Source organism: Streptomyces sp. NPDC056231, assembly GCF_048270745.1.
GTDB lineage: Bacteria > Actinomycetota > Actinomycetes > Streptomycetales > Streptomycetaceae > Streptomyces.
Map to the genome: position 1 here is coordinate 1 of NZ_JBLVKW010000030.1, position 56,232 is coordinate 56,232.

Annotated in this window: 57 protein-coding genes, 1 tRNA gene and 1 pseudogene; 44 read left to right on the forward strand and 15 right to left on the reverse strand. The window is 69.1% G+C overall.

Features of this window, described 5'->3' with window-relative positions:
* Window positions 1-158: 158 nt before the first annotated feature.
* A complete protein-coding gene (locus ACNPQM_RS22570) occupies window positions 159-572 on the reverse strand; it encodes a PIN domain-containing protein (protein WP_358857394.1) in 414 nt (137 codons plus the stop codon).
* Window positions 569-832, reverse strand: a complete 264-nt coding sequence (locus ACNPQM_RS22575; RefSeq protein WP_351788286.1) for a CopG family transcriptional regulator — start codon at window positions 830-832, stop codon at window positions 569-571. The genes ACNPQM_RS22570 and ACNPQM_RS22575 overlap by 4 nt, the downstream gene beginning before the upstream one ends.
* Window positions 833-1,025: 193 nt before the next feature.
* Between ACNPQM_RS22575 and ACNPQM_RS22580 the strand changes: the two genes are divergently transcribed.
* Both ACNPQM_RS22580 and ACNPQM_RS22585 read left to right on the forward strand, forming a co-directional pair.
* Entirely contained in the window at window positions 1,026-2,366 is a 1,341-nt protein-coding gene (locus tag ACNPQM_RS22580; RefSeq protein ID WP_418085495.1) for a DUF2254 domain-containing protein, read from the forward strand.
* Between the two features lie 42 nt (window positions 2,367-2,408).
* Window positions 2,409-3,101, forward strand: a complete 693-nt coding sequence (locus tag ACNPQM_RS22585; protein ID WP_418085496.1) for a hypothetical protein — start codon at window positions 2,409-2,411, stop codon at window positions 3,099-3,101.
* A 324-nt stretch (window positions 3,102-3,425) separates the two neighbouring features.
* Here the strand turns inward: ACNPQM_RS22585 and ACNPQM_RS22590 are convergent, their stop codons facing one another.
* Window positions 3,426-4,721, reverse strand: a complete 1,296-nt coding sequence (locus tag ACNPQM_RS22590; RefSeq protein ID WP_418085497.1) for a hypothetical protein — start codon at window positions 4,719-4,721, stop codon at window positions 3,426-3,428.
* A gap of 1,057 nt (window positions 4,722-5,778) precedes the next feature.
* Here ACNPQM_RS22590 and ACNPQM_RS22595 point away from each other — a divergent pair.
* Together ACNPQM_RS22595 and ACNPQM_RS22600 are read left to right on the forward strand one after the other, a co-directional pair.
* Window positions 5,779-6,132, forward strand: coding sequence for a hypothetical protein (locus ACNPQM_RS22595; RefSeq protein WP_418085498.1), 354 nt, complete (start codon window positions 5,779-5,781; stop codon window positions 6,130-6,132).
* Window positions 6,133-6,563: 431 nt separating this feature from the next.
* Complete coding sequence (locus ACNPQM_RS22600; RefSeq protein ID WP_418085499.1) at window positions 6,564-7,997, forward strand: ATP-binding protein; 1,434 nt, start codon at window positions 6,564-6,566, stop codon at window positions 7,995-7,997.
* 31 nt (window positions 7,998-8,028) lie between these two features.
* Here ACNPQM_RS22600 and ACNPQM_RS22605 read toward each other — a convergent pair whose 3' ends face one another.
* Window positions 8,029-8,373, reverse strand: a complete 345-nt coding sequence (locus ACNPQM_RS22605; protein WP_418085539.1) for a hypothetical protein — start codon at window positions 8,371-8,373, stop codon at window positions 8,029-8,031.
* On the opposite strand from ACNPQM_RS22605, the pseudogene ACNPQM_RS22610 reads away from it, so the two are divergent.
* From ACNPQM_RS22610 to ACNPQM_RS22620, 3 genes and pseudogenes are all read left to right on the forward strand, one after another.
* Window positions 8,266-8,625: pseudogene (locus ACNPQM_RS22610) on the forward strand (transposase); the annotation flags it as partial. The gene ACNPQM_RS22605 and the pseudogene ACNPQM_RS22610 sit on opposite strands and share 108 nt — an antisense overlap.
* 16 nt (window positions 8,626-8,641) lie before the next feature.
* Window positions 8,642-9,253: a hypothetical protein gene (locus ACNPQM_RS22615; protein WP_418085500.1), complete on the forward strand. Its 612-nt coding sequence runs from the start codon at window positions 8,642-8,644 to the stop codon at window positions 9,251-9,253.
* A 1-nt stretch (window position 9,254) separates the two neighbouring features.
* A complete protein-coding gene (locus ACNPQM_RS22620; protein WP_418085501.1) occupies window positions 9,255-9,605 on the forward strand; it encodes a hypothetical protein in 351 nt (116 codons plus the stop codon).
* Between the two features lie 91 nt (window positions 9,606-9,696).
* Here the strand turns inward: ACNPQM_RS22620 and ACNPQM_RS22625 are convergent, their stop codons facing one another.
* On the reverse strand, window positions 9,697-9,999 hold the full coding sequence (locus ACNPQM_RS22625) for a hypothetical protein (protein WP_418085502.1): 303 nt from the start codon (window positions 9,997-9,999) through the stop codon (window positions 9,697-9,699).
* A gap of 106 nt (window positions 10,000-10,105) precedes the next feature.
* Here ACNPQM_RS22625 and ACNPQM_RS22630 point away from each other — a divergent pair, with 106 nt between their 5' ends.
* From ACNPQM_RS22630 to ACNPQM_RS22650, 5 genes are read left to right on the forward strand one after another with little or no spacing between them, the layout of a single operon-like run.
* Window positions 10,106-11,044, forward strand: coding sequence for a bifunctional DNA primase/polymerase (locus ACNPQM_RS22630; RefSeq protein WP_418085503.1), 939 nt, complete (start codon window positions 10,106-10,108; stop codon window positions 11,042-11,044).
* Window positions 11,041-11,901, forward strand: coding sequence for an AAA family ATPase (locus ACNPQM_RS22635; RefSeq protein WP_418085504.1), 861 nt, complete (start codon window positions 11,041-11,043; stop codon window positions 11,899-11,901). Before ACNPQM_RS22630 ends, ACNPQM_RS22635 begins: the two co-directional genes overlap by 4 nt.
* Entirely contained in the window at window positions 11,898-12,197 is a 300-nt protein-coding gene (locus ACNPQM_RS22640; protein ID WP_418085505.1) for a hypothetical protein, read from the forward strand. Before ACNPQM_RS22635 ends, ACNPQM_RS22640 begins: the two co-directional genes overlap by 4 nt.
* Window positions 12,194-12,385, forward strand: coding sequence for a helix-turn-helix transcriptional regulator (locus tag ACNPQM_RS22645; RefSeq protein ID WP_267007958.1), 192 nt, complete (start codon window positions 12,194-12,196; stop codon window positions 12,383-12,385). Before ACNPQM_RS22640 ends, ACNPQM_RS22645 begins: the two co-directional genes overlap by 4 nt.
* Entirely contained in the window at window positions 12,382-13,851 is a 1,470-nt protein-coding gene (locus tag ACNPQM_RS22650; protein ID WP_418085506.1) for a tyrosine-type recombinase/integrase, read from the forward strand. The genes ACNPQM_RS22645 and ACNPQM_RS22650 overlap by 4 nt, the downstream gene beginning before the upstream one ends.
* 149 nt (window positions 13,852-14,000) lie before the next feature.
* On the opposite strand, the gene ACNPQM_RS22655 is transcribed toward ACNPQM_RS22650, so the two are convergent.
* A tRNA-Arg gene (locus ACNPQM_RS22655) sits at window positions 14,001-14,072 on the reverse strand.
* 207 nt (window positions 14,073-14,279) lie between these two features.
* Here ACNPQM_RS22655 and ACNPQM_RS22660 point away from each other — a divergent pair.
* The 25 genes from ACNPQM_RS22660 (at window position 14,280) to ACNPQM_RS22780 (ending at window position 40,145) form a co-directional block, all read left to right on the forward strand.
* Window positions 14,280-14,762: a response regulator gene (locus ACNPQM_RS22660; protein ID WP_418085507.1), complete on the forward strand. Its 483-nt coding sequence runs from the start codon at window positions 14,280-14,282 to the stop codon at window positions 14,760-14,762.
* Window positions 14,763-14,817: 55 nt separating this feature from the next.
* The gene (gene nrtL, locus ACNPQM_RS22665) at window positions 14,818-15,882 is read left to right on the forward strand and encodes an ArgS-related anticodon-binding protein NrtL (protein WP_418085508.1); all 1,065 of its coding nucleotides are present in this window, start codon (window positions 14,818-14,820) and stop codon (window positions 15,880-15,882) included.
* A gap of 26 nt (window positions 15,883-15,908) precedes the next feature.
* Entirely contained in the window at window positions 15,909-17,300 is a 1,392-nt protein-coding gene (gene lysA / locus ACNPQM_RS22670; protein WP_418085509.1) for a diaminopimelate decarboxylase, read from the forward strand.
* 96 nt (window positions 17,301-17,396) lie between these two features.
* Window positions 17,397-18,722: a homoserine dehydrogenase gene (locus tag ACNPQM_RS22675; protein ID WP_418085510.1), complete on the forward strand. Its 1,326-nt coding sequence runs from the start codon at window positions 17,397-17,399 to the stop codon at window positions 18,720-18,722.
* A 6-nt stretch (window positions 18,723-18,728) separates the two neighbouring features.
* Window positions 18,729-19,799, forward strand: coding sequence for a threonine synthase (thrC, locus tag ACNPQM_RS22680; RefSeq protein WP_358857402.1), 1,071 nt, complete (start codon window positions 18,729-18,731; stop codon window positions 19,797-19,799).
* Between the two features lie 259 nt (window positions 19,800-20,058).
* A complete protein-coding gene (gene thrB, locus ACNPQM_RS22685) occupies window positions 20,059-20,976 on the forward strand; it encodes a homoserine kinase (RefSeq protein WP_406515178.1) in 918 nt (305 codons plus the stop codon).
* 384 nt (window positions 20,977-21,360) lie between these two features.
* Window positions 21,361-23,358: a transcription termination factor Rho gene (gene rho / locus ACNPQM_RS22690; protein WP_418085511.1), complete on the forward strand. Its 1,998-nt coding sequence runs from the start codon at window positions 21,361-21,363 to the stop codon at window positions 23,356-23,358.
* Between the two features lie 371 nt (window positions 23,359-23,729).
* A complete protein-coding gene (locus tag ACNPQM_RS22695) occupies window positions 23,730-24,833 on the forward strand; it encodes an LCP family protein (protein ID WP_418085512.1) in 1,104 nt (367 codons plus the stop codon).
* Between the two features lie 182 nt (window positions 24,834-25,015).
* Window positions 25,016-25,240 carry a 50S ribosomal protein L31 gene (rpmE, locus tag ACNPQM_RS22700; RefSeq protein WP_019764351.1) on the forward strand — a complete coding sequence of 75 codons (225 nt, stop codon included), beginning with the start codon at window positions 25,016-25,018 and terminating at the stop codon, window positions 25,238-25,240.
* A gap of 187 nt (window positions 25,241-25,427) precedes the next feature.
* The gene (gene prfA, locus ACNPQM_RS22705; protein WP_358857406.1) at window positions 25,428-26,504 is read left to right on the forward strand and encodes a peptide chain release factor 1; all 1,077 of its coding nucleotides are present in this window, start codon (window positions 25,428-25,430) and stop codon (window positions 26,502-26,504) included.
* 40 nt (window positions 26,505-26,544) lie between these two features.
* Window positions 26,545-27,390 carry a peptide chain release factor N(5)-glutamine methyltransferase gene (gene prmC / locus ACNPQM_RS22710; protein WP_358857407.1) on the forward strand — a complete coding sequence of 282 codons (846 nt, stop codon included), beginning with the start codon at window positions 26,545-26,547 and terminating at the stop codon, window positions 27,388-27,390.
* A 64-nt stretch (window positions 27,391-27,454) separates the two neighbouring features.
* Complete coding sequence (locus tag ACNPQM_RS22715; RefSeq protein WP_327244332.1) at window positions 27,455-28,102, forward strand: L-threonylcarbamoyladenylate synthase; 648 nt, start codon at window positions 27,455-27,457, stop codon at window positions 28,100-28,102.
* On the forward strand, window positions 28,099-28,740 hold the full coding sequence (locus ACNPQM_RS22720; RefSeq protein ID WP_358857408.1) for a protein-tyrosine-phosphatase: 642 nt from the start codon (window positions 28,099-28,101) through the stop codon (window positions 28,738-28,740). Before ACNPQM_RS22715 ends, ACNPQM_RS22720 begins: the two co-directional genes overlap by 4 nt.
* 89 nt (window positions 28,741-28,829) lie before the next feature.
* On the forward strand, window positions 28,830-30,095 hold the full coding sequence (glyA, locus tag ACNPQM_RS22725) for a serine hydroxymethyltransferase (RefSeq protein ID WP_418085513.1): 1,266 nt from the start codon (window positions 28,830-28,832) through the stop codon (window positions 30,093-30,095).
* A 92-nt stretch (window positions 30,096-30,187) separates the two neighbouring features.
* On the forward strand, window positions 30,188-31,564 hold the full coding sequence (locus tag ACNPQM_RS22730; RefSeq protein ID WP_358857410.1) for an MraY family glycosyltransferase: 1,377 nt from the start codon (window positions 30,188-30,190) through the stop codon (window positions 31,562-31,564).
* Window positions 31,565-31,823: 259 nt separating this feature from the next.
* Entirely contained in the window at window positions 31,824-32,261 is a 438-nt protein-coding gene (locus tag ACNPQM_RS22735) for a hypothetical protein (protein WP_418085514.1), read from the forward strand.
* A gap of 210 nt (window positions 32,262-32,471) precedes the next feature.
* Window positions 32,472-33,308 carry a F0F1 ATP synthase subunit A gene (gene atpB / locus ACNPQM_RS22740; protein WP_358857515.1) on the forward strand — a complete coding sequence of 279 codons (837 nt, stop codon included), beginning with the start codon at window positions 32,472-32,474 and terminating at the stop codon, window positions 33,306-33,308.
* A gap of 72 nt (window positions 33,309-33,380) precedes the next feature.
* Complete coding sequence (gene atpE / locus ACNPQM_RS22745) at window positions 33,381-33,608, forward strand: ATP synthase F0 subunit C (protein ID WP_030386954.1); 228 nt, start codon at window positions 33,381-33,383, stop codon at window positions 33,606-33,608.
* A gap of 38 nt (window positions 33,609-33,646) precedes the next feature.
* Window positions 33,647-34,192, forward strand: coding sequence for a F0F1 ATP synthase subunit B (locus tag ACNPQM_RS22750; protein WP_358857412.1), 546 nt, complete (start codon window positions 33,647-33,649; stop codon window positions 34,190-34,192).
* Entirely contained in the window at window positions 34,189-35,004 is an 816-nt protein-coding gene (locus ACNPQM_RS22755) for a F0F1 ATP synthase subunit delta (RefSeq protein WP_418085515.1), read from the forward strand. Before ACNPQM_RS22750 ends, ACNPQM_RS22755 begins: the two co-directional genes overlap by 4 nt.
* Window positions 35,005-35,137: 133 nt before the next feature.
* A complete protein-coding gene (atpA, locus tag ACNPQM_RS22760) occupies window positions 35,138-36,709 on the forward strand; it encodes a F0F1 ATP synthase subunit alpha (protein ID WP_358857414.1) in 1,572 nt (523 codons plus the stop codon).
* A gap of 3 nt (window positions 36,710-36,712) precedes the next feature.
* The gene (locus tag ACNPQM_RS22765; RefSeq protein WP_358857415.1) at window positions 36,713-37,627 is read left to right on the forward strand and encodes a F0F1 ATP synthase subunit gamma; all 915 of its coding nucleotides are present in this window, start codon (window positions 36,713-36,715) and stop codon (window positions 37,625-37,627) included.
* A complete protein-coding gene (gene atpD / locus ACNPQM_RS22770) occupies window positions 37,627-39,069 on the forward strand; it encodes a F0F1 ATP synthase subunit beta (RefSeq protein WP_358857416.1) in 1,443 nt (480 codons plus the stop codon). The genes ACNPQM_RS22765 and atpD overlap by 1 nt, the downstream gene beginning before the upstream one ends.
* Window positions 39,070-39,180: 111 nt before the next feature.
* A complete protein-coding gene (locus tag ACNPQM_RS22775) occupies window positions 39,181-39,555 on the forward strand; it encodes a F0F1 ATP synthase subunit epsilon (protein ID WP_358857417.1) in 375 nt (124 codons plus the stop codon).
* A gap of 143 nt (window positions 39,556-39,698) precedes the next feature.
* Window positions 39,699-40,145, forward strand: coding sequence for a DUF2550 domain-containing protein (locus ACNPQM_RS22780; protein ID WP_418085516.1), 447 nt, complete (start codon window positions 39,699-39,701; stop codon window positions 40,143-40,145).
* A gap of 187 nt (window positions 40,146-40,332) precedes the next feature.
* Here the strand turns inward: ACNPQM_RS22780 and ACNPQM_RS22785 are convergent, their stop codons facing one another.
* The 3 genes from ACNPQM_RS22785 to ACNPQM_RS22795 all read right to left on the reverse strand — a co-directional run bounded on the left by ACNPQM_RS22785 (window position 40,333) and on the right by ACNPQM_RS22795 (window position 44,223).
* A complete protein-coding gene (locus tag ACNPQM_RS22785; protein WP_418085517.1) occupies window positions 40,333-42,210 on the reverse strand; it encodes a glycosyl hydrolase family 18 protein in 1,878 nt (625 codons plus the stop codon).
* Window positions 42,211-42,379: 169 nt separating this feature from the next.
* The gene (locus tag ACNPQM_RS22790; protein WP_358857420.1) at window positions 42,380-43,030 is read right to left on the reverse strand and encodes a response regulator transcription factor; all 651 of its coding nucleotides are present in this window, start codon (window positions 43,028-43,030) and stop codon (window positions 42,380-42,382) included.
* Window positions 43,027-44,223, reverse strand: coding sequence for a sensor histidine kinase (locus ACNPQM_RS22795; protein ID WP_418085518.1), 1,197 nt, complete (start codon window positions 44,221-44,223; stop codon window positions 43,027-43,029). The genes ACNPQM_RS22790 and ACNPQM_RS22795 overlap by 4 nt, the downstream gene beginning before the upstream one ends.
* A gap of 151 nt (window positions 44,224-44,374) precedes the next feature.
* Here ACNPQM_RS22795 and ACNPQM_RS22800 point away from each other — a divergent pair, with 151 nt between their 5' ends.
* Window positions 44,375-44,917, forward strand: coding sequence for a hypothetical protein (locus tag ACNPQM_RS22800; RefSeq protein ID WP_418085519.1), 543 nt, complete (start codon window positions 44,375-44,377; stop codon window positions 44,915-44,917).
* Between the two features lie 61 nt (window positions 44,918-44,978).
* Here the strand turns inward: ACNPQM_RS22800 and ACNPQM_RS22805 are convergent, their stop codons facing one another.
* Window positions 44,979-45,551: a cob(I)yrinic acid a,c-diamide adenosyltransferase gene (locus tag ACNPQM_RS22805; protein WP_418085520.1), complete on the reverse strand. Its 573-nt coding sequence runs from the start codon at window positions 45,549-45,551 to the stop codon at window positions 44,979-44,981.
* Between the two features lie 121 nt (window positions 45,552-45,672).
* On the opposite strand from ACNPQM_RS22805, the gene ACNPQM_RS22810 reads away from it, so the two are divergent.
* The 4 genes from ACNPQM_RS22810 to ACNPQM_RS22825 all read left to right on the forward strand — a co-directional run bounded on the left by ACNPQM_RS22810 (window position 45,673) and on the right by ACNPQM_RS22825 (window position 50,117).
* Entirely contained in the window at window positions 45,673-45,846 is a 174-nt protein-coding gene (locus ACNPQM_RS22810; protein WP_418085521.1) for a hypothetical protein, read from the forward strand.
* 173 nt (window positions 45,847-46,019) lie between these two features.
* Window positions 46,020-46,868, forward strand: coding sequence for a 3-hydroxyacyl-CoA dehydrogenase family protein (locus ACNPQM_RS22815; RefSeq protein ID WP_358857425.1), 849 nt, complete (start codon window positions 46,020-46,022; stop codon window positions 46,866-46,868).
* Window positions 46,869-47,103: 235 nt separating this feature from the next.
* A complete protein-coding gene (locus ACNPQM_RS22820) occupies window positions 47,104-47,427 on the forward strand; it encodes an STAS domain-containing protein (protein ID WP_327244317.1) in 324 nt (107 codons plus the stop codon).
* Window positions 47,428-47,639: 212 nt separating this feature from the next.
* Window positions 47,640-50,117, forward strand: a complete 2,478-nt coding sequence (locus tag ACNPQM_RS22825; RefSeq protein ID WP_418085522.1) for an ATP-binding protein — start codon at window positions 47,640-47,642, stop codon at window positions 50,115-50,117.
* 77 nt (window positions 50,118-50,194) lie between these two features.
* On the opposite strand, the gene nucS is transcribed toward ACNPQM_RS22825, so the two are convergent.
* Window positions 50,195-50,866 carry an endonuclease NucS gene (gene nucS / locus ACNPQM_RS22830; protein ID WP_030971518.1) on the reverse strand — a complete coding sequence of 224 codons (672 nt, stop codon included), beginning with the start codon at window positions 50,864-50,866 and terminating at the stop codon, window positions 50,195-50,197.
* Window positions 50,867-51,137: 271 nt separating this feature from the next.
* On the opposite strand from nucS, the gene ACNPQM_RS22835 reads away from it, so the two are divergent.
* Window positions 51,138-51,530, forward strand: a complete 393-nt coding sequence (locus ACNPQM_RS22835; RefSeq protein ID WP_358857428.1) for an SCO5389 family protein — start codon at window positions 51,138-51,140, stop codon at window positions 51,528-51,530.
* Window positions 51,531-51,607: 77 nt separating this feature from the next.
* Here the strand turns inward: ACNPQM_RS22835 and ACNPQM_RS22840 are convergent, their stop codons facing one another.
* Window positions 51,608-52,660, reverse strand: coding sequence for an LLM class flavin-dependent oxidoreductase (locus ACNPQM_RS22840; protein ID WP_358857429.1), 1,053 nt, complete (start codon window positions 52,658-52,660; stop codon window positions 51,608-51,610).
* Between the two features lie 198 nt (window positions 52,661-52,858).
* On the opposite strand from ACNPQM_RS22840, the gene ACNPQM_RS22845 reads away from it, so the two are divergent.
* On the forward strand, window positions 52,859-53,188 hold the full coding sequence (locus ACNPQM_RS22845; protein WP_358857430.1) for an ATP/GTP-binding protein: 330 nt from the start codon (window positions 52,859-52,861) through the stop codon (window positions 53,186-53,188).
* Window positions 53,189-53,204: 16 nt separating this feature from the next.
* On the opposite strand, the gene ACNPQM_RS22850 is transcribed toward ACNPQM_RS22845, so the two are convergent.
* The 3 genes from ACNPQM_RS22850 to ACNPQM_RS22860 all read right to left on the reverse strand — a co-directional run bounded on the left by ACNPQM_RS22850 (window position 53,205) and on the right by ACNPQM_RS22860 (window position 56,199).
* The gene (locus ACNPQM_RS22850; RefSeq protein WP_358857431.1) at window positions 53,205-54,080 is read right to left on the reverse strand and encodes an ABC transporter permease subunit; all 876 of its coding nucleotides are present in this window, start codon (window positions 54,078-54,080) and stop codon (window positions 53,205-53,207) included.
* Entirely contained in the window at window positions 54,077-55,225 is a 1,149-nt protein-coding gene (locus ACNPQM_RS22855; RefSeq protein ID WP_418085523.1) for an ABC transporter ATP-binding protein, read from the reverse strand. The genes ACNPQM_RS22850 and ACNPQM_RS22855 overlap by 4 nt, the downstream gene beginning before the upstream one ends.
* Window positions 55,226-55,335: 110 nt before the next feature.
* A complete protein-coding gene (locus tag ACNPQM_RS22860; RefSeq protein ID WP_358857433.1) occupies window positions 55,336-56,199 on the reverse strand; it encodes a hypothetical protein in 864 nt (287 codons plus the stop codon).
* Window positions 56,200-56,232: the final 33 nt, after the last annotated feature.

Here is a 56,232-nt window from a genome sequence, read left to right on the forward strand (position 1 = left end):
GCCCTCCTGGCCACCTGGACCGGCGCCTGCTCGATATGCGGCCAATCCGCACCGACACCAGAACCACACCACAGGACCTAACAAAGCCCTACTAGTGTCCTGAAGTTCCTTGATCCCTCGGCAGGGCTGAAGGGGGCCCTCGCCGACGAGGGCCTGGGTCAGATCTTGATCACGGTGGCCTGGCCGCCGCACAGGGCGGTCAGGTCTTCGGGGTCCGAGGTGAGGATCGTGACGGGGCCGGGGGCGGCGAGGGCGGTGGCGCTGAGCATGGCGTCGATGGCGTACTTGTGGCCGTGCAGGCCGGTGCCGGCAAGGAGGGCGGCGGCGTGCCGGGCGATCGGCTCGGTGACCGGCTCCACGATGAGGCGGGAGAGGGTCCACTCCAGGGCGGGGCGGTTGATCCGGGGATGCACCACCTCGACCAGGGTGGCCGCAGACGTGATCACCCTCAGGTCGTCGGCGCGGGCCAGGGCGAACCAGCCGGTGACCGTGCGGTCGCGCAGCACGGCCTTGGACAGCCCCTCGCTGTCGAGGACCAAGGTTCCGCCGGGTACGGCGGGAGAGCGGGTCACGCCGCGTCCGCCCTGCCGCGGGTCTGCTCGAGGCGGGCCTGGTGGAGCTGGTCGCGCAGCGCCTGGATCTCCTCGTCGGTGACGGGGCCGTGCTCGGCCTCGGCGACCTGGATGAGTTCGTTGAGGTTGTCGCGTTCGATCTGCCGGGCGACGGCGGCGGCCACGTAGGCGGACAGGCCGGAGGGGCCGCTGCGGGCCTTGGCGGCCTCCGCGATGTCGCGCGGCATGGTGATCGAGTACTTGCCGGTAGGCTCGCTCATACCCTTTATCCTACCGCCAGTCATCCTTGATGGGCGTCCATTCATCTGCTCGCTATGGGGCGACCCCGTTGAGCAGGATTGACCGAGGACGCGGACTGCCGGAACGCCGTGGTCTCAGTGATCACTTGGACAGTCGACGCGCACGTCGGATACTGGCCATACCCGGCCAAGCATCGAGGTGCGGGGGTTGCTCGTGATCCGACGTGATGCGCTGGCGGAGTACGTCCGCGGGTCGCTGTGGGTGCTTCCCACCCTGTCCGTGGTGGCCGCACTGGTCACCGGGTCGCTGCTGTCCCTTGTCAAGACCGGCTCGGGCTCGCCGCTGGCGTTTCAGGGGACCGCCGACGATGCCCGGACGCTGCTGATCGGGATCACCGGGACGATGGTGACGGTCATCGCCGTGCTGCTGGGCCTGGCCGTGGTCGCGCTGCAACTGTCGTCCACCCAGTTCTCGCCGCGGCTGCTGCGCAACTTTCTCCGCGACCGGCCCAATCAGATCGTCCTCAGCGTCTTCGTGGCCACCTTCGCCTACAGCGCGGCCGGTCTCTACACGGTCGGCGTTTCGAGAGGGGGCCGCTCCGAGAACTTTCCCCGGTTTGCGGTGAGCGGCGCGCTCGTCCTGCTGTTCGTCAGCCTCGGCCTGCTGGTGTTCTTCGCCGACCATCTGGTGCACTCCATCCAGGTCGACGCGATCATGAGCGTGGTGGAGCGCAACACCGTCCGAGTGATCCGCGATGGGGTGTTCGCGGGTGGCGAGGATGTCGTCGACGTGCCGGAGTGGGCCGTGGCCATTGCCTCCCACCGCTCCGGGTACGTCCAGGTGGTGCGCCCGCACCTGCTGCTGCGGACCGCGGCCGAGCGCGGTGTCTGTCTGCAACTGCGGCCCCGGGTGGGCGAACACGTCGTCGCGGGAACGACACTGGCGTGGATCTGGCGGGCTTCACCGCATGATCCCGCTCCGGCCCCTCAGGACTTCTCGCAGGCGATGGACGCCGGCGTCCGTATCGGATTCGAGCGCACCCTGGAACAGGACGCTGCGCTCGGAATCCGGCAACTGGTCGACGTCGCCTGCAAGGCGCTGTCTCCGGCGGTCAACGATCCGTACACGGCGGTGCAGGCCATCGACCATCTGTCCGTGATCTTCTGTGTGCTTGCCCGGCGCCCCCTGGGCAACCACGTCGTCCGCGACGCCGGCGGGGCCGCCGTGATCATTCCAGGGCGGCGGTTTCCGGAATACCTCGCCGTGATGTGCGGGCTCATCCGACGCTACGGGGCCCGTGAACCGACCGTCGCCCACGCCCTGCTCCTCCTGCTGCACAACTGCGCCGCCGTGGTCGCCGACGATGCCGAGCGGTTGGCGGCGATCGAGGAACAGGCCCGCATCGTCATCGCCGACGCCGAGCGAGAGGTGGCGCAGCCGACTGACCTCGCCCTCGCCCACGCGGAGGCGGAAGCCGTGCGCCGGCAAGTGGCCAGGAATCGTTCGACTGTTCACACCCCCGACAACCGACCAGACGGGCCACCAGCTCCCTGACCACGTCGGCAGGCAATCCCGGCAGTCCTGCAGCGCCACGGCTTGTCCCCTGCGCCGACCCCCGGCGCGACCTCCCGTGCCACGTCCTCGGCTCGCCTGGCCGACGTGGTCCTGCGCACCGGGGCCGGGTGGAGCCGCTGCGGGGACGGACAGTTCCGTGACGCGATCCGCCGGGAGCACGCCACGCTGGGCGCACAGCGCGAACAGCTCGCCGAGCAGCTGGCTCGACTGCAATCGCCGAAACAGGCGGCAGATCCCGCTGACACCGCGGCTCTGCTGGATGCGCTCCCGCACCTCGATGTGGACCTTGCATTGGTCCCGGAGGAGATCCAACGGCGGCTCCACAGCGCCTTCGGCCTGGAGGTCCGCTACAGCCGGCCCCGCGAAGAACTGACCCTGCGGGTGACCATCCCGGGCTGCCTGGTTGACGGACTGGTGTCCGTCACCCGTGAGCTGGAGCCATGGAACAAAAAATCGGACGCCCGCACCGAAGTGCTGGCGTCCGATCATGGCACTCGGGGTAGACGAGCCCGGCGAAACCGCCGCGTCCGTTCCCACTTTTCGAGTGCCCCCGGCGGGGGACTCGGAGCATGGGGGTGGGTGGAACCGCTGGGCGGCGGCGGGCAGTTGGCCATTCAAACGGTGGTGCAGCTGAACCGGCAGGCACGCAGCGGCGGGAGCACGTCCCGGAAGAGCTCGGCAGGTCAGGTGACGTGCGAGGTTGAATCAAACTGAGGCGGTGGGGAGGGGCTGTTCGGTCCAGATGGACTTGCTCCATCTGCATCCTGCTCTCCGCCGTCCCGGCCGACGGTGTCATGACAGATGCGGCGAGGTGGCGCCTTGTACGCGGCGTTGAGTGCCTCCTGGCCCGTCGTGTCCGGGATCAGGTCGGCGGGGCAGGGCGCTGGCAGGGGCTGCATGAGACGCATCGTTCCAGGGCGGGTGGGCCGCAGTGACGCCGACACGGAGGGCGTTGGGCCTTGGTGGACCGGTACAGCGCAGTTGGTGACCGGTCCTGTGCAGGCCCATCGAACCGGCCACCAACGCAGTCCGCCCTGCTCAGAAGCGGTGGCTCTGAAGGTCGCCCAGCAAGGTGTTGAGTTGCTTCTCCTGCTCGGCGGCTGGAGCGGGCTGGATGTTGCCGTGGTCGATGGCGTACGCCTTGAGGACCTCATCCATCTGGTTGTCGAGCAGGGTCCAGGTCGTGTTGTTGACCGCCTGCAACGAGGTGGCGTCAGCGTCCCAGTTGTCGCGCATCTTCTGCACGGTGGCATGGGAGGCCGCGACCGTCCCGGCCCGGTCCTGAGCGATCGCCGTCTGGGCAAGCTTCTCGTACTTCGCCACTGCCTCGGTCGTCTGCTTGCCGGTCAGAGCCGCCTTCGGGCAAGCCGGCATCGTCTCGCTCTGACCGGTCGGGTCGCAGGTGACGTGGGGCTGGTTGTGGGCCCAGATCATCAGCGCGACGGTGCTGGCAGCGATCACTGCGAAGCCTCCGAGCGCGATGCGCTCCTTGCGCGCGTTGGTGACCGACGGCTCGTGCGTCGTCTCGGAGGTCTCGGCGACGTCCCTGCGGCTGATCGTCAGGTAGATGACCGTGGCCAGGATGGCGCTGAGGAAGATCAGGCTGGTGGCGAGGGTGCCCAGGCCGAGTCCAACCGGGTCGCCGGGGTTGGCCGCGGTCTTCGGGGAGGCGAGCCAGTCACCGATGTTGGCACCGAGCGGGCGGGTGAGGATGTAGGCGAGCCAGAACGAAAGAACCGGGTTGGCGCCGAACTTCCACAGCGCGGCGATCGACGCGATGAGGCCCAGCGGCAGGAGCACCGACTTCGCGGGCGTCCAGTTGGTCAGCTCCAGCGTCCAGTCACCGAGGGCGGTGCCCAGCGCGAACGTCACCAGGACGGTCAGCCAGTAGAACGCCTCACGCGGGAAGGTCGTGATGCTGTGGATCGACAGGGTCCGCTCGCGCAGCCACCAGACCCCGAAGACGAGGGCCAGCAGGACCGAGAACACCATCGAGCTGAGCCACAGCTGGACGTGTTGCTTATCGGTGAGCATGTCGGTGTACAGCGTGCCGGCGACACTGACCACCACCACGGTGAGCCAGTACGGGAACGGGATGTAGCGCTTCGTGCGGAACTGGACCGTCAGCACGATCGCGAATACCGCGGTGAACAACAGCATGGTGTTGGTCAGGCCGAAGCCCAGCGTCTCGTTGATGTAGTCGGCGAAACTCTCGCCGACGGTCGTGCAGAGGATCTTGATGATCCAGAACCAGACCGTGACCTCGGGCACCTTGTTCAACAGGCGGCTGCCCGCGGCATGACGAGCAGGTGTGGTAGTCGTCGAAGTTGTCATGCAATCCTCACATGGACGGGTGGCAGCACAGAGGGGGCGCCCCTCACGTGTGCGGAACGGTAAATGTCTACATTTCTGTAAACAAGCGCGGCCTCGGACCTGGCGGGCGCTGGGATGAATCCAATTGCTCGTCAAGTCCACTCGGGACGCGCCGCCGGAGGCGTAGTCCGTGACGCGGTCTTTCCTCGGCCTGCGCGAGGACTTTCTATGCCTGTTATGACCTGGGAGCGGTACACCTTGTTATGCGGGATCTTGAGGTATTCCTGTGTGATGCAGAACGCGCCTTCACTGCCTGCGCCGCCTGGCGGGGAGGCGCCAGAAAGGCGCTGATGCCCCTCATGGGAGCCGCCGAGATTGGACAGACTCTCGGTGCCGAAGTCATCAGCAGGCGAGCATGAGCCGCCTTCGGAAGCCTTCGGCTTCTCAGGTCAGACCGCGCCCGTGCTGGTCGGCCGGAAGATCTCAACCCCCTAGCCGGGCCAAAGGGATTCGTGGAGCCAATTCGAGCTCTGGGCGGCGGCATTGGCCAGAATTCTGGGAACTTCGTCCCGGAATTCAACCTGAGGAGCGCGGGAATCCGCATCGCCCAATCCCCCGTACGGCCTCCCCCCTGGCTGCACAGAGAACCCTTGCCCCATTCAGCGCCGGCGAGGTGGTGCGAGCCCGCCTCAGTCGATTGTTCGCCGACTCGCTTCTGGTCTCCTTGCCGGGTGTCCACCTCTGGAACCACTGGACTCTCAGGCGTTTCATGGGTCATACCGCACGACTGTGCCAGCGGGAACCTGAACACATCCTGACTGTGGCCCGTTGATCACTCTCGCAACACGAGCAGCATGGATCCATGCGCACACGCGCCTCACGTCACCGGAAGACCTCTTTGACTTGAGCCGCTGTAGGAGCTGCAGGCCGACCTTGTAGAGGCGGCGCTCGTCGCCCAGCGGGTCGACGATGTCGTCAGCGGTTCGGCGGTCGTCGCAATCCAAGGCAACGATGATCCGGCTGTTCGGATTTACGACGCCATTGTGCCTGCCCACGTGACGGAAGAAGGCCGCCTTGAATGCTCCGACCACCGCCCCCGCGCCCGCCTGGCTCCGCGACCGCCTGGCTGCGGCGCCGACTGGGCCGGGCCGTGCTGCTGTCCTACGTCTGTGCTCTGTTCGTGCCGGATCCCGGCCTCTGGCTGCGCCACACGCATGCCCCGCCGCTCGGGCCACTCATCCACCTGCCGGTGTCCGCCGCCCCGTGTCTGCTGTCGCTGGTGCTGTTCTCGGCCGGACTCCGGGTTCCTGTCCGTGAGCTGGGCCATGTGCTGCGGCGCCCGAGCGTGCTGCTCGCGGGGCTCGTGGCTGCACCTGGCGATCCCGCTGCTGGTCATCTCCCTCGTCGCGTTCCTGCTGCACCGCACGCCTGACACCGCCTGCACAAACGCGAAGACCCCGGCCTCAGCGTTTCCGCTGGTGACGGGGGTCTTTGGGCACCTCATACCGGGTGCCCCGGCGGGGGACGCGGAGCATGGGCAGAGGGTGGACCGCTGGGCGGTGGCGGGCCGCTGGTGATCGAGACGGTTCTACGGCTGAATCGGTAGGTCTGCGGCGATTGACCGCAGGTTCGGGTTCCGGCAGGAGCCGCAAGCAAGGGCCGGTCGAGTCGGACCGGCTGTGACCTGCGGGATTCTCTGGCTGGACCGATGTCGGCCATCTGTCCAAGCCCGAAATGATGTGGCGCGCCCGTCCCATGCTTCCGACGGGGGTTCACGCTGACATAGAAGCAAGCGAGCTAACATCTAAGTAAGATTCAATCTACGTAATATCGAAACTGTGTTTGCGTCGAGAGGGGCCACCCGTGGAATTCAAAGGGAGGGTGGCTGACCTGGATCTGCTGGCTCGACAGCTGGGCCTGGTGATCGAGGGCACGGGTGCCACCCATGGGCGGGCCGTGATCATGACCGGTCGGCGCCGGGTGGGGAAGTCTCGCCTGGTCCAGGAGTTCTGTGACCGGTCCCGGGTTCCGTACGTGGTCTTCCAGGCGACCCGGGGCCGCAACGCCGTGGCCGAGCGGGCGGACTTCACTGGGGCGCTCGCCCAGTCCGCCCTGCCGGGGGCGGAGCTGGTGGCCGGGCTGCAGGCCGCGGACTGGAATCAGGCGCTGCGCTCACTGGCCGTCGCGGTTCCGGACGACGCCCCGAGCATCGCGGTGATTGACGAGGTGCCGTGGCTGGTTGAGCAGGACGCGGAGTTCGAGGGGGCGCTGCAGACCGTCTGGGACCGTCACCTGTCGGCCAAGCCGGTCCTGCTCATCCTGGTCGGCAGCGACATGTCGGTGATGGAGGCGCTGCAGTCGTATGGCCGCCCGTTCTTCGGGCGGGCGGCGAAGATGACCGTACGGCCGCTGCACCTGGGCGATGTGCAGGCCATGACCGGGCTGGATGCGGCGGACGCGGTGGACGCGCTGCTGATCACGGGAGGCTTTCCGGAAATCGTTCAGTCGTGGCGGCCAGGGCTGGGCCGGGCGGACTTCCTGCGCGAGGCGGTGGCGAATCCGCTGTCTCCGCTGCTGGTGGCGGGCGAGCTGTCGCTGCTGGGGGAGTTCCCCGAGGCGTCGCACTCGCGGGCGGTGCTGGAGGCGGTGGGCAGCGGCGAGCGGACCTTCTCCACCATCGCTGCACAGGCCGGGGGAACAGGTGCCCTGCCATCGGGCACGCTGTCCCCGCTGCTGAACACCCTTCAGGCCAAGCGGGTTCTGGCGGCCGACCTGCCGCTGTCCGCGAAGGCCGACACCAAGAACAAGCGCTACCGCATCGCCGATCCGTATCTCCGGTTCTGGTTGGCCTTCCTGCAGCGGGGGATCCCGCTCATCGAGCGCGGCCGGGGCGATCTGGCCCTGGAGCGCATCGAGCGGTCCTGGACCGCCTGGCGGGGGCGCGCGGTCGAGCCGCTCATCCGCGAGTCGCTGCTGCGGCTGCTGCCCGACGAGCGATGGCCGGAGACAGAGGCTGTCGGCGGCTGGTGGAACCGGCAGAACAACCCCGAGATCGACCTGGTCGGCACCGACCGTGAACCAGTGGCGGGCGCGGTGCACTTCGTCGGCTCCATCAAGTGGCTGGAGTCCCAGCCGTTCGGCCGGCGCGAATACGACGCCCTGGCTCGGGACGTACTCGCGGTGCCCGGCGCCGGGCCGGACACGCCCCTGGTCGCGGTGTCCCGCAGCGGTGTCGTCGGCAGTCTGCCGCTTGCGGCCCACTGGGGGCCTGAAGATCTGGTCCGCGCCTGGCAGTAGCGGAGAGACGGTGACGCATGGGGGAAGCGGCTCAGGATGCCGAGTGCCGGTAGGCCTCCACCCAGGCCCACCCCTCAGGCGCGGGTTCGGGCAGCGGTAGGTCGAGGAGGCCGATCGCCTGACGGTGTCGACCGCGTCTGCACAGGGCGACGATGCCGCTGCCGGACCGGAGCTGGACCGCGGTGACGGTCACGGTGACGCCGAGCACGGCTGTGTCGAAGGGACTGTAAAACGTTCGGTGTAACTCCCGATCATGGAAGATGCATCGATGACCAGCAATAACGTGACCGAGGTCGAGACTGTCGAGCCGTCTGAGGCGGGGCCGGCGAAGTCTGTGGACGACCGGCTGATTGACGAGCTGGTGGGCCGGGCTCAGGCCGAGGGCCTGCAACTGACCGGTGAGGGCGGGCTGCTCCAGCAGCTGACCAAGCGACTCCTGGAGTCGGCCCTCGAGGGCGAGATCACCGACCACCTCGGCTATGACAAGCACGATCCCGCCGGGAAGAACGGCGGCAACTCACGCAACGGCACCCGCGCCAAGACCGTACTGACCGACGTCGGCCCGGTGGAGATAATCGTGCCCCGCGACCGCGAGGGATCCTTCGAGCCGAGGATCGTCAAGAAGCGACCTGCAGGAGCTCGCCATGAACGAACCCCTCGTTCAACACCACTGGGTCGCCCTTGCGGCCCCGAAGGTCGCCCCGGCCGTCGCCACGTCCACCGTGCTCATCCTCGGACGGATCTGGAACGCCAACGGCGCCGAACACTCCGTCGGCAACGCCGCGCTGATGGTCGTCCTTGCCGCCGGGGCCGCAACGGCCGGCGCCTTCGCCGCAGCCGGACGTGGAGGCGGTGATGGCGTCCTCGCGGCGACCGCGTTCGTGACCTCCGGCGGGCTCGCGCTGGCCGGGGTTGCCGGATACGCCGACGGGCTGTCGCTCCCGCTGCTGCTGTGGGTGCTGGCGACCGCCGTCGCGTACGGCATTGCGGCTCGGTACTGGCGCACCGACCGCCGCGACAGTGTCGCGTACGACCGGCAGACCACGGTGCGGCGCGAAGAGCACGCCCACACCGAGCGCGTCGAAGCCCTGCGCGCCGGAGCACAGATCGAGGTCGCCCGCGAGGGCGCCGCCTACGCCACCGCCCTCGCCCAAGCCCTCATCCACCGCGAGGCCCTGCCCGGCTTCGACCCCGCCGTACTCACCCGCGCCGGACTGCCCGAACTCCCCGCCATCGACGTCACCAAGGGGCCTTGAGATGGAGCAGCTGCACCCGAGCACCGAGCATCGCCCGGAACAGGGCGACTGGCCGACACCGGAGACCGCCTACGCGCTCGCCCCGAGCATCATCCGCGAGATCGGATGGACCGCACAGACCGCCGCCGACAAGCCGTTCGGCACGAGGCTGGGCCGGGAGTTCTGGCTCCGCAAGGCCGCCGTCCTCGACCGCATCGCCCTCGCCGACGAGCTCGCCGGGACCCCGGGCGACGCGAGTGAGCTGGCTACCGAGGCGGCCCGACGCCTGATGGACCTGGACGACACCACCGTCATCTGCGACCCCCGCCACTACGTCCGCCAGCAGTACGCCCACTGGGCTAAACACCAGTAGCTACGCCCGGGGCGGTCGTCTCTCACCACAAGACCGCGACCGCCCCGGTTCTCCGTCCCTTCGGCAGAGCCCGTGCCTTGCCGGTAAGTGGTCAGGCACGGGGATCCAGTTCCCGATCAAGCACGGATGACCAGTCCTCACGGCCAAGGTCACCGGCCACGAGCAAGTCGCGCCAGTCCGTCCGCGCACCCCGGACCGCTGCAATGAAGCGGCCTATATCCCCGTCGGCGATGAACACCGCAGCTGCGAGAAGCCGTTCGGTGTCCTGCCGACTGTCTGCGAGCTCTGCGGCCAGAACCCGCATAGCTCCGAATACTCCCTTGGCAACTTCTGCCTCTGGGAAGTCGCGCCTGACTCTCCGGCGCAGTCGCTCACTGATCACGTCGTCGTCCACGCAGTCCCCCAGGCGCCTGGAAACGCCCGAGGCGGTCGCCTCTCACCACAAGACCGCGACCGCCTCGGCTCTCCGTCCCTTCGACAGAAACAGGAGAACCACCAGCATGACGCATGACCGCAACCCCGCGCTGCTGTCGGCGGCGCTGGACGCTGCCGCCCACGGGTGGCACGTCTTCCCGCTCGTTCCCGGCGACAAGCCGCCCGCGATTCGGAACTGGGCGGAGCGCGCCACGACCGACCCGGAGCGCATCACCCGGTGCTGGTCGCATACCCCCTACAACATCGGCATCGCAACCGGCCCGTCTCAACTTGTCGTTGTCGACCTCGACACCCCCAAGGGGCCGGACGACCTCCCGCCGGCCGGATGGTCCCGCCCCGGCATCAGCAACGGCCTCGCAGTCCTGCTGACGCTGTGGGAGCGCCACGACGCCGAAGGGCTCGGGAATCTGGTGATGTGCGAGCCGTTCGACGGCTACTGTGAAATGGCACCCGCCACCCACATCGTGAAGACCCCCAGTGGCGGCATGCACCTGTACTACGCGGCCCCGGACGGTGCAGAGCTGCGCAACACCGCGGGCAAGCTCGGATGGAAGATCGACACCCGCGCGCACGGCGGCTACGTCGTCGCTGCGGGCAGCGCCATCGCCGGTAAGCCGGCCCCGTACACCACCGTCCACGAGGCAACGGTGAAGCCGCTGCCCGGTTGGATCGTGGAGCAGCTTCGCCCGGCTCCGCTGCCCCCGCAGCAGCCCATCACGGTGGCTCTCGCCTCGGACCGGCGCGGCAAGTGGCTGCGCGCCGCAGTCGATGGCGAGCTGGAGCGCGTCGCGCGTGCCAAAGAGGGTGGGCGCAACAAGGCTCTCTACATCGCGTCGGTCGCCCTCGGGCAGCTTGTCGCCGGGGGAGAGCTGGGCACCGGTGAGGTCACCGAGTGGCTCACCGCCGCCGCCCGGCAGGCCGGGCAGGGCGAGCGCGAAGCGCGGCGCACCATCGAATCCGGTCTGCGGGCTGGGGCCAATCGGCCGCGGCAGGTGGCGGCATGAACGCGTCCCCGATTCCGCCGCTGCACCTGTACTCCGTCCCCAGCGGCCCGCAGCCCGCTCCCACGGCGCCGCCGGTGCGGGAGCGGCCCCGGACCGCGTGGACCGCCGATCAGCTCATGGCCGCGCAGTTCCCCGAGCCGAAATGGGCCGTGCCCGGCATCCTCGCGGAAGGCGTCAGCCTGCTCGCCGGACCGCCCAAGGTCGGCAAGTCCTGGCTGTCCCTCGGACTCGGTCTGTCCGTCGCGGCCGGAGGCCACGCCTTCGACTCCGTGCCGGTCAAAGGCGGCCCGGTGATCTACCTCGCACTGGAGGACACCCCGCGTCGTCTCCAGGGACGGATGGGCAAGCTGCTCGGCGGGCAGAAAGCGCCGGCCGGTCTGACCCTGGTGACCGAATGCCCTCCCTTCCCGCAAGGCGGCAGCGAAGCCATCGCCGGGTGGCTGGACCGCAACCCAGACGCCCGGATGGTCGTCATCGACGTCTTCGCGAAGATGCGCGGACAGGCCCCACAAGGCGTGTCCGCCTACGACGCGGACTACGTCGCAGTCGGCTACGCCAAGCGAATCGCGGACCACTACGGCATCGCCGTCGTCCTGGTCCACCACGTCCGCAAAATGGCCTCCGAGGACTTCCTCACCGAGGTCTCCGGAACCAACGGCATCGCCGGAGCAGCCGACGCCACGCTCGTACTCAAGCGCGCCCGCGGACAGGCAGACGGCATCCTTCACGTCACCGGACGCGACGTGAACGAAGCCGAATACGCGCTCCAGTTTCAGGAAGCCTCCGGCGCCTGCTCGACGGCCCCGCCTCCGACCACACCATCGGCGACACCCGCGCCGCGATCCTCCGGCACGTGAGGGCCAACCCCGGCGCCAAGCCCAAGGACATCGCCGACGCACTCCCGCACGTGGATACGGACACCGTCCGGCGCACCTGTTCCCGCGTGGCCACCGACGGACAGCTCACCAAAGACGGCAGCGGCCGGTACTACCCGGACACCGGCACCCGGACAGAGACCACCCAACAGGTGTCCCAGCTGTCCGACTGTCCGGTCACCCCACCTGACCTGCACAAACAACCCGGACAGTTAAAAACGGAGCTGTCCGGGCTGTCCGATCGGTCTGCCCGCGCCGGGCAGCAGGGAGGGATCTGACTGTGGCCCGAGACGAGATGCTGACGATCTCCCAGGTCATCACGGAGATCGGTGTTCCCCGCGCGACTTTCTATCGGTGGCGGCAGCTCCGCAAAGGGCCCAAGGCCATCAAGCTGCCGAACGGAGCCGTCCGTATCCGGCGTTCGGAATTGGATCGGTGGATCACCGGTCTTGAGGAGACCGCGTGAACAACCGCAGGAGTGGTATTCCGGGCGGGCGCGAGAGCGCTCGCCCGGAAGGGTCCGAAGTCGCTGACCTTTCCACTGACGTAAGGGTGTGGAAGGTCAACAAGGTGAAGAGCAAGAAAGCCCCTTATCAACTCCGTTGGATTGTCGCCGGAAAGGTGAAGACTGCGAGCTTCACCACGGACGCGCTCGCACAGAGCCGCCGCTTGGAACTCTGGCAAGCCATGCGAAGGGGTGAGTCCTTCGATACGGATACGGGTCTCCCGGAATCCGAACTCCGCGCCGCCGCTGAGAAGGGGAACACCCGGCCGGACCCGAAGTGGTGGGACTTCTGCCCCGAGTACATGGCCGCTCGCTGGCGCAGTACCGCCGCGAAGACCCGCGAGGGCATCGCGGACAGCCTCGCGACGACCGCACTCGCCATGATGGGCGAAGGAGTCAACGCGCCGACGATAGAAGAAGTCCGCTATGCGATGCGGTGGCGTGTCGTACCTGCCCACAAGGATGAAGAGCCGCCACCGGAGCTGCTGGCCGCGTGTACGTGGCTCTCGTTGCACTCGCTGCCGCTCTCATCCCTGTTGGACCCGAAGGTTCTGCGGGACGTTCAGTACCGGCTTTCCTTCAAGCTGGATGACAAGCCAGCCGCGGGGGAGACGTACAAGCGCCGCCGACGGGGCCTGAACACGGCTCTGGAGTACGCGATCGAAGCGGGATACCTGGAAAGCAACCCGCTCGCCAACATTCGACGGAGCGGCTCGCGTACCGGAGACGCGGTGGACCCCCGCGTATTGGTCAATCAGGATCAAGGCGCCCAGCTTCTGACTGCCGTCTCGTATGTGGGGAGCGTTCACCGAAATCGCGGCCGTAGGTTGGTCGGATTCTTCGCTGTCCAGCTCTACGCCGCGCTTCGGCCGGCCGAAGCGGTAGGGCTCCGGAAGAAGGACTGTTACCTCCCCGAAAAGGGGTGGGGCACCCTGACTCTCCGCGAGACGCGCCCGGTGGTCGGAACGAAGTGGACGGACTCCGGTCTCCGGCACGACCGGCGGGGCCTTAAATCACGTGAGGCGAACACCGACCGGCCAGTGCCGATCCCACCCGTGCTGGTCGCCATGCTGCGTTCCCACATCGAGGAGTTCGGCACGGCCAAGGACGGCCGGCTCTTCGCCAACGAGCGCGGCGGAGTCCTCGGCTCCACGAGCTACTGGCGGGTATGGCAGGAAGCCCGTCCCTACGCGCTGCCGCCGGACAAGACCGATTCGCCGCTGGCCCACCGGCCGTACGACGTGCGGCACACCTGCATCACCAACTGGCTGAACGCCGGCGTCCCTGTGGCGGAGGTGTCCCGCCGCGCCGGGAACTCGCCGGAGGTGGTGCACCGCCGGTACGCGGGCTGCATCGACGGACACGAGGAGCTGAACAACCAGAAGATCGAGAAGTCCATGGGATGGGGTCAGGAGACCAACGAGTGAGCGGCGATCAACCCTGAAAACCCACTCGCCACTCACTCGCGATCAGTGACACACAACGACAAAGGGTCGGACTCAGTGAGACTGAGTCCGACCCTTTGTGCTTGGCACTTTGCCTGGTCAGCGGCTTGATCACGCTGTCCGGACTGCGGTGCCCCCGGCAGGATTCGAACCTGCGCACCCGGCTCCGGAGGCCGATGCTCTATCCCCTGAGCTACGGGGGCGTGTCGCCGTCTTGCTTGGCGACGAATGAAACACTACCAGCTTCTGGCGGGTGTCCGTGAACAGGTATTTCCGCGTGGTCGCCGTCGCGCGTCGCCCCCGTGCCCCGGCGCCGCCGTGCCCCGTGCCGCCGGCCCGGTCGCGCGCTCGTGCGCAGGGCCGCCGTGTCGGCCATGTGCCGTCCGCCCGCCACCCGTCCGGGGCTGGAAATGGGCAAAACCCGGACGCAGCCCCTACGTCCGACCTACCCTCTGAGTGTGTCAGGGGCGTGTGGCCGTGTGCTTGTTGTCGACGACAGCAAGGCCATCCGGCAATTGATCAGGGTCAATCTCGAGCTTGAGGGCTTCGAGGTCGTGACCGCGGCCGATGGTGTCGAGTGTCTGGATCTGGTGCATCAGGTCTGTCCGGATGTGATCACCCTTGATGTCGTCATGCCCCGGCTCGACGGTCTGCAGACCGCCACCCGGCTCCGCTCCGATCCCCGGACCAGCCGGCTGCCGGTCGCGATCATCAGTGCTGGTACGCAGTACGAGGTGGACAACAACATCACCACCCGGGTCGACGCCTTCCTGGCGAAGCCCTTCGAGCCGAGCGAGCTGGTGCGGCTCGTACGGCAGTTGGCGAACAGGGAGGCCCCGCCGTCGGCCGACGGCAGACACTGTGCCGGGAGGGCGGAGAGCGCTGCGGGCTGACCGCATGGCGAAACCGGGTCGCGAAAGGCCCCCCTCCCTCCCATACGCTTGTTCCGTGACCCCCGCCGATCTCTCCAGGACCGTGCTGCACGCCGTGCGCCGCGCGGTCGACGAGGACGTCCTGCGCGCGCCCGTGCCCGCGCGCGTGCGGGTGGAGAGGACCAGGCCCGGCGGGACCGGGGACTATGCCTGTGCCGTCGCACTGCAGTTGGCCGGGCCCGCCGCGCGTCCGGCCAGGGAAGTGGCCGAGATCCTGCGGGACCGGGTAGCCGGTGCGCCCGGGATCGGGCGGGTCGACGTCACCGGGCCCGGATTCCTGAGCTTCACCCTCGACGCGTCGGCCGATGTCCGGGCGCGCGAGGCAGTCGTACGTGAGGTGCTGGCGCGAGGGGCCCGGTACGGGCACGGGGACGCGCTCGCCGGAGACATCCTCCGGTTCAGCCACGCCCGCGAGGTCCGGGCGGCGGTCACCGCCCACACGCTGCGCGCGATCGCGCGAACGCAGGGCGCGCTGGTGCGTACCAGCTGCGACGGGACGCCCGACCCGGACTGGGCGCGGCTGGGTGTCCACGTCGACGCACAGGGGGAGCCGCCGACTCCGCTCACCGCCATCCGGCCCGTTCCCGCCGGGGCCGGCGCGGGGGAGCTGCTGCGGCGGCTCGGTCGCGACGCCACCCGGTGGGGACTGCTGCGGCCGGCCGGGCACGACCATGCGCCGCTCGGTGCGGAGCTGCTCGTCCAGGGCGCCGGCAACCCGCTCTTCCTGGTCCGTTACGCCCGCTCCCGAGTCTGCGCCCTCACCCGCGGCGCGGCCCTTCTCGGATTCACCAGGACGTACGACGAGGACGTCGACGCCCCCGCACTGCTGCGTACGCTGGCCGACTACCCCCATGCTCTCGCCGTCGCCGCCCGGCACCGCGCGCCCGACCGGCTCGCCCGGCAGCTCGAAGAGATCGCGCACGCCTTCTTCGACTTCCACGACGGCTGCCCGCCGCTGCCCCAGGGTGACGAGAAACCCTCGGCCGCCCACCGCTCCCGGCTGGCCGTTGCCGAAGCTGCCGGGACGGTGCTCGCAGGCGGCCTGTCCCTGCTCGGCATCAGCGCACCCGAAGTCCTCTGAGAGACCTGAGAGAGCAGAGCAACACCATGAGCCGATCCGCACACCCCGCCGGTCCCCGTCACGCCGACGTCCTGACCGAGGGCCACTACACAGCCCCGCCCGCCGACCTCAACGCCCTCGACGAGAAGGTCTGGGCCCGCACCGTCTCCCGCAACGCCGACGGCGTCGTCGCCGTCGGCGGGATCGAAGTGACCCGGCTGGCCGAGGAATTCGGGACGCCCGCCTACTTCCTCGACGAGAGCGACTTCCGCGCCCGCTGCCGCGCCTGGGCCGACGCCTTCGGGCGGGACGCCGATGTCTTCTACGCCGGAAAGGCGTTCCTGTCGCGGGCCGTCGTGCGCTGGCTCCAGGAGGAGGGGCTCAACCTCGACGTCTGTTCCGGTGGTGAGCTGACCATCGCGCTCGCCGCCGGGATGCCCGCCGAACGCATCGCCTTCCACGGCAACAACAAGACCGTCGCCGAGATCGAGCGCGCCATGGAGGCCGGAGTCGGGCGGATCGTGCTCGACTCGTTCCAGGAGATCGTCCGGGTCTCGCACGTCGCGCAGCGGCTCGGCAAGCGGCAGCGCGTACAGATCCGGGTGACCGTCGGCGTCGAGGCGCACACCCACGAGTTCATCGCCACTGCGCACGAGGACCAGAAGTTCGGCATCGCGCTGGCCGGGGGAGAGGCCGCCGAGGCGGTCCGCCGGGCGCTCACTCTCGACGGGCTCGAACTCGTCGGCATCCACTCGCACATCGGCTCGCAGATCTTCGACATGGCCGGCTTCGAGGTCTCCGCCCGACGTGTGGTCCAGCTCCTCGCCGAGGTGCGCGACGAGCACGGCATCGAGCTGCCGGAGATCGACCTCGGCGGTGGACTGGGCATCGCGTACACCTCCGACGACGACCCGCGCGAGCCGCACGAGATCGCCAAGGCACTCGGCGACATCGTGACCCGCGAATGCGAGGCGGCCGGGCTCGCCACCCCCCGGATCTCCGTCGAGCCGGGGCGCGCCATCGTCGGACCCACCGCGTTCACGCTGTACGAGGTCGGCACCGTCAAGCACCTCGAAGGGCTCCGGACCTACGTCAGTGTCGACGGCGGCATGTCGGACAACATCCGCACCGCGCTGTACGACGCCGAGTACTCCGTCGCGCTCGTCTCCCGCCGCTCCGACGCCGAGCCCCAGCTCGTCCGCGTCGTCGGCAAGCACTGCGAGAGCGGCGACATCGTGGTCAAGGACGCGTTCCTGCCGTCGGACCTTGCGCCCGGCGACCTGATCGCGGTGCCCGCCACCGGCGCCTACTGCCGCGCCATGGCGAGCAACTACAACCACGCGCTGCGCCCACCCGTCGTCGCCGTGCGTGACGGAGAGGCGCGCGTGATCGTCCGGCGGGAGACGGAGGAAGATCTCCTGCGTCTCGATGTCGGCTGATGAAATATATGTCTCAGGATCCGGACGGGTGGCAGAAACGTCCGTCCGGTGAGTGAGACTGGTCCACACATGAGCATGTATGAGAAACGAGGTCGGATGATGCGTACGCGTCCGCTGAAGGTGGCGCTGCTGGGCTGTGGAGTGGTCGGCTCAGAGGTGGCGCGCATCATGACGACGCACGCCGACGACCTCGCCGCGCGCATCGGAGCGCCCGTGGAGCTCGCCGGCGTCGCCGTCCGCCGGCCTTCCAAGGTGCGCGAGGGCATCGACCCCGCACTCATCACCACCGATGCGACGGCCCTGGTCAAACGGGGCGACATCGACGTCGTCATCGAGGTCATCGGCGGCGTCGAGCCCGCCCGCACGCTCATCACCACCGCCTTCGAGCACGGCGCGAGCGTCGTCTCCGCCAACAAGGCGCTGCTCGCCGAGGACGGCGCCGCACTGCACGCCGCCGCCGAGCAGCACGGCCGGGACCTCTACTACGAGGCAGCCGTCGCCGGCGCCATTCCGCTCGTACGGCCGCTGCGTGAGTCCCTCGCCGGCGACAAGGTCAACCGGGTGCTCGGCATCGTCAACGGCACGACCAACTTCATCCTCGACAAGATGGACACCAGCGGCGCCGGCTACTCCGAGGCGCTCGACGAGGCCACCGCCCTCGGGTACGCCGAGGCCGACCCGACCGCCGACGTCGAGGGCTTCGACGCCGCCGCCAAGGCCGCGATCCTTGCCGGGATCGCCTTCCACACCCGGGTGAGGATCGGTGAGGTGCACCGCGAGGGCATCACCGAGGTCACCGCCGCCGACATCGCCTCGGCCCGCCGTATGGGCTGCACCGTCAAGCTTCTCGCCATCTGCGAGCGGGCCGCCGACGGGCAGTCCGTCACCGCGCGTGTGCACCCCGCGATGATCCCGCTCAGCCACCCGCTGGCCTCCGTCCGCGAGGCGTACAACGCGGTCTTCGTCGAGGCGGAGGCCGCCGGGCAGCTGATGTTCTACGGCCCCGGCGCCGGTGGCTCGCCGACCGCCTCCGCGGTCCTCGGCGACCTGGTCGCGGTCTGCCGCAACAAGCTCGGCGAGGCCACCGGCCCCGGAGAGTCCGCGTACACGCGTCTGCCGGTCAGCCCCATGGGTGAGGTTGTCACGCGTTACCACATCAGCCTCGACGTGGCCGACAAGCCTGGCGTGCTCGCCCAGGTCGCGACGGTCTTCGCCGAACAGGGCGTATCCATCGATACGGTCCGCCAGCAAGGCCGAAATTCAGGCAGCGGCGACGAAGTCGCCGTCGACGGCGGCGAGGCGTCCCTCGTCGTCGTCACCCACCGCGCGCCCGACGCCGCCCTCTCGGCGACCGTCGAGGCGCTGCGCAAGCTCGACACCGTGCGCGGTGTCGCCAGCATCATGCGTGTTGAAGGGGAGTAAGGACCCATGACCACCAAGGGCACCCACCAGTGGCGCGGCATCATCGAGGAGTACCGGGACCGCCTTCCGGTCACGAGCACGACGCCGGTCGTCACGCTTCGTGAGGGTGGTACGCCGCTCGTTCCCGCTCAGGTCCTCTCCGAGCGTACGGGCTGCGAGGTGCACCTCAAGGTGGAGGGCGCCAACCCCACCGGGTCCTTCAAGGACCGCGGGATGACGATGGCGATCACCCGGGCCAAGGAGGAGGGCGCCCAGGCCGTCATCTGCGCCTCCACCGGCAACACCTCCGCCTCCGCCGCCGCGTACGCGGTGCGGGCCGGCATGGTCTGCGCCGTCCTCGTGCCGCAGGGCAAGATCGCGCTCGGCAAGATGGGCCAGGCGCTCGTCCACGGCGCCAAGATCCTTCAGGTCGACGGCAACTTCGACGACTGCCTGGCGCTGGCCCGCTCGCTGTCGGACAACTACCCGGTGGCTCTGGTCAATTCGGTCAACCCGGTTCGGATCGAGGGCCAGAAGACCGCGGCGTTCGAGATTGTCGATGCGCTCGGCGACGCCCCGGACATCCACGTCCTGCCGGTCGGCAACGCGGGTAACATCACCGCGTACTGGAAGGGGTACACAGAGTACGCGGCGGACGCGATGTCCACGCACAAGCCGCGCATGTGGGGCTTCCAGGCCTCCGGCTCCGCGCCCATCGTCCGCGGCGAGGTCGTCAAGGACCCGTCGACCATCGCCACCGCGATCCGGATCGGCAACCCGGCCTCCTGGCAGTACGCGCTGGCCGCGCGGGACGAGTCGGGCGGCTTCATCGACGAGGTCACGGACCGTCAGATCCTGGCCGCCTACCGGCTGTTGGCCTCCCAGGAGGGCGTCTTCGTGGAGCCCGCCTCGGCCGCGTCGGTCGCCGGTCTGCTCAAGGCCGCCGAAGAGGGCAAGGTCGACCCGGGCCAGAAGATCGTCTGCACGGTCACCGGCAACGGCCTGAAGGATCCCGACTGGGCCGTCGCAGGTGCCCCGCAGCCGGTCACCGTACCGGTCGACGCGGCCACCGCCGCGGAGAAGCTGGGCCTCGCGTAACCGGAACAGCAGCAGCTCAACCGTCCCTTTTCGGGGCGGAGAGCGCATGGGAGGTGTGCGACACGCATCGTGCGCCTCCTGTGCGCCCTATGTCGCCACAGAACCTTCCTTCGATAAGCTGTACCCAACCTGCCACGCCGCACCTGCCGCGGTGCTGCCGTCGTGGCCATCGGGTTCTCCACAGGCTTACGAAAGATCCACCACCACAATCCCCGCCGCAACACATCCCCGCTGCCTCACAAGGAGAGTCGTCGAAGCGATGGCCGGTCCCGCCTTCCGAGCCGCCGCCGTCCGGGTGCGCGTCCCCGCTACCAGCGCCAACCTGGGCCCGGGTTTTGACGCCCTCGGCCTGTCGCTGGGGCTCTACGACGACGTCGTCGTCCGCGTCGCCGACTCCGGGCTGCACATCGACATCGCCGGCGAGGGTGCGGACACCCTGCCCCGCGACGAAAGTCACCTCCTCGTGCGCTCCCTGCGCACCGCCTTCGACCTGCTCGGCGGACAGCCCCGCGGCCTGGAGATCGTCTGCGCCAACCGCATCCCGCACGGGCGCGGCCTCGGCTCCTCCTCCGCCGCCATCTGCGCCGGCATCGTCGCGGCCCGTGCCGTGACCATCGGCGGCGACGCCCGGCTCGACGACGCGGCCCTGCTGGAGCTCGCCACCGAGATCGAGGGCCATCCCGACAACGTCGCCGCATGCTTGCTCGGCGGCTTCACGCTGGCCTGGATGGACGGCGGATCCGCCCGGGCGATCAGGATGGATCCCTCTGATTCCATCGTTCCGGTGGTTTTCGTCCCCGGCAAACCGGTGCTCACCGAGACCGCCCGCGGACTGCTGCCGCGCACAGTCCCGCACGTCGACGCCGCGTTCAACGCAGGCCGTGCGGCGCTCCTTGTCGAGGCCATGACCCGGCGCCCGGAGCTGCTGCTCGCCGCGACCGAGGACCGACTGCACCAGGAATACCGCGCCCCGGCGATGCCGGAAAGCGTGGAACTTGTCAACCGACTGCGCGCCGACGGCGTCCCTGCAGTCATCTCCGGTGCCGGGCCGACCGTGCTCGCGCTGGCCGAAGACGGTGCGGCCGACAAGGTCGCACGGCTGGCGGGCGAGGGATGGGCGGCCAACCGGCTCACTCTCGACGCCTCGGGTGCGAGTGTGCTGCCACTCGCCCCGTAGCGAGAAGTGATTGCCGGTGAGTGAGAGGGGGAATGTTTGTTGGAGCCGGTAGTGTTAACCTCAAGTCAGCAACCGACGTTTACGTGGCGCGTTGCTTCGTGTCCCTTTCCGGGGCCACCATTTCTTCCGAGAGCCTCCCCGACTGCCTGAGCAGCCTGCCTGAGCAGTTTCGAGCGCGCTCCGGAACCGGCACGACACCCCTCGCTTGTCCAGGAGTGGGCCGAGCAGGGGGATGCTCGCGCCGGACCCTTGCACATTCATCTCTCCGCCGTACCCGGCGGACCACCGCCCCGGCACGGTCCGCAAGATCAAAAGACCGCAGTCGGACAGCACAACCGGTCGCCGAGCCAGAAGGCCGACGTCCGCTCCAGGGAAGGACCCTTCGTGAGCGACACCACCGATCTGATGGGCGTGACTGCCGACAAGACCGTCGACAGCGCCGCGCCCGCCGAAGGTGCTGCCACTGGCACCACCGCACGGCGCCGCCGCTCCGGCACCGGCCTCGATGGCATGGTCCTGGCCGAGCTGCAGCAGGTCGCGTCCGGCCTCGGCATCAAGGGCACTGCGCGGATGCGCAAGGGCCAGCTGATCGAGGTCATCAAGGAGGCGCAGGCCGGCAGCGCTGCGCCCAAGGCCGCTGCCGCGCCCGCCGAGACCAAGCCCAAGCGGCGCGCCACTTCCAAGTCGCGCACCGACGATGAGTCCGCTGCCGCGCCCGCCGAGAAGGCCACGGCTCAGCAGCAGATCGACATCCCCGGCCAGCCGGCCAGTGACGACCAGCCCGTGGGCGAGCGTCGTCGGCGCCGGGCGACCGCGCAGGCGGGCAGCCCGGAAACCAAGGTGGAAACCAAGACGGAACCCAAGGCCGAGGCCAAGGTGGAGACGCCGGCCGAGCCGAAGAGCGAGGACCGCTCCGAGGCGAAGGCCGAAGCCGCCGTGGACACCGCCGAGGGCCGCCGCGGCGACCGCGGTCAGCGCGGTGAGCGCGGTGAGCGCGGCGACCGCCGTGACCGTCAGCGCGACCGCCGTGGCAAGGGCGACGAGCAGGGCGGTGGCCAGGGTCAGCAGGGCGGCCAGCGCCAGCAGCGCCAGGGGCAGCAGGGTGGCGGCGGCCCGCAGGACGACGGTTACGACGACGAGGCAGGTGGCCGTCGCGGCCGCCGTGGCCGCTACCGCGACCGTCGTGGCCGTCGTGGCCGCGACGACTTCGCGAGCGACGCACCGCCGGTCACCGACGACGACGTCCTGATCCCCGTCGCGGGCATCCTGGACATCCTCGACAACTACGCGTTCATCCGGACCTCCGGCTACCTGCCGGGCCCGAACGACGTGTACGTGTCGCTCGCCCAGGTCCGCAAGAACGGCCTGCGCAAGGGTGACCACGTCACCGGTGCGGTGCGCCAGCCCAAGGACGGCGAGCGCCGTGAGAAGTTCAACGCGCTCGTCCGCCTCGACTCCGTCAACGGAATGGCGCCCGAGTCCGGCCGCGGCCGCCCGGAGTTCCAGAAGCTGACCCCGCTCTACCCGCAGGACCGGCTCCGTCTGGAGACCGACTCCAACGTCCTGACGACGCGGATCATCGACCTGGTCGCTCCCATCGGCAAGGGCCAGCGAGGCCTGATCGTGGCCCCGCCGAAGACCGGCAAGACCATGATCCTGCAGGCGATCGCCAACGCGATCACCGTCAACAGCCCCGAGTGCCACCTGATGGTCGTCCTGGTCGACGAGCGTCCGGAAGAGGTCACCGACATGCAGCGGTCGGTGAAGGGCGAGGTCATCTCCTCGACCTTCGACCGTCCCGCCGAGGACCACACCACCGTCGCCGAGCTGGCCATCGAGCGCGCCAAGCGTCTCGTCGAGCTGGGTCACGACGTGGTCGTCCTGCTGGACTCGATCACCCGCCTCGGCCGTGCGTACAACCTCGCGGCCCCGGCGTCCGGCCGCATCCTGTCCGGTGGTGTCGACTCGACCGCGCTGTACCCGCCGAAGCGCTTCTTCGGTGCGGCGCGCAACATCGAGGACGGCGGCTCGCTGACCATCCTGGCCACGGCGCTCGTCGAGACCGGCTCGCGCATGGACGAGGTGATCTTCGAGGAGTTCAAGGGCACCGGCAACATGGAGCTCAAGCTCGACCGGAAGCTCTCGGACAAGCGCATCTTCCCGGCGGTGGACGTCGACGCGTCCAGCACCCGTAAGGAAGAAATCCTGCTCGGCAGCGACGAGTTGGCGATTGTCTGGAAGCTGCGCCGGGTGCTCCACGCACTCGACCAGCAGCAGGCGATCGAGCTGCTCCTGGACCGGATGAAGAAGACCCAGTCCAACGCGGAGTTCCTGCTCCAGATCCAGAAGACGACGCCCGCCCCGGGCAACGGCAACGACTGACCTCGTACCGTCCCGGCAGTCCTGGACCGCCGGTCGTTCATAGGGCCGCCCCCGCCACCTCGGTGACGGGGGCGGCCCTATTTCCGGTGTTTCACTCGAACCGCCCGATTCGAGACCTTCGCCACACAGTGACCGCTCCGCCGCCGGGCCCGAATCGGCTGTAACAGGCCAAGAAACCGCAGGTGGGCGCGGGATCACCAGCTGTTCGTCGGCGCTCCGTGCGGGTTCCGGACCGACACGGGCGTCACAGGTCGCTGTGCAACCCTTCTCCGAGTCACGACGTCGTACGAAGTGACGACAGAGCGACACAAACAGTGCCCGAACGCCACAACAAGGGGTAGCCGGGAGCAAGCGAGGATCGAGGGAGACGGATGACCGGGCAGAGCGGGAGCGGCACCCGGATACGCGCCACCGGCAAGCGCCGGAAGAAGGCGTCCCGCCGCCGCAGGGCCACGGTCATAGCCGCCTGGACCGCGGCCGGTGTGGTCGTCGTCGGCGGTGCGGGGCTGGGATACGCGTACATGAAGCTCAACGACAATCTCAAGGCCGTCGACATCAACGCCGCGCTCGGCAAGAACCGCCCCGTCAACGTCGACAACGGCTCGGAGGACATTCTCGTCCTCGGCTCCGACTCCCGCTCCGGCGCGAACTCCGCGTACGGCGCGGACGAAGGCACCGCCCGCTCGGACACCGCGATGGTCGTGCATGTCAACAAGGGCCACAAGACGGCCAGCGTCGTGTCCATCCCGCGCGACACCCTCGTCACCCGCCCCGACTGCACGAGCGACACCACCGGTAAGACGGTCGCGGGCCAGCAGCGTGCGATGTTCAACACGGCGTACGAGGTCGGCGGACCGGCCTGCGCGGTCAAGACCGTCGAGTCGATGTCCGGTATCCGCATGGACCACTACGTCGAGGTCGACTTCACCGGCTTCAAGAAGCTCATCGACCAGCTCGGCGGAGTCAAGATCACCACCACGCAGGCGATCGACGACTCCAAGAGCCATCTGCATCTGCAGCCCGGCACCCACACCCTTAACGGGGAGCAGTCGCTCGGCCTGGTCCGCACCCGCAAGAGCATCGGCGACGGCAGCGACCTCGGCCGCATCCAGCTCCAGCAGGCGTTCATCAAGGCGCTGATGGAACAGGTGAAGAGCGTCGGGGTGTTCTCGAACCCGAAGACCCTGTTCGACCTCGCGGACACGGCGACGAAGGCCATCACCACCGACTCCGACCTGGGTTCGGTCCCGAAACTCACCGGCTTCGCCACCGGTCTCAAGGGGCTCGGCCCGAAGAACGTCACCATGGTGACGATGCCCGTGCAGTACGACCCGGCCGACCCGAACCGCGTCATTCCGCTGGAGGAGTCCGCGCAGCAGGTGTGGACCGCCCTCAAGCACGACAAGCCGATCCCGGCCTCCGCCACCGAGAAGTCGGCGGGCGACAAGGGCGTGGCCGGCAAGGTCGTCCAGTAGACCTCTGTCAGATCAGTAACAGGACGCGCGCGACGTGTTCCCGAACGGTCGGGAATAGTTGCGGCCCGCCCCCGGTTTTGGGAGATGCGGCCGGTCCTGGCAGACTGGTACGTCGGCCCCGGTTCACGGATGCGCAAATCCGCGCATGCGACCCGGCGCCCTCCCGAACCTAGGAGACACCCTTGAAGCGCGACATCCACCCCGAGTACGTCGAGACGCAGGTCAGCTGCACCTGCGGCGCGTCGTTCACCACCCGGAGCACCATCGACGGCGGCACCATCCGCGCCGACGTCTGCTCCGAGTGCCACCCGTTCTACACGGGCAAGCAGAAGATCCTCGACACCGGTGGCCGTGTGGCCCGCTTCGAGGCCCGCTTCGGCAAGGCTGCAGGCTCCGCCAGCAAGTAGCGAGCTCTTGCGCCGGTCCTTGGCGCCCTCTTCCCGGGGGCGCCGAGGCCGGCGTTTTTTTCCGGCCGGGTGTACGGGGTCTCCCCGTACCCCGCCCGGACAGCACGACGCCGTTCAGCCGGCATATCGAGTAACTTCCCCGAGCTCTCCACGAGCAGGGGATATCCCACCCCCCCAGGAGCCCCCGATGTTCGAGGCGGTCGAGGAACTGATCGGCGAACAGACCGATCTTGAGAAGAAGCTCGCGGATCCCGCGGTCCACGCCGACCAGGCCAACGCGCGCAAGCTCAACAAGCGCTACGCCGAGCTGACCCCGATCGTCGGTGCGTACCGCTCCTGGAAGCAGGCCGGTGACGACATCGAAACCGCCCGCGAGCTCGCCGCGGACGACCCCGAGTTCGCCGCCGAGGTCAAGGACCTGGAGAAGCAGCGCGAGGAGCTCACCGAGAAGCTCCGCCTCCTCCTGGTCCCGCGCGACCCCAGTGACGACAAGGACGTGCTCCTGGAGATCAAGGCGGGCGCGGGCGGCGACGAGTCGGCCCTCTTCGCCGGCGATCTGCTGCGGATGTATCTGCGGTACGCCGAGCGCATCGGCTGGAAGACCGAGATCATCGACTCCACCGAGTCCGAACTCGGCGGCTACAAGGACGTCCAGGTCGCGGTGAAGACCAAGGGCGGCAACGGCGCCACGGAGCCCGGCCAGGGCGTGTGGGCCCGGCTGAAGTACGAGGGCGGGGTGCACCGCGTGCAGCGCGTGCCGTCCACCGAGTCGCAGGGCCGTATTCACACCTCCGCCGCCGGTGTGCTCGTCACGCCCGAGGCGGAGGAGGTCGATGTCGAGATCCACGCCAACGATCTCCGTATCGACGTCTACCGGTCCTCGGGCCCCGGCGGCCAGTCCGTCAACACCACGGACTCCGCCGTCCGCATCACGCACCTGCCGACCGGTGTGGTCGCCTCCTGCCAGAACGAGAAGAGCCAGCTCCAGAACAAGGAGCAGGCGATGCGTATCCTGCGTTCGCGACTGCTTGCCGCGGCCCAGGAAGCGGCCGAGCAGGAAGCCTCGGACGTCCGGCGCAGTCAGGTGCGTACCGTTGACCGTTCCGAGAAGATCCGTACATACAACTTCCCGGAAAACCGGATCTCGGACCACCGCGTCGGCTTCAAGGCGTACAACTTGGACCAGGTGCTCGACGGGGAGCTGGACGCCGTGATCCAGGCCTGTGTCGACGCCGACTCCGCCGCCAAGCTCGCCGCCGCATAAGAACGCCCGCCCCGCCCGTAAACCCGTACGGAGAACCGCGATGAACCTGCTGCTCGCCGAGGTGGCCCAGGCCACCCAGCGGCTGGCCGACGCCGGTGTACCCTCGCCGCGATTCGACGCGGAGGAACTCGCCGCGTTCGTGCACGGCGTCAAGCGGGGCGAGCTGCACCTGGTGCCGGACGAGGACTTCGACGCCCGGTACTGGGAGACCATCGCCCGCCGCGAGGCCCGCGAACCGCTCCAGCACATCACCGGCCGCGCCTTCTTCCGCTACCTGGAGCTCCAGGTGGGCCCCGGCGTCTTCGTGCCCCGCCCGGAGACCGAGTCGGTCGTCGGCTGGGCGATAGACGCCGTCCGGGCGATGGACGTCGTCGAGCCGCTGATCGTCGACCTGTGCACGGGATCGGGCGCCATCGCCCTCGCCATGGCCCAGGAGGTGCCGCGCTCGCGCGTGCACGCCGTGGAGCTCTCCGAGGACGCCCTCAGATGGACGCGGAAGAACGCCGAGGGGTCTCGGGTCACCGTGCACCGCGGAGACGCTCTGACGGCCCTTCCCGAGCTCGACGGCCAGGTCGACCTGGTCATCTCCAACCCGCCGTACATCCCGCTCACCGAGTGGGAGTACGTGGCACCCGAGGCCCGTGACCACGATCCGGAGATGGCGCTCTTCTCCGGCGAGGACGGCCTGGACACCATCCGCGGCCTCGAGCGCACCGCGCACCGCCTGCTGCGCCCCGGTGGCCTCGTCGTCATCGAGCACGCCGACACCCAGGGCGGCCAGGTGCCGTGGATCTTCACCGAGGAGCGGGGCTGGGCCGACGCGGCCGACCACCCCGATCTGAACCGGCGGCCCCGGTTCGCGACGGCCCGCAAGGCCATGCCGTGACCGGCGCCACGCACCCGCACGACCCGTACCCGCCATACCCGTACATGCTTGAGGAGGCCGGCTGATGGCTCGGCGATACGACTGCAACGACGCGACCGACCGTACGACGGGTCTGCGTGAAGCCGCGTCCGCCGTCCGCCGCGGAGAACTGGTCGTGCTGCCCACCGACACCGTCTACGGGATCGGTGCCGACGCCTTCAGTGCCGAGGGCGTCGCCGACCTGCTCGACGCCAAGGGCCGCGGCCGCAACATGCCGACCCCTGTCCTGATCGGCTCTCCGAACACCCTGCACGGCCTTGTCACGGACTTCTCCGAGCAGGCCTGGGAGCTCGTCGACGCCTTCTGGCCGGGAGCCCTCACGCTCGTCGCCAAGCACCAGCCCTCGCTTCAGTGGGACCTCGGCGACACCCGCGGCACCGTCGCCATCCGGATGCCGCTGCACCCGGTCGCCATCGAACTGCTCACCGAGGTCGGCCCGATGGCCGTCTCCAGCGCCAACCTCACCGGACACCCGGCTCCCGAGGACTGCGACGCCGCCCAGGAGATGCTTGGCGACTCCGTCTCCGTCTACCTCGACGGCGGCCCGACGCCCGGCATCGTGCCGTCCTCGATCGTCGACGTCACCGGCAAGGTCCCGGTTCTGCTGCGGGCCGGAGCTCTCTCCGTCGAGGAACTCCGCAAGGTGGTACCGGACCTCGAGGTGGCCAATTGACCGCCCCTGAGGGGCGTGGCATAGCGGGGCGGACCGACACCTTCCGCATCCTCCACGTCAGCACCGGCAATGTCTGCCGCTCGCCGATCACCGAGCGGCTGACCCGCCATGCCCTGGTGGACCGGCTCGGCGACCCGCTCAGCGGCGGCCTGATCGTGGAGAGCGCGGGCACCTGGGGGCACGAAGGCGCCCCGATGGAAACCAACGCCGAGATCGTCCTCGCCGACTTCGGCGCCGATGCCACCGGCTTCGTCGGCCGCGAGCTCCTCGACGAGCACGTGATCCGCGCCGACCTCGTCCTGACCGCCACCCGGGACCACCGCGCCCAGGTGATCTCGATGGGTCACTCGGCCGGCCTGAGGACGTTCACGCTCAAGGAATTCACCCGGCTGGTCCGGGCCATAGACCCCGCGACGCTGCCCGACCCGCGCGGTGAGGGCGTCGTCGAACGCGCCCGTGCGCTGGTCCGTGCGGCCGCGGCGCTGCGCGGCTGGCTGCTGGCCCCCACTGCCGAGGCGGACGAGGTCTACGACCCGTACGGTGCCCCGATCACGTTCTTCCGTTCCATTGGCGACGAGATCAACCAGGCGCTCGACCCGGTGGTCACCGCGATGACGGGCGTACCGGCCCCGCACTGACGCGCCCGGGCAGCGGGCGGGCGCACGCGTACCGGCCTACATTGGATCCGACGCCAACGCATCCCCCTCCCCAGGCCCGGAGCCGTCAGATGTCGGTCACCACTCCCGCCGCACACTCCTCCGCCACCGTCACAGCCCTGCCGCAGGATTTCGGCGCCCTGCTCCGGGGAGATCCGGAAATCGCCGACGTGCTGCTGGGGGAGCTGCACCGGCAGTCGAGCACGCTGCAGCTGATCGCCGCCGAGAACTTCACCTCGCCCGCGGTACTCGCCGCGCTCGGCTCACCGCTCGCCAACAAGTACGCCGAGGGCTACCCCGGCGCCCGCCATCACGGCGGCTGCGAGCTGGCCGACGCCGCCGAACTCATCGCCGTTCAGCGGGCCACTGCGCTCTTCGGAGCGGAGCACGCGAACGTTCAGTCGCACTCCGGCTCCTCGGCCGTCCTGGCGGCGTACGCGGCCCTGCTGCGCCCCGGTGACACTGTGCTCGCGATGGGGCTCCAGTACGGCGGACATCTCACCCATGGCTCGCCCGCCAACTTCTCCGGCCGATGGTTCGAGTTCGTCGGGTACGGGGTCGACTCGGAGAGCGGCCTGATCGACTACGAGCAGGTGCGCACCCTGGCCCGCGCACACCGGCCCAAGGCGATCGTCAGCGGCTCGATCTCGTACCCCCGCCATCCCGACTACAAGCTGTTCCGCGAGATCGCCGACGAGGTCGGCGCGTATCTGATCGCCGACGCCGCGCACCCGATGGGGCTGATCGCCGGGGGAGCGGCGCCCAGTCCCGTCCCGTACGCCGACGTGGTGTGCGCCACCACGCACAAGGTGCTGCGCGGGCCGCGCGGCGGCATGATCCTGTGCGGATCGGAGCTGGCCGAGCGGATCGACCGGGCGGTCTTCCCGTTCACCCAGGGCGGCGCGCAGATGCACACGGTCGCCGCGAAGGCGGTCGCGTTCGGCGAGGCGGCGACACCGGCGTTCGCCGCGTACGCCCATCAGGTGGTGGCACACGCCCGGGTTCTGGCGGCCGGTCTGGAGGCCGAGGGGTTCGAGGTGACCACCGGCGGCACGGACACCCACCTGATCGTCGCGGACCCGGCGCCACTGGGCATCGACGGCCGCACCGCCCGCGAACGGCTCGCGGCGGCGGGCATGGTGCTGGACACCTGCGCGCTGCCTTACGGGGACGCCCGGGGCATCAGGCTCGGCACTGCCGCGGTCACCACCCAGGGCATGAACGTGACCGACATGGCACGGCTCGCGGCGCTCTTCGGGGCTGCGGTACGTGAGGAAGGCGACGTCCGCACCGAGGTGCGGGAACTGGCCGGGAAATATCCTCCCTATCCGGGGTAGACGTGGTCCATGCAACCATCACGCGTACCTCTGTGTCCTCAACCATGAGGCCGACGTAGTTAAGGTGTGGGCTGAGATGGCCGGCGATATCTGTGGGGCAGCCCGTGCGTGATTACTTGCTGACGCTCTGTGTCACGGCTGCGGTGACCTATCTGCTCACCGGCCCGGTGCGGAAGTTCGCCATCGCGGTCGGGGCGATGCCCGCGATCCGTGCGCGTGACGTCCACCGAGAACCGACACCGAGGCTCGGTGGCATCGCCATGTTCGGCGGGCTGTGCGCCGGACTGATCGTCGCGGCCCATCTGTACAACCTGGACAGCGTCTTCCAGCTGTCCAGCGAACCGCGGGCGCTGCTCTCCGGTGCCGCGCTGATCTGGCTGATCGGCGTCCTCGACGACAAGTTCGAGATCGATGCGCTGATCAAGCTCGGCGGGCAGATGATCGCCGCCGCGGTCATGGTCATCCAGGGGCTGACGATCCTGTGGCTGCCGATCCCCGGCATCGGCACGGTCGCGCTCACCCAGTGGCAGGGCACGCTGCTCACCGTGGCGCTGGTCGTCATCACGGTCAACGCGGTCAACTTCGTCGACGGCCTGGACGGCCTGGCGGCCGGCATGGTGTGCATCGCCTCGGCCGCGTTCTTCCTCTACACGTACCGGCTCTGGTACGGGCACATGATCGAGGCGGCCGCCCCCGCGACGCTCTTCACGGCGATCCTGATGGGCATGTGCCTCGGCTTCCTGCCGCACAACATGCATCCCGCCCGGATCTTCATGGGTGACTCCGGCTCGATGCTGATCGGTCTCGTGCTGGCCGCCGGTGCGATTTCTGTCACGGGGCAGGTCGACCCGGACGCGATGAAGCTCTTCGCGGGCAGTGAGCGAGAGGCCACGCACGCGATGCTGCCGGTCTTCATTCCGCTGCTGCTGCCGCTGACGATCATCGCGATCCCGACCGCGGACCTGGTGCTGGCGATCGTCCGGCGCACCTGGAAGGGCCAGTCGCCGTTCGCCGCGGACCGCGGCCATCTGCACCACCGGCTGCTGGAGATCGGCCATTCGCACAGCAGGGCCGTGCTGATCATGTACTTCTGGTCGGCCCTGATCGCCTTCGGTGCGGTCGGCTACTCCGTGCACTCGACGTCGCTGTGGATCGCGCTGGTGATCGTGGGGCTGAGCGCGGTGGGTCTGGTCCTGCTGCTGATGCCCCGCTTCACACCGCGCGCCCCGCGCTGGGCGGAGCGCTTCGTGCCGCCCCGCTACCGCCGCTGGGACCAGCGGGGCAAGAGCTCCGGAGCCGCGCACGAGGCGCAACAGGAGCCCCGGGAACCGCAGATGGGGCAGGACGAGCATGAGCCGCGGGAGCCGGCACGCGTCGTCGTCGGTGTCTCCGGCGTCAATGGGGCGACCGCGATCGGACCCCGTTCGCGTTCTTCGAAAAGTCGTAAGGCCGATTCCGCCCGCCGATGACTCAGGCATCAGGGGGTAATACCGGACAAGAGGTCGAGTTGTGTTGCTCACACGCGCGGGTTAACTCTCATGTGTGACAGCAAGCACACTTTCTTAGTAAAGACCTCATCAAATAGTTTGTGATACCGTTCACTAAGCCCGGTGACACTACCGAAGGACCCCAGCGAGGCGGTCCATAGGGCCGAAGCATCGACTCGGACCGGGCCTACGCTCGTCCATGACGACACACTGCCCACCCCCTGCAAGCGGAGCTGCCGCCATGCCGTCCAACGACGTCCGGACTCTCCTCCAAGCCGCCGTACCCACCGCTGTCGCCGGCGCAGTTGCCGTCGCCGTCAGCGGTGGCGTCGCCGGTGGCAAGGGAGCCCTCGGGGCGCTCGTTGCGACCATCGTGGTGGTCCTCTTCATGGGGATCGGCCTCGTGGTTCTGCAACGGACCGCCAGGTCCCTGCCTCACCTGTTCCAGGCGATGGGGCTGATGCTGTACACGGCTCAGCTTCTCCTGCTGTTCATCTTTGTCGCCGCATTCAAGAACACGACGATGTTCGACCCGAAAGCCTTCGCGATCACTCTGGTCGCGCTGACTCTCGTGTGGATCGGCGCACAGGCGCGTGCGCACATGAAGGCCAAGATCCTTTACGTCGAGCCCGAGTCCGACCAGCGCGACAAGCCCACGAACACGGGCCCGAAGACGTGAACGGTAGGGGCGGAATAAATGCAGGTTTCAGACCCTGCTATCGTCCGGTTCCAACTGCGGCACTGCGGGCGCGGGCATGTGAGCTGACGCCTGCTCGATCGCGAGGCTCTATGCCTGACTGCCGCTCACACATCCGTAACACCAGTCCAGTGCCGAACCGCGGCTGCGCGCCGCGCCGACACAACGAGGTTGCCGTACCTATGCGCCACGCTGAAGGAGCCCGCGGTGAGTGCTGACCCGACACAGGTGCTCGCCTTCGAGACCGATTGCCACATCTTCTCCGGTTGTGGTTTCCCGGGTCCTGGCTTGCACTCATTCCTGTTCGAGCCGATCTTCGGTGACGCGGACAGCAACGTCTACTTCAACAAGACGATGCTGCTGGCGCTCCTCGGTACGGTCATCATCGTCGGCTTCTTCTGGGCCGCCTTCCGCAAGCCGAAGGTCGTTCCGGGCAAGCTGCAGATGGTCGCCGAGGCCGGTTACGACTTCGTCCGCCGCGGGATCGTCTACGAGACGCTCGGCAAGCGCGAGGGCGAGAAGTACGTCCCGCTGATGGTGTCGATCTTCTTCTTCGTCTGGATGATGAACCTCTGGTCGATCATCCCGCTCGCCCAGTTCCCGGTGACGTCGATCATCGCGTACCCGGCGGGCCTGGCGGCGATCGTCTACGTCATCTGGATGAGCATCACCTTCAAGCGCCACGGTTTCGTCGGCGGCTTCAAGAACCTGACGGGCTACGACAAGTCGCTCGGCGCGGTGCTTCCGCTGGTCATGGTCATCGAGTTCTTCTCGAACGTCCTGGTCCGGCCCTTCACGCACGCAGTCCGACTCTTCGCGAACATGTTCGCCGGTCACACGCTGCTGCTCCTCTTCACCATCGCCAGCTGGTACCTGCTGAACGGCATCGGTATCGCCTACGCGGGTGTCTCGTTCGTGATGGTCATCGTGATGACCGCCTTCGAGCTGTTCATCCAGGCTGTTCAGGCGTACGTCTTCGTGCTCCTGGCGTGCAGCTTCATTCAGGGCGCTGTCGCCGAGCACCACTGATCGCGCCTCCCCTCCCCCCAGTCGTCCGGTGGCCAACCCCCACCGGTCCGTGAAAGAGAAGGAAGAACTGGCATGTCCCAGACCCTTGCCGCCGTCACCGGTTCCCTCAGCTCCGTCGGATACGGCCTGGCCGCCATCGGCCCCGGCGTCGGCGTCGGCATCATCTTCGGTAACGGCACGCAGGCTCTCGCCCGTCAGCCCGAGGCTGCCGGCCTGATCCGCGCCAACCAGATTCTCGGCTTCGCCTTCTGTGAGGCGCTCGCCCTGATCGGTCTGGTCATGCCGTTCGTCTACAGCTGACGAACTGCGACTAGTCCGTTCCGACGAAAGGCACTGATGTGAACCCCCTGGTTCAGCTCGCGGCGGAAAAGCCTGAGAATCCGCTCGTTCCGCCGCTCCCTGAGCTCGTCATCGGTCTGATCGCCTTCGTCATCGTCTTCGGCTTCCTCGCCAAGAAGCTCCTCCCGAACATCAACAAGGTTCTGGACGAGCGCCGCGAGGCCATCGAAGGCGGTATCGAGAAGGCCGATGCGGCCCAGACCGAGGCCCAGAGCGTGCTTGAGCAGTACAAGGCTCAGCTCGCCGAGGCCCGCCACGAGGCCGCGCGCCTGCGCCAGGAGGCTCAGGAGCAGGGCGCCGTGATCCTGCAGGAGATGCGGGCGGAAGGCCAGCGGCAGCGCGAGGAGATCATCGCTGCCGGCCACGCCCAGATCGAGGCCGACCGCAAGGCCGCGGCTTCCGCGCTGCGTCAGGACGTGGGCAAGCTCGCCACCGACCTGGCCGGCAGGCTCGTCGGCGAGTCCCTCGAGGACCACGCCCGGCAGAGCCGCACCATCGACCGTTTCCTCGACGAGCTCGAGGCGAAGGCCGAGGCTGTCCGATGAACGGCGCGAGCCGCGAGGCACTGGCTGCCGCACGTGAGCGTCTCGACGCGCTGACCGACCACACGTCGGTCGACGCGGCGAAGCTCGCCGAGGAGCTGGCCGCCGTCACGGCGCTGCTCCAGCGCGAGGTCTCATTGCGGCGGGTCCTGACCGACCCGTCGCAGGCCGGTGAGGCGAAGGCCGAGCTGGCCGGACGACTGCTGCGCGGCCAGGTGGGCGGCGAGACCGTCGACCTGATCTCCGGCATGGTCCGCTCCCGCTGGTCGCAGTCGCGTGACCTGGTCGACTCGGTCGAGGAACTGGCGAGCACCGCAGATCTCACCGCCGCCCAGCGCAGCGGGGATCTCGACGACGTCGAGGACGAGCTCTTCCGGTTCGGCCGGATCGTCGCCTCCGACAAGGAGCTGCGCGCCGCGCTCACCAATCGGTCCGCGTCCGTTGCTGCCAGGGCTGAGCTGCTGCGCAGCCTGCTCGGCGGCAAGGCACGGCCCGCCACCGAGCGCCTCGTCGGGCGGCTTGTGACCCAGCCCCGGGGACGTAGCCTGGAAGCGGGACTCGAGTCCCTCTCCAAGCTTGCCGCGGAGCGCCGGGACCGCATGGTCGCCGTGGTCACGTCGGCAGTGCCGCTGAGCGATCAGCAGAAGCAGCGCCTCGGCGCCGCACTGACGGCGGTCTACGGTCGGCCGATGCACCTGAACCTCGACGTGGACCCGACGGTCCTCGGCGGGATCGCGGTGCGGGTCGGTGACGAGATCATCAACGGCAGCATCGCGGAGCGCCTCGACGAGGTGTCCCGCCGCATGGCCGGCTGACACAGCGCAGCAACAGAACAAGCAAGACCAGCGGCCCGGTTGGGCCGTGCAGAAATTGCAGAAGATTCCTGGGGGTCGGCCCCCAGACCCCCTTAAGAAACTTCGGGCCCAACAAGGAGAGCAGGGAACCCAGATGGCGGAGCTCACGATCCGGCCGGAGGAGATCCGGGACGCGCTGGAGAACTTTGTCCAGGCGTACAAGCCGGACGCGGCCTCGCGCGAGGAGGTCGGTACGGTCAGCGTTGCCGGCGACGGCATCGCGAAGGTCGAGGGTCTTCCCTCGGCCATGGCGAACGAGCTGCTGAAGTTCGAGGACGGAACCCTCGGTCTCGCCCTCAACCTCGAGGAGCGCGAGATCGGTGCGATCGTTCTCGGCGAGTTCAGCGGAATCGAGGAGGGCCAGCCGGTGCAGCGCACCGGTGAGGTGCTCTCCGTCGGCGTCGGCGAGGGTTACCTCGGTCGCGTCGTCGACCCGCTCGGCAACCCGATCGACGGTCTCGGCGAGATCGCGACCGACAGCCGCCGCGCCCTCGAGCTGCAGGCCCCTGGCGTCATGGTCCGTAAGTCGGTGCACGAGCCGATGCAGACCGGCTACAAGGCCGTCGACGCCATGGTGCCGATCGGCCGCGGCCAGCGTCAGCTGATCATTGGTGACCGTCAGACCGGTAAGACCGCTCTGGCCGTCGACACGATCATCAACCAGCGCGACAACTGGCGCTCGGGCGACGTGAACAAGCAGGTGCGCTGCATCTACGTCGCCATCGGTCAGAAGGGCTCCACCATCGCCTCCGTGCGCGGTGCCCTGGAAGAGGCCGGCGCGCTCGAGTACACGACCATCGTCGCCGCCCCGGCGTCCGACCCGGCCGGCTTCAAGTACCTTGCGCCGTACACCGGTTCGGCCATCGGCCAGCACTGGATGTACCAGGGCAAGCACGTCCTGATCATCTTCGACGACCTCTCGAAGCAGGCCGACGCCTACCGCGCCGTGTCGCTGCTGCTGCGCCGTCCGCCGGGCCGTGAGGCCTACCCGGGCGACGTCTTCTACCTCCACTCGCGTCTGCTGGAGCGCTGCGCGAAGCTCTCCGACGAGATGGGCGCCGGTTCGATGACGGGCCTCCCGATCGTCGAGACCAAGGCGAACGACGTGTCGGCGTTCATTCCGACCAACGTCATCTCCATCACCGACGGCCAGTGCTTCCTGGAGTCCGACCTGTTCAACGCCGGCCAGCGTCCGGCCCTGAACGTCGGTATCTCGGTCTCCCGTGTCGGTGGCTCCGCCCAGCACAAGGCGATGCGCCAGGTCTCCGGCCGTCTCCGTGTCGACCTCGCCCAGTACCGTGAGCTGGAGGCGTTCGCCGCCTTCGGTTCCGACCTGGACGCGGCCTCGAAGGCGTCGCTGGAGCGCGGTAAGCGCATGGTCGAGCTGCTGAAGCAGCCGCAGTACAACCCGTACCCGGTCGAGGAGCAGGTCGTCTCCATCTGGGCCGGCACCACCGGCAAGATGGACGACGTCCCGGTCGAGGACATCCGTCGCTTCGAGAGCGAGCTGCTGGAGTACCTGCGCCGCGAGCGCAAGGACCTCCTGACCAGCATCGCCGAGGGCGCCAAGATGTCCGACGACACGCTGCAGTCGGTTGCCGACGCGGTCGCCGCCTTCAAGCAGCAGTTCGAGACCTCGGACGGCAAGCTTCTGGGCGAGGGCTGATCGATGGGCGCTCAGCTTCGCGTTTACAAGCGCCGCATTCGCTCCGTCACCGCCACGAAGAAGATCACCAAGGCGATGGAGATGATCGCCGCTTCGCGCATCGTCAAGGCGCAGCGCCAGGTGGCGGCGTCGACGCCGTACGCGACCGAGCTCACCCGTGCGGTGACCGCGGTGGCGACCGGCTCCACCACCAAGCACCCGCTGACCACCGAGGCCGACACTCCGGCGCGGGCCGCGATCCTGCTCATCACGAGCGACCGCGGTCTGGCCGGCGGTTACTCCTCCAACGCCATCAAGGCGGCGGAGCGACTGACCGAGCGTCTGCGCGGTGAGGGCAAGGAGGTCGTCACGTATGTGATCGGCCGCAAGGGTGTCGCCTACTACGGCTTCCGTGAGCGCAAGATCGCGGACTCGTGGACCGGCTTCACCGACAGCCCGACGTACGCGGATGCGAAGCGGGCTGCGGGCCCGCTGATCGAAGCGGTCACCCAGGAGACCGCCGAGGGCGGCGTGGACGAGCTGCACATCGTCTTCACGGAGTTCGTGTCGATGATGACGCAGAACCCGGTGGACGACCGGATGCTGCCGCTCAGCCTCGACACGACGAAGGAAGAAGAGGGCAAGGGCGAGATCCTGCCGCTCTTCGACTTCGAGCCGTCGGCGGAGGACGTCCTCGACGCCCTGCTTCCGCGGTATGTCGAGAGCCGGATCTACAACGCACTGCTGCAGGCCGCTGCTTCCGAGCACGCTGCCCGCCGCCGCGCGATGAAGTCGGCCACCGACAACGCCGGAGAGCTCATCAAGAGCCTCTCCCGGCTTGCCAACGCGGCCCGCCAGGCCGAAATCACCCAGGAAATCAGCGAGATCGTCGGTGGTGCCAGTGCGCTGGCCGACGCGACCGCGGGGAGTGACAAGTAATGACGACCACAGTTGAGACGGCCGTCGCCACGGGCCGCGTCGCCCGGGTCATCGGCCCGGTCGTCGACGTGGAGTTCCCCGTCGACGCGATGCCGGAGATCTACAACGCGCTGACTGTCCAGGTGGCCGACCCGGCCGAGGACGGCAAGCTCAAGAAGCTGACGCTCGAGGTCGCCCAGCACCTCGGCGACGGCCTGGTCCGCGCGATCTCGATGCAGCCCACCGACGGTCTGGTCCGCCAGGCTCCGGTGACCGACACGGGCACCGGCATCACGGTCCCGGTCGGCGAGATCACCAAGGGCAAGGTGTTCAACACCCTCGGTGAGATCCTGAACAAGCCCGAGGCCGAGGCCGAGGTCACCGAGCGCTGGCCGATCCACCGCAAGGCGCCCAACTTCGACCAGCTCGAGTCGAAGACCGAGATGTTCGAGACCGGCGTCAAGGTCATCGACCTTCTCACCCCGTACGTCAAGGGTGGAAAGATCGGTCTGTTCGGTGGTGCCGGTGTCGGCAAGACCGTTCTGATCCAGGAAATGATCTACCGCGTCGCCAACAACCACGACGGTGTGTCGGTGTTCGCGGGCGTCGGTGAGCGTACCCGTGAGGGCAACGACCTCATCGAGGAGATGCAGGACTCGGGCGTCATCGACAAGACCGCCCTTGTCTTCGGCCAGATGGACGAGCCCCCGGGCACCCGTCTGCGTGTCGCGCTGGCCGGTCTGACCATGGCGGAGTACTTCCGCGATGTGCAGAAGCAGGACGTGCTCTTCTTCATCGACAACATCTTCCGGTACACCCAGGCCGGCTCCGAGGTCTCCACGCTGCTCGGCCGTATGCCGTCCGCAGTGGGTTACCAGCCGAACCTGGCCGACGAGATGGGTCTGCTGCAGGAGCGCATCACGTCGACCCGTGGTCACTCGATCACCTCGATGCAGGCGATCTACGTCCCCGCGGACGACCTGACCGACCCGGCCCCGGCCACCACCTTCGCCCACCTCGACGCGACGACGGTTCTCTCCCGTCCGATCTCCGAGAAGGGCATCTACCCGGCCGTGGACCCGCTGGACTCCACGTCCCGGATCCTGGACCCGCGCTACATCGCGCAGGACCACTACGCGGCGGCCATGCGTGTCAAGGGGATCCTCCAGAAGTACAAGGACCTCCAGGACATCATCGCGATCCTCGGTATCGACGAGCTGGGCGAGGAGGACAAGCTCGTTGTCCACCGTGCCCGTCGCGTCGAGCGCTTCCTGTCGCAGAACACCCACGTCGCCAAGCAGTTCACCGGCGTGGACGGTTCGGACGTTCCGCTCGAAGAGTCGATCTCCGCGTTCAACGCGATCTGCGACGGTGAGTACGACCACTTCCCGGAGCAGGCGTTCTTCATGTGCGGTGGCATTGAGGACCTCAAGGCCAACGCCAAGGAGCTCGGCGTCTCCTGAGCCCATGGCTCACCGAGGGGGGCGGGGTGCGTCCCGTCCCCCTCACCATGCCCCGTAGAATTGACCCAACACCCGGCTCCAACGGCCGGGTGGTGACCCGAGGAGCCACTCTTGGCTGCTGAGCTGCACGTCGAGCTGGTCGCCGCGGACCGCAGTGTCTGGTCCGGCGAGGCCACCCTGGTCGTCGCGCGTACCACGTCCGGCGACATCGGCGTCATGCCCGGTCACCAGCCGCTTCTCGGTGTGCTGGAGTCGGGCCCGGTGACGATCCGTACGAGTGAGGGCGCAACCGTAGTCGCGGCTGTGCACGGCGGTTTCATCTCGTTCGCTGACGACAAGCTTTCGCTGCTGGCGGAGATCGCCGAGCTGGCGGACGAGATCGATGTCGAGCGCGCCGAGCGTGCGCTGGAGCGTGCGAAGTCGGACGCGGACGGCGCCGCCGAGCGTCGCGCTGATGTGCGAATCCGCGCGGTGGCGGTGCGCTAGGTACCCCGCCGAATGTCTTTACCCTCAGCCGCGGCCCGAGCTGGAACTCTCCAGACCGTGCCGCGGCTGAGGCGATGCAGGTGCAGTTGCAGGTGCAGTCCGGGTGGTATCCGTTACTCGACGATGCGAGGAGGTCGGTGGAGATGGTCCTCGCTTTGTGGGTGTGCGGCCTGGTCGTCGTACTGGTTGTGGTGGGTCTCTTCGTCTTCGGTCTGCGCCGGCGGCTGATCCAGCGTTCCGGTGGCACCTTCGACTGCAGCGTGCGGTGGAACGTGTCGGCCGAGCCCGATCTCTCGGGCAAGGGCTGGGTGTACGGCGTTGCGCGCTACAGCGGTGACCGTATCGACTGGTTCCGTGTCTTCTCGTACGCTCTCCGGCCCCGCCGGGTCCTTGAGCGTTCCGCGATCGAGGTGATCGACCGACGGCTGCCCGAGGGCGAGGAAGAGCTCGCGCTGCTCTCCGACGCCGTCGTGCTCGGCTGTCTCCACCGGGAGACGCGCCTGGAACTGGCGATGAGCGAGGACGCCCTGACCGGTTTCCTCGCCTGGCTGGAGGCGGCTCCGCCCGGCCAGCGAGTCAATGTCGCTTGAGACCTCGCTCGAAGCGGCCCCGGGCCGCGTCCGGGGCAGGGTGAACGTCGCCTGAGGCCGGTCATGGCAGGTGCGGCACGGACACCATGGACAGCAGCACAGCGAAAGACCGGGGAGACAGGGGGCGGACCTGTCTCCCCGGCTGCTTTCCGGGGCCGTGCGCTGATCCCGAAGGGGATCGTGGGGGTTACTTCAGACCGTTGTTGATCGCGCTCACGAGCTCACCGTTGCTGGTGTCACCGCTGAACTCCCAGAAGAACGCGCCTCCCAGGCCCTGGCCCTTCGCCCAGGTCATCTTGGAGGCGATGGTGGCCGGGGTGTCGTAGCTCCACCAGTTGGTGCCGCAGTGCGCGTACGCCGTGCCGGCGATCGTGCCGGTGGCCGGGCAGCTGGTCTTGAGGACCTTGTAGTCCTCGATGCCCGCCTCGTACGTACCGGGGGCCGCACCGGTGGCGGTGCCGCCGGGCGCGTCCTGGGTGACGCCGGTCCAGCCGCGGCCGTAGAAGCCGATGCCCAGCAGCAGCTTCGAGGCGGGGACGCCCTTGGTCTTCAGCTTGGCGATCGCGTCGGACGCGTTGAAGCCGGCCTGCGGGATGCCGCTGTACGAGGTGAGCGGGGAGTGCGGGGCCGTCGGGCCCTTGTCCGCCCATGCACCGAAGAAGTCGTACGTCATCACGTTGTACCAGTTCAGGGACTGGGCGGCGCCGGCGTAGTCGGCTGCGTCGATCTTGCCACCGTCCGAGCCGTCGGCGGTGATGGCGGCCGTCACCAGGTTGTTGCTGCCGAACTTCGCGCGCAGTGCGGTGGTGATGTTCTTCAGTGCGGCCGGGCCGCTGGTGTCACAGGTCAGACCGCAGGCGTTGGGGTACTCCCAGTCGATGTCGATGCCGTCGAAGACATCGGCCCAGCGGGGGTCCTCCACCAGGTCGTAGCAGGACTGGGCGAACGCGGCCGGGTTCTTCGCCGCCTCGCCGAAGCCGCCGGACCAGGTCCAGCCGCCGAAGGACCACAGGACCTTGATGTTCGGGTACTTCGCCTTGAGCTTGCGCAGCTGGTTGAAGCTGCCGCGCAGCGGCTGGTCCCAGGTGTCGGCGACGCCGTCGACGGACTTGTCGGCGGTGTACGCCATGTCGTAGTCGGCGTAGGCGTCACCGATCGCGCACTTGCCGCCGGTCACGTTGCCGAAGGCGTAATTGATGTGGGTGATCTTCGCGGCGGAGCCGGAGGTGTCCAGGTTCTTGACGTGGTAGTTCCGGCCGTAGACGCCCCAGTCGGTGAAGTAGCCGAGGTTGACCTTGCCGCCGGTGCCCGGGCCGGGGTTGCCGCCGCCACCGGTGGTGCGGACCTTGACCGCGCCGCTGACCGGACCGGTCTGGCCGGCCGTGTCACGGGCCTGGACGGTGTACGAGTAGTCGGTGCCCGCGGTGAGACCGGTGTCGGTGTACGTCGTACCGGTGACCGTGGCGACCACGGCACCGTCGCGCAGCACGTCGTAGTTCTTGATGCCGTTGTCGTCGGTGGCCGCAGTCCAGCTCAGCTTGGCCGAGGTGTCGGTGATGGAGCTCGCGGTGGGGGTGCCGGGAGCGGAGGGTGCGTTGTCGCCGGGGACGCTGCCGCCGTCACAGGAGGCGCCGTTCAGCTTGCAGCCGGTGGGGGCGCCGGGACCGGCGCCGTTGAAGCCGAAGCTGACGCTGGCGCCGGGGGCGACCGAACCGTTCCAGCCGGCGTTCTTGGCGGTCCAGTGGGTTCCGGAGTTGGTGACGGTGGCGTCCCAGGCGGACGTGACCGACGTGCCGGAGGGGAAGTCCCACTCGATGGTCCAGGAACTGATCGCGGTGGTGCCGGTGTTCTTCACCGTCCACTGTCCCTCGAAGCCGGTGCCCCAGTCGGACTTCTTGAGGTACGTGGCAGTCGCGGAGGTGGCGGCCTGGGCCGGGGCGGCCAGTCCGACCATCGCGGCGAGGGGGAGCAGCAGTGCGATGAGGCCCGCCATCGCTCTCGTACGGGTGGTGGTGGCCGGACCGAATCGGAATCCGGTTCGGTGTAGGGGGGTTTCGGTGCTCAACAGTGCTCCTCGGGTGAGGTCCGGACAAATGGGGGTGGTCCGTGGACTGCAAACCCTGCGCCGCCCTGAGCCCGCCTTGTCATGGCGTGCTCACCGCAGTGTGCTCGGTGAGATTAGGAAGGTCTGGACCAATCGTCAAGAGGTCTGGACCATAGATCGAGTCTCGGTCTCACATCCCCAACTCCTGTGCCAGTACCGCCGCCTGGACCCGGCTGCGTAGATCCAGCTTCCCCAGCAAGCGGCTGACGTGCGTCTTCACCGTCGCCTCCGCCATCGAGAGCTGCACCGCGATCTCGGCGTTCGACAGCCCCTGGCCCAGGCATCCCAGTACCTCGCGCTCGCGTCGCGTCAGTGCGTCGAGGACCGCAGGACCGGGTGCGCCGGCCGCTCGCGCCGGGGCGGTCCCGGCGAACTCCGCGATCAGCCGGCGCGTCACGGCCGGGGCGATCACGCCCTCGCCGCGTGCCACCGTACGTACCGCGTCGAGCAGTTCACGCGCCTCGGTGTTCTTCAGCAGAAAACCCGCAGCGCCGGCCCGCAGGGCCCCGAAGACGTACTCGTCCAGATCGAACGTCGTCAGCACCAGCACATCGGCCAGCCCCTCCGCCACCACCTGCCGCGTCGCCGACACCCCGTCCAGCCGGGGCATCGACACATCCATCAGTACCAGATCCGGGCGCAGTTCACGGGCCAGCCGCACTGCCGCCTCACCGTCCGGTGCCTCCCCGACCACCTCGACATCGGGCGCGCTGCGCAGAATCAGGACCAGTCCCGCCCGCACGGCCGACTGGTCCTCCGCCACCAGTACCCGGATCGTCATCCCTTCACCGCCCCTTCCTCAACGGGCAGTTCGGCCCGCACCCGCCATATCCTCGGACCGTCCCCGGGGGTGACGGGTCCCGCCGCGATCTCGCCGCCCAGCAGCGCGACCCGCTCCTGCATTCCGACGAGGCCTGCCCCCGACCCCGGTGCGCGCGGCCCCGGGCGGTCCCCGAACACGCTTGTGACCTCCACCGTGAGCACCTGTCCGGCCCGTCCGAGCCGCACCCCCACTGGGCCCGGTGCAGCATGCTTGAGCGCGTTCGTCAGCGACTCCTGGACGATCCGGTACGCGGCCAGCTCGACCGGTGTCGGCAGCGCCTCCTGCTCGCTGCGGGTGTCCTCAAGGGTGCAGGTCAGCCCGCTCGACGCGGCGACCGTGCGGGTCCGCTCGATCAGTGTGTCCAGGGCGGCCAGGGTCGGCGCGACGCTCGGTTCCGCCCCCTTGCTCCCGGTACGGAGCAGCCCGATCATCCGTCGCATCTCGGCCAGCCCTTCGACGCTGTTCTGCCGGATGACGCCGAGCGCGTCCCGGGTTGTCGAGGGCTCGTCGATGGAGAGCGCCGCGGTGGAGTGGATGGCGATTGCGGAGAGACGGTTGGCGACCATGTCGTGCAGTTCACGGGCCATCCGGGCGCGTTCGGCGGTCACCGCCTGCGCCCGGTCCATCTCGGCCAGCAGCGCCGTCTGTTCGGCGTGCAGTCGGGCGGTCTCCGCGGCGTCCCGGTGGTTCCGCACGCTGACTCCGGTGATCGCGGGCCCGAACGAGACCAGGCCGCAGACGACGCCGACGAGCAGCGCCTCGGGGCTGCGGAACCAGGCCAGGAACCCGATCGTGACCGCGACCGTGGTGAGGAACGTAGTCACCGGGATGCGGCGGGCGGCGGCCCGGGACCCGTACACCACCGCCGCGTACACAAGGTCCGTGAACATCAGGACGGTCGCCAGGTTTCCCGGCGTGAACTGATCGGCCATCAGCGTGAGCGTGCCGATGACCAGCGCCGTCCGGGGCGCCGATCTGCGCAGCAGCTCCAGCGACGACATCACCGCGAGCGGCGGCAGGGTGGCCCACAGGGAGTCGAGGAGCCGGCCGGTCTGCATGGCCAGACCGACGGCCGTCAGCGAGACACCGCTGAACAGCCCGATGACCGCGATGAGTACGTCGTGGCGGTGCGGGCGGGCAGGCAGGCGCATGCCCCCATCCAACACGGCTGTCGCGCGGCGGACCTCCCTACCCGGGGCGATACCCGACTACATAAAAGGATGCAGTCGCGGCTCGTCACTGGCGACGACGAAGCGCGCGGGCGGAGCGAGCAGGATGAAGGGGAACGGGAGGAGAAGTGCCGTGATCGTCACGCTGATCGTGCTCTGCGAGATCGCTTTCTGGGTGCTGCTGGCCGCGGGACTCGCGATGCGCTACCTGGCGAAGAAGCCGAGGCTCGGGGCAGCACTGCTGCTGTGCGAGCCGCTGCTGGAGCTCGCGCTGCTGGTGGTGACGGCCATCGACCTGAAGAACGGCGCCGAGCCGGACTGGAAGCACGGACTGGCCGCGGTGTACATCGGCTTCACCGTCGGACTCGGCCACTCGACCATCGCGTGGGTCGACGCCCGCGTCGCCCACCGGTTCGCAGGCGGCCCGCCGCCGGTGAAACCGCCGAAGTACGGAATGCCGAGGGCGGTCCACGAGTGGCGGGTCGCAGGGCGGTGGGTGCTCGCGGCGGCGACCGCGCTGGCGCTGTTGGAAGGGGCGATCCGGTACGTGGGCGGGGACGGTGATGTGGGGTCGCTGCGGTCCTGGCAGCAGACGATGCTCTTCGTGATCGGGATCAACCTGGTCATCGCCGTGAGCTACACGGTGTTCCCGAAGCGGGCGAAGGCGGAGCGGTAGGGGCCGGTCCCGTCCGGCCGACGCTGTCCTCGCGGGCCGGACGGGACGCAGGGACCCCGGCCTACCGCTCCCCGCCCGGTACCCACAGCACGTCGCCGACTTCCTTGTTCGCCGTCCTCGCGAGGATGAACAGGAGGTCGGAGAGGCGGTTGAGGTACGTCGCGGTCAGCGCGTTCATCACCTCGCCGTGCACCTCCAGCGCCGCCCAGGTGGACCGCTCGGCCCGTCGGACCACCGTGCACGCCTGGTGCAGCAGCGCCGCCCCCGGCGTACCGCCCGGCAGGATGAAGGACCGCAGCTTCTCCAGCTGCTCCAGGAAGTGGTCGCAGTCCGCCTCGAGCCGGTCGATGTAGTGCTGTTCGACCCGCAGCGGGGGGTACTTCGGATCCTCGACGACCGGCGTCGACAGGTCCGCACCCACGTCGAACAGGTCGTTCTGCACGCGGACGAGGACCTTCACGAGCTCCTCCGGCAGCCGGCCGAGCGCGATCGCCGTGCCGATGACGGCATTGGCCTCATTGGTGTCGGCGTACGCCGAGATCCGCAGATCGGTCTTGGCGGTGCGGCTCATGTCGCCGAGGGCGGTCGTGCCCTGGTCGCCGGTACGGGTGTAGATGCGCGTCAGATTGACCATGCGGCCGAGCCTAGTGCCGTGACCGGGGACGTGTCCGGTCGCGAAGGTCCGGGCGAGCCCGGCTGCGACGACCCTGCGCGAGAAAGCAGGCACCGGCTCCGGCGACCCGCTGCCGCTGCCGGTGGCCGGTCGGCTCTCCCGGGTCCACTCCACCCTGCTCGGCCGCATCAGCCGCGCGACGGCCGCCGGCCGCAGGCCCGCCGAGGTGTCCCGCGAAGCCCTCGTCCTCCTCGACGAGATGGAGGACGTGCTCGGGGACAAGGTGCTCAACTACGCGCGACGCGCTGCCGAATGACGCGTCCCGGTGTGATGTCCGTCATGTGAGACGTGACGCGCATCTCTTCGACGCCCCAGCGCGCCTCGCGGGTACTAATCTCCGCCGGAGAGCATGTGAACAACCGTTAAGAATCCGTCCGGACCGCCGTCGCGGACGACGGCCGTCGGGGCCGAACACAAAGGGGTGCGAACGTGGCCAGGAAGCTCGCCGTCATCGGGGCCGGACTCATGGGGTCCGGTATCGCGCAGGTCTCCGCCCAGGCGGGCTGGGACGTCGTGCTGCGCGATGTCACCGACGCGGCCCTGACCCGTGGTCTCGACGGCATCAAGGCCTCGTACGACAAGTTCGTCTCCAAGGGGAAGCTGGAGGCGGCCGACGCGGACGCCGCGCTGGCCCGCATCACCACGACCACCGATCTCGACGCCGTCGCCGACGCGGACGTCGTCGTCGAGGCCGTCTTCGAGAAGCTCGAGGTCAAGCACGAGATCTTCCGCGCCCTCGACAAGATCGTGCGGGACGACGCCGTCCTCGCCTCCAACACCTCCGCCATCCCGATCACCAAGATCGCGGCTGTCACGGAACGTCCGGAGCGCGTCGTCGGTGTGCACTTCTTCTCGCCGGTCCCGATGATGCAGCTGTGCGAGCTCGTGCGCGGCTACAAGACCAGCGACGAAGCCCTCGCCACCGCGCGTGAGTTCGCCGAGTCCGTCGGCAAGACCTGCATTGTGGTCAACCGTGACGTCGCCGGCTTCGTCACCACCCGGCTGATCTCGGCGCTCGTCGTCGAGGCCGCCAAGCTGTACGAGTCGGGTGTGGCCTCGGCCGAGGACATCGACATCGCCTGCAAGCTGGGCTTCGGTCACGCCATGGGCCCCCTCGCGACGGCAGACCTGACCGGCGTCGACATCCTGCTGCACGCCACCTCCAACATCTACACCGAGTCGCAGGACGAGAAGTTCGCGGCACCGGAGCTGATGCGCCGGATGGTCGATGCAGGTGACATCGGCCGCAAGAGCGGGCAGGGCTTCTACACCTACTGATCGCATTCGGCCCCCGGGTGCCTGATCTGCCGTCGATCAGGCCCGGGGGAGCCGGGGAGGCTCCCGGCTGCGGTGGACCTTCAGCGGGCCGTTGTCACTCCACGGAGTGAATTCGGTATCGGTTCGCTTACAGATGGCAACTTCCCTGTGGCCGGCACAGTCAGTTGTGGCAGAGACGGAGCAGGGGCAGGAACAGGCAGACGGACCGTCCATGGAGTATTTCCGGGGAGCGCATATGCACATCAGGGGCGACCACACCGAGCTGGTCGTCGGGGGCCGCCTCGACGTCCGGAGCGCGGCGGACGCCCGTACGGTCCTGCACTCCGCCCTCGACGACGGAGCCGGCGACCTGGTGCTCGACCTGACCGAGCTGGACTCCTGGGATGCCACCGGACTGGGCGTCATCATGGGCGCACACCGCAGGGCCGGGCGGGCCGGGCGGCGGCTGGTGCTCCGCGGAGTGCCGCCGCAGATGCAGCGCCTGCTGGTGGCGACCCGACTGCACCGCATTCTGGCGATCGAGGGCGGAATCGCCGCAGACTCCCTGCCCCGGGTGTAGAGGGCGTTCGTCCGAACACGCACAATCCTCACGAGACCGTGACGTCCTGGGCGGCATGTCACCCCGATGGTGTGTGGATACGGGGCGACGGTCTAGGGTTCGGCCGTCCCCCTAATGACGGAACCCATGGGGCGGACACCGGACCAGAAGCGACAGCGGTGCGTGCGAGGCCGGGAGGGGCAACCGCGCGACGCGTCTGGGGGACTTTGGCGATGGACCCGATACACCAGGGGCCGGAAGATTTCGGCCAGGACAATGATGGCCAGGGCGAGGAAAGCGGTCGACGAACGCAGCCCCGCGCGCCGCTGACCAGCAATTTCAACCAGCAGACGATGCAGCAGTCACGTGTCGTGCAGGTCGTCTCCGGCGACTTCCTGCTCACCGTCAACCCGGTCGACGGCAGCGAGGTCGAGCTCTGCCCGCCGGGGGAGCAGCCCTCCGTGCCGGTCCGCCGCAATGCCGCCGAGCGCGCCGACCGCGAGCGTGCCGCCGCACCGCCCGTACCACCGGGTCCGCCTGCCCCCCAACTGCCGCTCCTGGAGCGCCAGGAAGAACGTGAGCGGCTGGTGCGCCTGCTGACGCGCGGCCGCTCGGTACGGCTCACGGGGCCGGCCGGGTCCGGCCGCACGGCGCTGCTGAGCGCCGTCGCCGCCGACTGCGCGGACCTCGCACCGGACGGAGTCGTCCGGCTCTCCGGCCTCAAGCGCACCGTCACGGACCTCCTGTACGGGCTCTTCGAGGCGGTCTACGACGCACCGCTGCTCCGCCCCGACCGCGCCGTACTTCTCGAGAAGCTCCGGTCCATCGGCGCCGTCGTCGTCCTCGACGACCTGGAGTTCGGCGGGGCCGCGCTGGACGAGCTGCTCGACGCGACGCCCGAGTGCGCCTTCCTGCTCGCCACGACCCCCGACGCCCCGGCGCCCGCCGCCGACGCGCACCTCGACGAGGTCTTCCTCGCAGGACTGGGCCGCAGCGCCTCCGTCGAGCTGCTGGAACACGTCGTCGAGCGGCCGCTCACCGACGACGAGGCGAACTGGGCGGGTGACCTCTGGTTCGAGTCCGAGGGGCTGCCGCTGCGCTTCGTCCAGGCGGGAGCCCTGCTGCGCCAGCGCGACATGCTGCGCACCGACCCGGCCGCCGACGACGAGCAGGGCCACGGCGAGGGCCGGCCCGTCGGCGACGTCTTCGCGAAGGGCGCCGACGCCGAAGGGTGGGACGTACCGCTGCCCAGCCTCGGCGAGGGCGCGGCACCTGCCGCACTGCTCGCCTCCCGGCTGAGCGGCCCGGCGCGCGACGCCCTGCACTTCGCGGTCGCACTCGGCGGCGAGGTGCCGCACCAGGCGCATCTGCCGGCGCTCGTGGGGGACACCCACGCCGATGCCGCACTCGGTGAGCTGGCCGGCTGCGGACTGCTCTCGCCGGCCGGTTCCCGCTACCGGCTGGCCCCCGGAGTCGTCGCCCAGCTGGAGGCCGCCGGGTACGGCGAGGACGCGGACGACCGGGCCCGCACCGCCGCCCAGCACTACGCATGGTGGGCCGGGCACCCCTCGGTCACCGCCGCCCGGGCGGTCGCCGAGGCCGACGCGATCGTCGCGGCCATGACCCGGCTGATCCCCGGCGACGGGGCCGGACAGGCCAGCGCCGCCGTGCTGCTGGCCCGCAGTGCCGCCCCCGCCTTCGCGGCCGGGCTGCACTGGAGCGGCTGGGAGAAGACCCTGCGGCTGGGTCAGGAGGCCGCCAGGATCGCCGGTGAGGTCGCGGAGGAGGCCTACTTCCATCACGAGTTGGGCGTTCTCGCGCTCTGCAACGGGAATCCGGACCGGGCCAGGGCCGAACTGGAGACCTCGATCGGCATGCGCGGCGCGCTCGCCGACAAGCCCGGGGCGGTGGCCGGACGCCGGGCGCTCGCCCTGGTCGCGGACTGCTCCGGCACATTGCCCGGCGGCCGCACACCGACAGGCGAGGAGATGCCGGCCACGCGGTACGACGAGCCGGCGTCGCCGTTCGGCGGCATGCCCGCGGCCGGGCCGATGGTGCTGCCGCGGACGTCCGAGGACGAAACCGCGCTGATACCCCGGGCCACCCCGGCATCCGGCATCGGTGGATTCGGCGGCCGCAAGGCGGTGCTGGGCGGCGCCCGGCGCAATCTGGTCGCGGCGGGCGCGGGCGTCGTGCTGGCCGCGGTGCTCGGCACCGTGGTGACGCTCGGCATGATGCCCAGCAGTGACGCCCAGGACGGCGGAAGCGTCTCGACCGAGCAGACGGCGGGCGAGGACGACAGCGAGAACGGGCTCCCGGCCGACGAGTCGGCGGGCGACTCGACACCGGGCGGGGTCTCGTCGACCGGCTCGCCCTGGACGCCGGGGCCGTCCGGGAGCCAGGTCACCCCGAGCGGCAGCGGTGCACCGTCCTCGGAGTCGGGCGCGCCGAGCGACAGCCCGAGTTCGGGCCGGCCGACGAGCGGGAGGCCCAGCTCCCCGGGCACGCCCACCGAGTCGCCGACCAGGACACCCACGAAGACGCCGACCAAGCCGGCCACTCCGACCCCGACGGAGACGGAGACGACCGGCCCCCCCGCCCCGACCGAGACCCCGACGGACACCACATCCCCGGACACCTCCGATTCGGCGAGCGGCCCGTCCACGACGGCGAGCGCGTCCGGCAGCTCTCCGGAACCGGTCGTGGCCTGAGCGCACGTCCGCGGAAACGTGGAAGGCCCCGGACCGCACGGCGCGGTCCGGGGCCTTCCATGGTGCGGAGGCCGTGGTCAGAACAAGCGGAGCTTGTCGTCCTCGATGCCGCGCATGGCGTCGTAATCGAGCACCACGCAGCCGATTCCGCGGTCCGTCGCCAGCACCCGGGCCTGCGGCTTGATTTCCTGCGCTGCAAAGATGCCCTTGACCGGGGCAAGGTGGGGATCGCGGTTGAGCAGCTCCAGATAACGGGTCAGCTGCTCCACGCCGTCGATGTCACCGCGTCGCTTCAGCTCCACGGCCACGGTCTTCCCGTCCGCGTCCCGGCACAGGATGTCGACCGGGCCGATGGCGGTGGGGTATTCGCGGCGGATCAGCGTGTAGCCCTCGCCGAGGATCTCGATCCGGTCGGCGAGGAGTTCCTGCAGGTGCGCTTCCACGCCGTCCTTGATGAGGCCCGGATCGACGCCCAGTTCGTGCGAGGAGTCGTGGAGGATCTCCTCCATCGTGATAATCAGTTTTTCGCCCGCTTTGTTCACCACGGTCCAGACGCCTTCGGTGTCGTCGGCGCCCTCCTTCAGGGTGCAGGGCGGTGACATCCAGTTGAGGGGTTTGTACGCCCTGTCGTCGGCGTGGATGGAGACGCTCCCGTCCGCCTTCACCAGGATGAGGCGGGGAGCGGAGGGCAGGTGGGCCGTGAGCCGGCCCGCGTAGTCCACGGAGCAGCGGGCGATGACGAGACGCATGGTCGGCAACGCTACTCGACGACGGGTGCCCGGCGCGATTCCCCCTCGGTCGCCCCACCGCCACCGCCCACCACGGCGCTTCGGGACCTCGGGCTTGCCCCTCTTTGCGCACCTTCGTTATTGGCCGGTTGTGTTCCCAATCTCCTGGTGCGGCCCGGACTGCGCCCTTACCGTGGAAGCATGAGGTCGCCGCGCGTGTACGCTGCGTCGCCGTCCCTCTTCCCTGCCCGTAAGGCCCTGGCCGACCGCCGGGGTCGCGAGAGGAGAACCCATGTCGCTCGACGTCTCACCGGCGCTGTTGGAACAGGCCGAGCGAGGCGAGGTCGACGAAGCCGACTTCGTCGACTGCGTCCGGACCTCCCTGCCCTACGCATGGGAGATGATCAGCTCTCTGGTGGCCCAGCTGAAGGTCGACGGCGGAGATTTCGCCGACAACCAGACGCCTCCGCCGGACGAGCAGGCACGTGGTCAGCTGCTGCGTGCGCTCGCGAGTGATGCGATACGCGGTGCGCTGCAGCGGCACTTCGGGGTGCGCCTGGCATTCCAGAACTGCCACCGCGTCGCGGTGTTCCCGCTGGACGCCTCGGTCGACGAGCGGCTGGCCCGATTCACTTCGGTGAGGGGGCAGTTGCTCAACCAGTCGCCCGAACTACGGGACTGCTGAACGCTTCTGCTGCCGCTCCGGGCTGCAGGAGGTGCAACTGGCTCCGGGGCGGCAGCTCCCCGTACTCCTACGGGTGTTCATGCCAGTAGTGGCAGTACCTCGGTGCCCAGCCGCGCTACGTTCTCCTCCGTGGCCGCCAGATCTCCCGAACCCTCCACCAGGAGCGCGAACCTGGTGATACCTGTCCGCTCGGCGGTCGCGGCGAGCCGGTCGGCGGCGAGCCGGGGCGGGCCCACCGGATGAAGGTCGCAGAGCAACTCCGTATAGGCGACCGGGTCGCGCATGACGCGGTGCCTGCCGTCGACCGTCACATGGGCTTCCAGTCCTTGTCGCAGCCACCCCGGCATCGCCTTCGCGAGTGTCTCCACGGCCTCCGCGGACCGGTCCGCGATCTGGGCGACGCCCGCGGAGACATGGCCCGCTTCCCGGACACTCTCGGGCGACCGGCCCGCGGCGAGCGCGGTGGAACCCCACAGGGCGACCATGTCGGCCTTCTCCTCGTCGCCGCAGTGCATTCCGAGGAGCATCGGCAGGCCGTTCTCGGCGGCGAGTTTCACGCTCTTCGGCGACGTGCACGCGACGATCACCTCGGGGCCGCCCGGCCCTTGCGAGCCATTCCCGTCGTTCTCGTCGAGCAGCTCGTCGGCCCGGGGGACCACCGCGACCTCACGGAAGCCGAATCGCTCCCCGTTGCCCGCTACGCGCGGTTTGCGCAGCCAGTCGAGCAGCAGGTCCAACGACTCGGGGAAGCCCTTCTCGTACGCCTCCAGGCCCCCTCCGAACACCTCCAGGTCCACCCAGGGCCCGCCCCGTCCCACGCCGAGGGAGAACCTGCCCCCGCTGGTGAGCTGGAGCAGCGCGGCCTGTTCGCCGAGCGCCACCGGATGCTGGTTCGGCAGCACGCTGACTGCTGTACCGACCCGGATCCTGCGGGTGCGGCCGAGCAGCAGCGCGGCCAGCGTGACGGCGGACGGGCAGACCCCGTACGGCACGAAATGATGTTCTGCGAGCCAGACCGAATCGAGCCCGGATTCCTCCGCGACCTCGGTGGACCGGATCGCGCGATGCAGCGCTTCCCCCGGCCCCTGCCCGGGAAACTGGGCTGCCAGTACGAACGTTCCCACGCGCATCGCCAATTACCTCCTTGTGGCCGACGTGGCTCTCCCCTACTGGCAACAACGTCTGACACGTGCCAAGGGCACGGTCCGCGGCGAAGTTGTTGCGATTTTCCGGTAACCCGTCCTGTCCTGGGCGGTACCGGACGCCTGCCTCGGCCGAATGGCCCTACGCTTGACGGGAACTGCCCAGCCTGCCCCGTGAGGTGTCACGTGTCCCCGCGCCGTAACCGTCCCCGAGGCGGCGAGAGTCCCACCGGCAGCGCGAATGTGCCGGGGGAGCGCTACGGCGGCGGCGGGCGTGCCGAGGAGTGGCAGGGCGAGCAGTGGTCGGTGCGCCCGGTGAGCGGCGCGAGCGCGGCGGGCAAGCGGTACCGCTGCCCCGGCTGCGACCAGGAGATCCCGTCCGGCGTACCGCACCTCGTCGCCTGGTCCGAGTACGGCGGGGTCGACGACCGCAGGCACTGGCACAAGGCGTGCTGGAACGCGAAGGACCGCCGCACCACAAGGGTGCAGCGGTCCAGGAACGCGCCGCGCTACTGAGCCGGCCGGTGACCGGTCAGGCGTCGCGCCGGTCCAGCGCCGCGTAGGCGCCGGCCATGGCCACGGCCGTGACGCCCAGCATGATCCACAGTGGCTCCCAGCCGGACGGCCCCGACGTGGAGACCGAGGCGTCGTACAGCCCGCCGAGCTGGCTGGGGATCGAGTACTCGAAGAGGGCCTGCTGCACCTTGGCGAGCGACTGCGAGAACATGAACATGGCCAGCACCAGCGGCAGCAGTACCACCGCGATCATGATCGTGATCGCGCCGGCGGAGTGCCGGATGAGGGCGCCGACCGCGAGCGACAGCAGTCCCAGGGTCGCGATGTAGAGACCGACACCGACCGTGGCGCGCAGCCAGTCGTCACCGCTGGCGGTACCGCCGTCCAGGATGGCGGTCTGCAGCACGGCGACGAGCGCGGTCATCACCGTCGTGATGGTGAAGGTGAGCAGGAAGAAGACGATCGCCTTCGCGCTCAGCACCCGGGCACGGCTGGGGCAGGCCGTCAGTGTCGTACGGATCATGCCGGTGCCGTACTCGGTGGCGATGGTCATCACGCCGAGCGTGATCACACAGATCGAACCGAGAAGTACCCCGAAGAAGCCGAAGCTGAGCACCTTGGTGTTGTCGAGCTCGGAGCCGGACGTGTTGACGGCGACGGCCGACAGCAGCCCGATGCCGAGCAGCAGCACGATCATGATGCCGAGCGTCCACATCGTGGAGCGCACGGAGCGGATCTTGGTCCACTCGGAGGCGAGCGCGTCGGCGAGGGTGGCGCGGCGCTGCGGGATCGGCGAGGTGTACAGATCGGTGGGCGCGGGCGCCCAGTTCTGCTGCGGGTACTGCTGCGCCTGCTGCTGGTACGGCGCCTGCGGAGTCGGCGGCGTTGTCATCGGGCGTCCTCGCTGGTGTCGTGCTTGGTCAGGTCTGCCGGGCCGGCTGCGGGTGCGGCGGGTGCGGTCGTGGGTACGGCCGGGGCGGCCCCGGGGGGTGCCGTGTACGGGTTCTGTCCGGGCGGCGGCGGGGCGTACCAGCCCTGCTGCGGCAACTCAGGGACGGTCTGCAGCGGCGGTGCGTATCCGCCGCCCGGCACGGGCTGCTGCAGCCCGGCCTTCTGGTCCGCCGTCGAGCGGTAGTCCACGGCGCTCTGCGTCATCCGCATGTACGCCTCCTCCAGCGAGGCCTGGTGCGGTGAGAGCTCCCACAGCCGTACATCCGCCCCGTGCGCCAGGTCACTGATCCGCGGCAGCTGCAGCCCGGTGACCCGCAGGGCCCCATCCGGCTCCGACATGACCTGGCCGCCCGCCTCGGTGAGCGCGGCGGTCAGCTTCTCCCGCTGCTCGGGCTGCGCATCCGGGACGCGTACCCGTGCGAAATCGGCCGAGTTGGCGGAGATGAAGTCCTTGACGCTCATGTCGGCGAGCAGTTGCCCACGCCCGATCACGATCAGATGATCGGCGGTGAGCGCCATCTCGCTCATCAGGTGGCTGGAAACGAAGACCGTACGGCCCTCGGACGCCAGCAAGCGCATCAGATTGCGGACCCAGAGAATGCCCTCCGGGTCGAGACCGTTGACGGGCTCGTCGAAGAGCAGCACCTGCGGGTCGCCCAGCAGCGCCGCCGCGATCCCGAGCCGCTGCCCCATGCCGAGCGAGAAGCCCTTGGACCGCTTCTTGGCGACGTCCTGCAGGCCCACGACGCCGAGCACCTCGTCGACCCGGGCAGCCGGGATACCCGCGAGATGCGCCAGCGAGAGCAGGTGGCTACGGGCGCTGCGGCCTCCGTGCACCGCCTTGGCGTCCAGCAGCGCACCCACCTGGCGTGGCGCGTTCGGCAGGCTCCGGAAGGGATGCCCGCCGATCGTCACATGGCCGGACGTCGGCCGGTCCAGGCCGAGCATCATGCGCATCGTGGTGGACTTGCCCGACCCGTTGGGACCGAGGAATCCGGTGACGGCGCCGGGCCGCACCTGGAAGGAAAGGTTGTACACGGCCGTCTTCGCGCCGTAGCGCTTGGTCAGGCCGACTGCCTCGATCATGCTTCAGCCCCATCGACTTTTATCTGTCGTCGGGGCCCAGGCCGTCAGGCCGCACGCCCCCCGTAAGAGTTAGGAGGATATCCAGCCTTTGACGGTTCCGGCCAAGCCGTTCAGGGAAGCGAGTCGCCGAGAGGCGGCAGGTCGTCGTAGAACCGCAGGTCGCCGGAGGCGTCGAGGTACGGCAGGAAGTCGGTCTGCGGGAGCACCCATCCCTCCTCGCGGAAGATCCGGGTGCCCTCCTCGCGCAGGCCGGGATCGATGCCCGCCTTCTTGACCCAGGACGACGGATCGGGGCCCAGCAGTTCACCGAGACGGGGCGAAGCGGCGAGCAGGGCGGCGAGGAGCTCGGACTGGTCGCCGCCGCCGGGACGCGGTGTGCCGTCCGGGCCGGCCAGTACACCGTGCGAGCTGAAGTAGAGGTACGCGCCGCCGAGCCGTTCCCCGGACGGCATGGTCATCGGGAATTCGTCACCGGGCAGTATCGCCCGCCGGTAGTCGGGGAACTCGGTGGCATCGACGGCGTCCAGCTGCTCGGCGTCCAGCCAGGCGACGACGAGGACCGCGCTCGCGCCGCGGTCCACGTACGGCGTGCCCGCGACATAGCCGGCCGGACTGATGTGCCCGGAGCAGCCGACGCCGATGCCCTCCACCCGCACCGGCACCATCGGCACGGTGACGGGGATTCCGAGCCGGGTGAGCTTGTGGCTGACCTGGCCGGGGGACGCGTTGGAGCCGACCGCGATGACCGGATGCCGACTGCCGGTCACGACCTGGCCTCGTTGCCGCAGTTCCTCGTCGAGCTGCCGCTTCTCCTCGACGTACCAGTCGCCGAGCCGCATCGGGCGGACGCCCAGCTGAAGCAGTTCGTCGCCGTCGAGCAACGAGGGCTCGGTGGCCGGGCGGCCCGGATAGGTCAGCGGTTCCTTCGCCGGCACGTCGTCAAGGCCCAGCGCAGCGAGGCTTCGGTCCTTCATGGTGACGTCCTTCGATCGGGCACGGGAACGGAC

Bases quoted from the DNA above. Each gene is read 5' to 3' on its own strand.
- ACNPQM_RS22575 (WP_351788286.1), bottom strand. From the start codon at position 832: ATGAGCGAGCCTACCGGCAAGTACTCGATCACCATGCCGCGCGACATC.
- ACNPQM_RS22590 (WP_418085497.1), bottom strand. From the start codon at position 4,721: ATGACAACTTCGACGACTACCACACCTGCTCGTCATGCCGCGGGCAGC.
- ACNPQM_RS22595 (WP_418085498.1), top strand. From the start codon at position 5,779: ATGCTCCGACCACCGCCCCCGCGCCCGCCTGGCTCCGCGACCGCCTGG.
- ACNPQM_RS22615 (WP_418085500.1), top strand. From the start codon at position 8,642: ATGAACGAACCCCTCGTTCAACACCACTGGGTCGCCCTTGCGGCCCCG.
- ACNPQM_RS22620 (WP_418085501.1), top strand. From the start codon at position 9,255: ATGGAGCAGCTGCACCCGAGCACCGAGCATCGCCCGGAACAGGGCGAC.
- ACNPQM_RS22630 (WP_418085503.1), top strand. From the start codon at position 10,106: ATGACGCATGACCGCAACCCCGCGCTGCTGTCGGCGGCGCTGGACGCT.
- ACNPQM_RS22635 (WP_418085504.1), top strand. From the start codon at position 11,041: ATGAACGCGTCCCCGATTCCGCCGCTGCACCTGTACTCCGTCCCCAGC.
- ACNPQM_RS22660 (WP_418085507.1), top strand. From the start codon at position 14,280: ATGGGCAAAACCCGGACGCAGCCCCTACGTCCGACCTACCCTCTGAGT.
- lysA (WP_418085509.1), top strand. From the start codon at position 15,909: ATGAGCCGATCCGCACACCCCGCCGGTCCCCGTCACGCCGACGTCCTG.
- ACNPQM_RS22675 (WP_418085510.1), top strand. From the start codon at position 17,397: ATGATGCGTACGCGTCCGCTGAAGGTGGCGCTGCTGGGCTGTGGAGTG.
- thrC (WP_358857402.1), top strand. From the start codon at position 18,729: ATGACCACCAAGGGCACCCACCAGTGGCGCGGCATCATCGAGGAGTAC.
- thrB (WP_406515178.1), top strand. From the start codon at position 20,059: ATGGCCGGTCCCGCCTTCCGAGCCGCCGCCGTCCGGGTGCGCGTCCCC.
- ACNPQM_RS22695 (WP_418085512.1), top strand. From the start codon at position 23,730: ATGACCGGGCAGAGCGGGAGCGGCACCCGGATACGCGCCACCGGCAAG.
- prfA (WP_358857406.1), top strand. From the start codon at position 25,428: ATGTTCGAGGCGGTCGAGGAACTGATCGGCGAACAGACCGATCTTGAG.
- prmC (WP_358857407.1), top strand. From the start codon at position 26,545: ATGAACCTGCTGCTCGCCGAGGTGGCCCAGGCCACCCAGCGGCTGGCC.
- ACNPQM_RS22715 (WP_327244332.1), top strand. From the start codon at position 27,455: ATGGCTCGGCGATACGACTGCAACGACGCGACCGACCGTACGACGGGT.
- glyA (WP_418085513.1), top strand. From the start codon at position 28,830: ATGTCGGTCACCACTCCCGCCGCACACTCCTCCGCCACCGTCACAGCC.
- ACNPQM_RS22735 (WP_418085514.1), top strand. From the start codon at position 31,824: ATGCCGTCCAACGACGTCCGGACTCTCCTCCAAGCCGCCGTACCCACC.
- atpE (WP_030386954.1), top strand. From the start codon at position 33,381: ATGTCCCAGACCCTTGCCGCCGTCACCGGTTCCCTCAGCTCCGTCGGA.
- ACNPQM_RS22755 (WP_418085515.1), top strand. From the start codon at position 34,189: ATGAACGGCGCGAGCCGCGAGGCACTGGCTGCCGCACGTGAGCGTCTC.
- atpA (WP_358857414.1), top strand. From the start codon at position 35,138: ATGGCGGAGCTCACGATCCGGCCGGAGGAGATCCGGGACGCGCTGGAG.
- ACNPQM_RS22765 (WP_358857415.1), top strand. From the start codon at position 36,713: ATGGGCGCTCAGCTTCGCGTTTACAAGCGCCGCATTCGCTCCGTCACC.
- atpD (WP_358857416.1), top strand. From the start codon at position 37,627: ATGACGACCACAGTTGAGACGGCCGTCGCCACGGGCCGCGTCGCCCGG.
- ACNPQM_RS22780 (WP_418085516.1), top strand. From the start codon at position 39,699: ATGGTCCTCGCTTTGTGGGTGTGCGGCCTGGTCGTCGTACTGGTTGTG.
- ACNPQM_RS22790 (WP_358857420.1), bottom strand. From the start codon at position 43,030: ATGACGATCCGGGTACTGGTGGCGGAGGACCAGTCGGCCGTGCGGGCG.
- ACNPQM_RS22795 (WP_418085518.1), bottom strand. From the start codon at position 44,223: ATGCGCCTGCCTGCCCGCCCGCACCGCCACGACGTACTCATCGCGGTC.
- ACNPQM_RS22805 (WP_418085520.1), bottom strand. From the start codon at position 45,551: ATGGTCAATCTGACGCGCATCTACACCCGTACCGGCGACCAGGGCACG.
- ACNPQM_RS22820 (WP_327244317.1), top strand. From the start codon at position 47,104: ATGCACATCAGGGGCGACCACACCGAGCTGGTCGTCGGGGGCCGCCTC.
- ACNPQM_RS22825 (WP_418085522.1), top strand. From the start codon at position 47,640: ATGGACCCGATACACCAGGGGCCGGAAGATTTCGGCCAGGACAATGAT.
- nucS (WP_030971518.1), bottom strand. From the start codon at position 50,866: ATGCGTCTCGTCATCGCCCGCTGCTCCGTGGACTACGCGGGCCGGCTC.
- ACNPQM_RS22835 (WP_358857428.1), top strand. From the start codon at position 51,138: ATGTCGCTCGACGTCTCACCGGCGCTGTTGGAACAGGCCGAGCGAGGC.
- ACNPQM_RS22840 (WP_358857429.1), bottom strand. From the start codon at position 52,660: ATGCGCGTGGGAACGTTCGTACTGGCAGCCCAGTTTCCCGGGCAGGGG.
- ACNPQM_RS22850 (WP_358857431.1), bottom strand. From the start codon at position 54,080: ATGACAACGCCGCCGACTCCGCAGGCGCCGTACCAGCAGCAGGCGCAG.
- ACNPQM_RS22855 (WP_418085523.1), bottom strand. From the start codon at position 55,225: ATGATCGAGGCAGTCGGCCTGACCAAGCGCTACGGCGCGAAGACGGCC.
- ACNPQM_RS22860 (WP_358857433.1), bottom strand. From the start codon at position 56,199: ATGAAGGACCGAAGCCTCGCTGCGCTGGGCCTTGACGACGTGCCGGCG.